The following is a 55,701-nucleotide window of genomic DNA, read 5'->3' on the forward strand; positions in this document are numbered from 1 at the left end:
CTGGAAGCGGCGCGCACCATGGAGGAAGGCGTCGTCGTCGACCCGCGCGAGGCCGATGTCGGCTCGATCCTCGGCTTCGGCTACGCGCCCTATACCGGCGGCACGATCAGCTACATCGACGGCATGGGCACCAAGGCCTTCGTCGCGCTCTGCGAGAAACTGGCCGCCAAGCATGGCGAGCGCTTCGAGCCGACGCCGCTGCTGCGCGAGATGGCCAAGACCGGCGAAACCTTCTACGGGCGCTTCCCGCCGGAAGGTTCGAAGGCCGAAGCCGCTTGATCCGGCTTCCTGCAAGGCCAGCCAGACATGGGGGAGGACCGGAACCGGTTCTCCCCCTTTTTCTTGCCCGCAAACGGCGAATGCTTTTCATTCAGTGACGAAACGGTTTGCAACGCCGAACGGCCATAATTTAAAGCTTTAAGACAAGACGAGGGACGTTCGCACCGACGCGCCAGCCATGGCGCGCGGAAATTTGCGGCAGGCGCGCCCCGGAGCTGCCATCGGCGCCCGGCGCGGCACGCGGCCGACGAGGAGAAGCAGGATGACGAGGGGGCCGCGCAATCGACATCGGCCGAGCGAGGAGGCGATCCGCAGACGCCTCGTCGAGCGTCGTTCGGATTACGATCGCCGGCAGGCCGATACCGGCTGGGTCGACCGTCTGGTCCAGGGCAGGCAGCCGAGCGGACGGCTGCCGAACCGCGGCCGCCCGCCCGGTTTCTTCACCCGCCTGCGGCGGCGGCCCATCACCGCCTATATCCTGGCGACGATCGCCTCGGTGGCCATCGTCGCCGCGCTGACGCCGACGCTCCTGCGCACGAGCACTCCGGCTGGCAACGCCCCGCAGGTCGCACAGTCGACGCCCGCGGCATCCGACGACGCGGCCATCGCCCGGCGCATGGCCGATGCCATGGCGCCGGTGGCCGAACGGGTCGCCTCGGCAGAGACCGGCAGTCGCCTGCGCCCCGCCATCGCCGCGATGCCCGAAACCGTCGCCCGCCCCCCGGCCATGAGCGAGGCGGCCGTGGCCGCGGCACTCAATCTGCGCCTGCCGCCGGATGCGGCCCAACTTATCGCAGCCGTCGAGAATCCCGATTATCTGAGCACGACCGGCAGCGTCGGCCCGATCATTGCCGACGCCGACAGCATCGAGCCGCCACGCCCCGGCGCGATCGATCTGGACACCGTCGCGCCGCTCGGGCCGATCGTGCCGCAGGTCCCGACCGCGCAGACGCCGCCGTCGACCGATTCCGCCCCCCTCACCGTCGAGGAAGCCCTGCGCGGCACCGCCCCCGCGGTCCCTGTCGACAGCGCCCCCGCGCAGGAAGAGCTCGCGGCCGCACAGCCTGAGGACGGCCCGGGCGGCATCGTCACGGCCAGCGTCAACATGCGGGCCAAGCCCGAGAACAACGCGACTATCGTCGCCGTCCTGGAAAAGGGCATGGCGGTCACCGTCATCGCCTGCACCTCCTGGTGCGAGGTCTCGGCGAATGGCCAGCGCGGCTTCGTCTTCCGCGATTTCGTCGACCAGCGCGGCTGATAGGCCAGCCCATGCCCGGTCACGGGCATGGCGACCGCCCGCGATGCTGTCCCGGCCTCAGCAGATGGTGACGTTGACGGCGAGCCCGCCCATTGCGGTTTCCTTGTACTTCTCGCTCATGTCGTTACCGGTCTGGCGCATCGTCTCGATAACATTGTCCAGCGAGACGAAATGCGTGCCGTCGCCCTTCAGGGCGAGGCGCGCAGCGTTGATCGCCTTCACCGCCCCCATCGTGTTGCGCTCGATGCAGGGGATCTGCACGAGCCCGCCGATCGGGTCGCAGGTCAGGCCGAGATTGTGCTCCATGGCGATCTCGGCGGCGTTCTCCACCTGCCGCGGCGTCCCGCCCAGGACCGCGCAAAGACCGGCCGCCGCCATCGAGCAGGCAACGCCCACCTCGCCCTGGCAGCCCATCTCGGCCGCCGAGATCGAGGCGTTCTGCTTGTAGAGCGCGCCGATCGCGGCGGATGTCGCCATGAAGGTGACGACGCCGTCGTCCGTCGCGCCGTGCACGAAGCGCTCGTAATAGGCCAGCACCGCCGGGATGACGCCGGCTGCCCCGTTGGTCGGCGCGGTGACGACCCGGCCGCCGGCGGCGTTCTCCTCGTTCACGGCCAGCGCGTAGAGATTGACCCAGTCGAGCGTCGTCAGCGGATCGCGCAGTGCCTTTTCCGGCTTCCGCAGAAGCTCGTTGTGAAGCTGCTTGGCCCGCCGCCGCACCTTCAGCCCGCCCGGCAGGATGCCGTCCATCCGGCAGCCGCGCTCGATGGAATCGAGCATGGCATCGCGAATGCCCAGAATGCCGTCGCGGATCTCGGCCCGCGAGCGCCAGGTCTCCTCGTTGGCGAGCACCGCCTCGCCGATCGACAGGCCATGCGCCTCGCACAGCGCCAGAAGCTCGTCGCCGGAGCTGAATTCATAGGGCGCGCGGGCATTGGTCAGCACCGGCGTCTCCCCGGCAGCGTCTTCCGCCGACATCACGAAGCCGCCGCCGATGGAGTAATAGTCCGCCCGGTCGATCTCCCGGTCCGCCGCGTCGAAGGCGGTGAAGCGTATGCCGTTGGAATGGTGCGGCAGCCGCTCGCGCTTCAGGAAGATCAGTTCCTCGCCGTCGCGAAACGGCACGCGCTGGCCGCGGTCGAGCTGCAACTCGCCCTTGTCGCGGATATAGGCGAACAGGTCCTCGGCATCGTCGGGATCGAGCGTGTCGGGCTGCAGGCCGGCCAGGCCGAGCATCACCGCCTTGTCGGTGCCGTGGCCGGTGCCGGTGAGCGCCAGCGAACCATAGAGATGCACGACGACCCGCGCCGTCTCGCCCTTCAGGCCGCGATCGTCGAGCCGGTCGAGAAAGCGGCGCGCTGCCCACATCGGCCCCACCGTGTGGGACGACGACGGCCCGATCCCGATCTTGAACAGCTCGAACAGGCTGATGGACATGCGGCCTCCCCCTCAACCTCGCAAAAAGAGACTGCTTTGGCCGGCCATGCAAGCCGTCAGGCGGGATGCTTGTGCTTGCGCCGGAACAGGCCGCGCTTCTCCGCCGTGGGGGCGGGATCGCGCCGCGAACTCTTGCCCAGCGTGTCGGCAACCCGGGCGCCGCGTTCGCCGATCGGCCTGGGCGGGTCGTTCACCGTGTCGTGCGCCGTCTGGTGCTCCATCTCGGCGTTGATCTCGGCGCCGATGATGAAGATCAGCGAGGAAATCCACACCCACATCATGAAGCCGATGACGGCGCCGAGCGAGCCGTACATGGCGTTGTAATTGGCGAAGTTCTGCAGGTACCAGGAGAAGCCGAGCGAGGCGAGCAGCCAGACGACGGCGGCCAGGAGCGCGCCGGAGACCACCCATTTCCAGCGGGCCCGCCGGCGGCTGGGGCCATACCGATAGATCATCGCGATGGCGACGACGATCAGCCCGAAGACCACCGGCCAGCGCATCGCCGCGATCATGATTTCCGAAAAGCTCTGCAGGCCGAAGACCGCCATGACCACCGGAACGACGCCGACGGTGACGATCAGCACGATGCCGATGAAGATGGCGCCGAGGGTGAAGCAGAAGGCGACGAGGTTCAGCTTGAAGAAGCTGCGCTGCTCGCGCTCGCCATAGGCGACGTTCATCGCCTCGAACAGGGTCTTGATGCCGTTATTGGCGCTCCACAGCGCAAACAGCAGGCCGCTGACGAAGCCCAGCGACAGCGACGAGGAATCCTGGGTCACCAGCCGCGCCAGCTGCGATTCCAGGAGCTCGGTGCCGGCCGTCGGCAGGAACTGGCCGATGAAGGCGATATGCTCGCCGATCGAGACCGGGTCGGCGACGAAGCCATAAAGCGAGACGAAGACGGCGAAGGCCGGAAACAGCGCCAGCAGCAGGTAGAAGGTCGCGCCGGCGGCGATCAGCATGACGCGATCGTCGAAGAACGAGGCGTAGATGCGCAGGCAGATGTCCTTCCACCCCTTCCACGGGATCGACATCGGTCCGCCGGCGCTGCGGCCGCGCCCCGGCTCGCTGGCCCGGCGCCGGGTTTCCTCGCTGGTATGCGCCGCGAACTTCAGATCCATGCCGTCATTCCGTTCCTGCCATCGCATGCCGCCGCAATACGCCGCGCGTCGGCAGCCCCGTCCATAAGGCTGGAAGAGCATATGGCACCAACCATGGCCGCTGCCCAGCGGCGCACTACTGCGCAAAGGCAGGCCTGGCCGCCACCGAAGAATTTGACGCTACGATATGGACAGCGGCACGATGGCGCTTTAAGACCGGTCAGAGGTATTTATTCCTCTGACGCAGACCGGGCTTCGCACACGATGTTTTCCCATGACCGGATATGGCTGGCGATCGACGCCCTGGCGACCCGTCACCGGATGTCGCCCTCCGGCCTTGCCCGGCGCGCCGGTCTCGATCCGACGACCTTCAACAAGTCCAAGCGCAATGCCAGCGATGGGCGCCCGCGCTGGCCCTCGACCGAATCCATCGCCAAGGTCATCGCCGCGACCGACACCAGCATCGAGGAATTCGCGGCGCTGATGCGCGGCGAAACGCCGGGCGGTCCCCGCTCGCCCAGCCCCGCCATGAGCGTGCCGTTGCTCGGCTTTGCCGAGGCCGGCGGTGGCGGCTTCTTCGACGATTCCGGATTTCCGGCTGGCCAGGGCTGGGACGAGATCGCCCTGCCCTCGACCGGCGACGAGACGGTCTATGCCCTCGAGGTATCGGGCCAGTCGATGATGCCGCTCTACCGCGATGGCGACATTCTCATCGTCTCGCCGGCTGCCGCCGTCCGGCGCGGCGACCGGGTCGTGGTGCGCACCCGCGAAGGCGAGGTGATGGCCAAGATCCTGCAGCGTCAGACCAGCCGCACCATCGAGCTGGCCTCCACCAATCCGGATTTCCCCGACCGCCAGTTCCAGATGGACGAGGTGGAATGGATGGCGCGCATCCTGTGGGCCAGCCAGTGATCCTGCGGCGGCGTCCCGGCGGCGGGACGAGCCGGCCCTGCGCGGTATCGGCGGCCGTCGGCGCGTGATCCGCACGCTGCTCGTCGCCCTCGGCCTTGCGGCGCTGGCCGCTCTCCTCTTCTCGCTGTTGCCGTCCCCCGACGAACTGGAGGAGCCGGCCCGTATTGTCCGGCCGGTGGGGGAGCAATCGGCCGAGCCGGCAGCGCCCTCCGCCCCCGGAGCGCCCGAGCCGGCACGCACCCCGAGCGACGACGGCCTTGCGCCCCGCCTCGGCCGGAACGTCACGCCCGACGGCATCACCAGCGGGCCGGCGACGGACGGCCCGCTCCGCCGCCTGCCGCCGCGCGCGCCCGACCCGTCGCCGCAGCAGGCTGCCGAGCCCGAAAACGCCGAAACCCGGCAGATCCTGTTGCCCCGCCCGATCGCGCGCGACACCGCCCACCTGACGATCGGTCGTGGCACGATCGCCCTGCCCGGCATGGCGTCGCTCCCGTTGGAACGCAGTTGCGGTGAGGGCGCGAATGCCTGGCCCTGCGGCATGCGGGCGCGCACCGAGCTGCGCAATTACCTGCGCTCGCGCTCGATCCGCTGCGAGGTCCCGGAGGATTTCGGCGACCGCGACGAGACGGTCACCAGCGCCTGCACGCTGCGCGGCGACGATGTCGGGGCATGGATCGTGCGCAATGGCTGGGCCGAGGCGGCGCCCGACGGCCCCTATCAGGACGCCGAGGCCGAAGCCCGGCGCGAGAAGCGCGGCATCTGGCGATAGACGGCGGCGAACACCCGCCACCGGTCTGTTCGCGTGGGGACGGGGCCGGGCGTCAGGCGCCCGAAGCCAGCCGGCCTTCCAGTGCGTCGCGGATCAGGACGCGGGTTTCGGAAAGACCGTAAAGCGCGGCGAAGGAGCCGAAACGCGGACCTTTTTCCTGTCCGATCAGGATCTGGTAGAGCGCCTGGAACCACTCGCCGGAGACGCCCGGCCCGCCCTGCGGCCCCGACTTCTTGTGGTCCTGATACCGCTCGATCGGCCGGGCGACGTCCAGAAGCGCGTTCTGGATCGCCTCGCCATCTGCATCGGCCGGCAGCGCCGCAAATGCGGCATCGAGCGATACCAGCGCCTCGCGCTCGACCGCGTCCGGGGCCCGGAACGTCTTCGCCGGCCTCACGAAATCCTCGTAATAGCGCAGCGCATAGCCGACGAGCTGGTCGAGTTCGGGATCGGTCTCGGCGGTCACCCCCGGCGCGTAGCGGGTGATGAAGCCCCACAGGGTCGACGCATTCGACGCGTTGGAGGCCGAGACGAGATTGATCAGCATGGCGAAGGGCACCGGCACGCCCTTGGCCGGCGGCGTTCCGTTGTGGATGTGCCAGACCGGGTTCTGCAACTGCTGGCGCAGTTCCTGGCGCTGATAGGCGGAGACGAACTGGTAGTAGTCGTCCACCGCCTTCGGGATGACGTCGAAGAACAGCCGCTTGGCGGCGCGCGGCTTGCCGAACATGTAGAAGGCCAGGCTCTGCGGCGAGGCATAGGACAGCCATTCGTCGATGGTCAGTCCGTTGCCCTTCGACTTCGAAATCTTCTGCCCGCTCTGGTCGAGGAAGAGTTCGTAATTGAACCCCTCCGGCGGGGCCGAGCCCAGCGCCCGGCAGATCTTCGACGACAGGGTGACGGAATCGATCAGGTCCTTGCCGGCCATCTCGTAGTCGACGCCCAGCGCCGCCCAGCGCATGGCCCAGTCGGCCTTCCACTGGCACTTCACCGCGCCGCCGGTCACCGTGGTCTCGATCCGCTCGCCGGTCTCCGGATCGAGATAGGCGATCATGCCGCGCTCGACGTCGCGTTCGACCGTCGGCACCTGCAGAACGATGCCGGTGCGCGGATGGATCGGCAGGAAGGGCGAATAGGTCGCCTGCCGCTCCGCGCCGAGCGTCGGCAGGATGATCGCCCGCACCTCGTCATAGGCGGCGAGCATCTTCAGGAGCGTCGCGTCGAAGCGGCCGGAGGCGTAGTAATCGGTTGCCGAGGCGAATTCGTAGTCGAAGCCGAACCGGTCGAGGAAGGCGCGCAGCCGCGCATTGTTGTGGGCGGCAAAGCTCGGATAATCGTCTGAGAACGGGTCGGGCACCCGCGACAGCGGCTTGCCGATATGGGTCGCCAGCATCTCGCGGTTCGGAACGTTGTCCGGCACCTTGCGCAGGCCGTCCATGTCGTCGGAGAAGCACAGGAGCCGCGTCGGCACGGCGCCGTCGGTCAAGACCGTGAAGGCGTGGCGGACCATCGAGGTCCGCGCGACCTCGCCGAAGGTGCCGATATGCGGCAGCCCCGACGGGCCGTAGCCGGTCTGGAACAGGACTTCCGCAGGCATGCCGCTCTTCTCGAAGCGCTTCAGGAGCTTGCGCGCTTCCTCGAAGGGCCAGGCATTCGACGCCATGGCTTCGGTCCGCAAGAGATCGACGTCGACGGTGTCCGGCTGCGGGCTCGGCATGAAGGCATTCCTCGAAAATCCGGGTCCCGGGCGTCCGCGCGCACTGCGAAGGGGACGCGCAGATTGCCGGGGGACCATCAGGTGCCGCCCGGTCTAGAAAGAAGCCGGCGGCGCGTCAACAAAAGCCGCCCGCGCCGAATGACGGCTTGTTGCAGCCGCCCCGGGTGCATAGCTTGCCGAGGGTAACCCTGAAGCAAGGAAGGCAGACAATGTCGGATCTCGGACCGCGCGAAGCCCTGGTTCATCTCATGGTGTCGATGGCAGCGGCGGATGGCGCGATCAGCGACCACGAGCTGAGGGAACTGCAGGCCATCCTCGACACGCTGCCGGTCTTCGAAGGTTTCGATCGGGGCCGGCTCAACGGCATTTCCGAGCGCTGCAGCCATATTCTCGAACAGGAAGACGGGCTGCAGACGATCATCGACAACCTGATGTCGGCGCTGCCGCAAAAGCTGTACGAAACGGCCTATGCGCTGGCGATCGAGGTTGCCGCCTCCGACGTCCACGCCAGCCAGCCGGAACTGCGCTTCCTGGAAATGCTGCGCGACGCCTTCGAGCTCGACCGGCTGACCGCGGGCGCGATCGAGCATTCCGCCCGGGTGCGCTACCGGCGCCTCTAGCGCCGCGCCGTCAGAAGGCGCTGACCGGGAAGTAGCGCAGCAGCAATTCGGAAAACCGCTTGCTCTCGACAAGCTGGCCGATCGCATAGTCGAAGGCCCGGGCGAGTTCCTCGTCCTTCGGCGCCACGGCGATCGACAGTCCTTCGCCGAGGAACCGGTCCGACAGGAACGGCCCGCCGGAGAACCCGCAGCAATCCTCGGCGGCGTTGCTCTCCAGCCAGAAGGACAGGCCGACGCCGTCGCCGAAATAGGCGGCGACCTCGCCCTTGCGCAAAGCGGCCAGTCCGTCGTCGCGGGTCGGATACAGTCGTCGGTCGATCTGCGGAAAGAAGCTGCGCAGCATGGCCGCATGGGCACTGCCCTCGGCAACTCCCACCGGCTTGCCGGCCAGCGTGTCGGCGACCGGCTCCTTCACCGGCGCCTCCTTGGTGGTCACGAAGCGTGCCGGATACCGGAAATAGGGTTCGGTGAAGGCGAGGTCGCGCCGGGTGTCAGGGGTCATCGACAGGCCGGCTACGATCGCCTCGCCGTCGCCGCGCTGCAGTGCCGGCACCAGGTCGCGAAACGCCATCGCCTCGATCTGGCAGCGCGGCAGGATATCCAGCTCCTCGCATATCGCCCGGACGAGATCGACATTGAACCCCGCCAGCCGGCCCCGCCGGTCGAGGAAGTTGAACGGCGGGTAGTTGGTCGTCGTCAGGAAGCGGATGCGCGTGCGCGCGCCGAGATCGGGCTTGGTCATGCGCTGGCGCTGATCGAAGAAATTCGGCGTCGCCACCTGGGCCTTCACGGTTGCAGCGCCGGTCACCGCATCCCCGAGGAATCCAGCGGCAGACACGAGTATTCCAACCAGCAACAACCCTGACGCGAAACATACCCGCATAGATTTCTTTCCCTTGCGTCATCACTCGCGCACGATGCAACCGGGTGCCGGCCGGCGCCCCGGCACTTCATCCTGGAGCGGGTCGTTTGCGTGCGTGACGATCAGACCGATCCTCGAACGGCTTATGCGGCGGGACCTTATGGCCCGCAACCGGCCATACGCAAGAATGCCCGCTTCACGCGTCCGAAACCGCACGATGCTCCGTCGCAACCGCCGGGCGGGTCCCGCTTCGCCGGTGGCGTCACCGACCGCGTGGTCGCCCGGCTGGGCCTGACCGCGGAAGCCCTCGGACGCGCCCGCCGCACGGCAGCCGACAACCAGACCGACCTCGCCGCCGAACTGATTGCCGGCCGGCACGTGACCGCCGATCGCCTGACACGCCTGATGGCGGAGGCGCTGGATCTGCCCCACGAGCCCATCGGCCCGGACGAACGGATCATCGGCCTTCGCGATCTCCAGCCTGCCGGGTCTCCGCGCCTTCTGAAGACTTGCGGCGCGGATCTGGAAACCAAGCTGTTCCTGCGCCCGCGCCTCGAAGATCTCGACCGGGTCGCCGCGCTGCTCGCCCTGCAGCCGGACGTCCGGCGCAAGGCGCGCTTGACCACCGAAGCCGACATCGGCGCGGCCCTGGCGTCCCGCAGCGCCGCGCGACGCATCGAGGATGCCACGCTCAGCCTCGCCCGGAGCGCGCCGCGCCACTCGGCCCGGACCGTCGTCGAGGCCGGCCAGGCGGCATTGCTGGCCTTCGCCGCCTGCGCCGTTCTCGCCGCCTTCGCCATGGCCCCGTCCGCAACGGCCGCGGTCCTGCACCCGCTGTTCGGCATCGCCTTTGCCGCCTGTCTCGCCATCCGCATCGTCGCGGCGCTGCCGGCCCCTCCCGCGCCCGAGCCGGGCGAAGATGTCGAAATGGGCCCCCTGCCCGTCTATTCGGTCCTCGTCGCGCTGTATCAGGAGACGGGGGTGATCGAGCGCCTCGTCGCGTCCCTGTCGCGCCTCGACTGGCCGACCAGCCGCATCGAGATCAAGCTGGTCTGCGAGGCCGACGATCCGGCGACCATCGCCGAGGCGCGCCGCGCCACCGCCGGACTGCCGCAGTTCGAGATCGTCGCCGTGCCGCCCGGCGAGCCGCGCACCAAGCCGAAGGCGCTGAACTTCGTCCTGCCGCTCTGCCGGGGCGAATTCGTCGCGCTCTACGACGCCGAGGACGAGCCGGACCCCGGCCAGTTGCGCGAGGCGTTCCACCGATTCCGCAGCGGCCCCGGTGACCTTGCCTGCCTGCAGGCGCCGCTCGTCGTGCGCAACGGCCAGCAGAACTGGCTGGCCGGCCTCTTCGCGCTGGAATATGCGGCGCTGTTCCGGCGGCTGCTGCCGTGGCTTGCGCGCCATCGCCTGCCGATGCCGCTGGGCGGCACCTCGAACCATTTCCGCCGCCATTGCCTGACCGCGGTGGGCGGCTGGGATTCCCACAATGTCACCGAGGACGCCGATCTCGGCATGCGGCTGTATCGCGAAGGCTGGACGATCGGCACGCTGACACGGCCGACGCTGGAGGATGCCCCCGAACGCTGGCCGGTCTGGTATCGCCAGCGCACACGCTGGACGAAGGGCTGGCTGCAGACCTGGCTGGTCCACATGCGCCAGCCGCGCAGGCTGTGGCGCGAACTCGGCCCGGTCAGCTTCGCGGTGTTCCAGATGCTGTTCGTCGGCATGCTGGCCTCGGCGCTGATCCAGCCGGTGTTTCTCGTGCTGGTGCTGTCGACGCTGGTGTCGGCGCTGAACCACGGCCTGCCCGGCGGCATCGCCGGCCTGATCTTCGCGCTCGACCTGTTCAACGCGACCGGCGGCTTCATCGCCTTCGTCGCGCTGTCACTCCCAGCGCTGCAGCCGGAGGAGCGCGCTACCCTGCCGAAATATTACGCCCTCGTTCATCTCTACTGGCTGCTGATCGCGCTCGCGTCGCTGCGCGCGGTGGTCCAGCTCGCGCGCGATCCCCACCGCTGGGAGAAGACCCATCACGATATCCGCGCCCGGGCGGACCTGTACGACCAACGCTACCGCACCGAACCGCATTTCAGCGCCAGCTAGGCATCTCTGTCCCGGAGTGTGAAAGGCCCCGTGGCGGGCCCCTCCCAACGCAAGACGGGCGGCCATGCCGACCGCCCGTCATTTGAAAGTCGCCTGCGCCGACCCGGCGGTCGCACCGCCGGATGGCGTCAGTGCCCCTTGAGGCCATCCCGCAGGCGCTGGGCCTGGATGGCCGCGCGAGCATACTGCTCCCAGGCGGAGCGGACAGCCATCAGATTGACGTTCATTGCCTCGGCAAGGCTTTCGAGTTCATCGAGCTTGGCCGCGCTCTTGGTGAACTTTCCGGCCAAATCGCCGCTCACGTCGCCCTTGCGCGCGCTTTCGATCATCCCGGCGAGACTGCGGCCGTGTTCCTCGATCTCCGGCAGGATCCGCGTCAGCGCCTGGTTCAGGCGGAGCCGTTCGGCTTCCGCCGTCTCGAGCTGGGGGCGCAGCTGCTCCATCAGCCGCGCCGCGTTGCGGCATTCGCGGCCGTGGCGATCGAGATCATGGCCGAGCCCGGTGAAACCACCCTCGATGCGGCGCGGCAACCGCGGCACCGGTTCGTCCATGATCAGCGGCGGTCCCGACAGCACATTCGACGCCGCACTCGGCTTGTCGCTGCGATCGGCAAAGTCTCTCGACAGTTCCTCGGTGAGAAAGTCGCTCATATCTGGGGTGGTATCCTTGGCTGCCGTCATCGTGGACATGCTATTCTCCCGCAATGCCGCTGAATTGCTTGTTGATGATTAAATATGCACGGCTGCGAGTGGTCGGCCACCATTTTGTTAACGGATGGTTAAGACTTGCAGGCGCTTAGCCCTCGAAGATGACGCAACGACCTCTCGGGGACGCCCTGCGACATTCCCCGTTATCCCCACTTGTCCACCGGAAACTGCAGGCCGCCCCGCAGTCATCCGGCGATTCCCCATGCTAGGCTCGCGCCATGAAGGACAGACGCGATTCCCGTTCCGTGCCGGTCACGGCAGCGCCGCTGACAGCGGCGACGATCGACCACCTCGAAGCCTGCGCGAGCGGGCTTTGGGAGCATGCGCGGGATTTCGACCGCTGGGGCCTGGCGCTCGACGCCGAGGCGACCCGCAGCCAGGCGATCGCCTGCCGCGTCGAGGCGATCATCGCCCGCGCCACGGCCGGAGCGACGGATCATCTGCAGGCGTCCTAACCCGGCTGGCCGAGGCCGCGATCGTCTCGCCTGAGACTGTTTACGACGAATCCAGTTTATCCGGTCTTCGCCGCGCAATGCGCAGCGGAGCGAGGGGCGCAGGCGAGTCGCGTCCGTGTCACCGTGTTTCCCGCACCCGCGCCCGTACCCACGATCGGCACCGCACCAACACCGCGCGGCTCCGCGGCTTATAGCCTGCTCTACCCCACGTTGCTCTTCAGCACCTTCCCGCGGCCCCAACCAAGCGTACCAACGACCCGGCATGGTCGGGCCGTCTGAACGTCACTGGCGGAACATAGGCAGTGCCAGGCCCCGGTCAGACGCACAGTGTCGCGCGCACCGGTCAGCCCTCTCCATCTCCCGCTGCGCACTGCCGCCGAGACGCTCAGCGGACCAGGCTCGAACCCCTCGCGTGACAGCCTCCCGCGCCGAGCGATAGCCGGCAATGCATTCCGCGAACACCACTCCTGATGGCGATAAGGCTCTGTTAAGCAACCAGAACCTATATCGTTAAACATAACTAAGCCCGCCTTACGAGGCCCTCCACATGATCAGTATACGGACCAACGGCGCCGCGATGACGGCGCTTGCCAACCTGCGTTCGCTGCAATCTGCATCGGACGCGAATCAGACCGCGATGGCCACGGGCTACCGGGTCGGCTCGGCCGCCGACAACGCGTCCTACTGGTCGATCGCGACCGGCATGCGCTCCGACGTCAAGGCGCTCGGTGCCGTCGCCGACGCGCTGGGCCTCGGCTCGGCCACGACCGACGTCGCCTACACGTCAATGGTGCAGGTCGGCGGCATGCTGGCCGACATCAAGGAGCGGCTGGTGGTCGCCATGGAGCCCGGCGTCGACCGCCAGAAGGTGCAGGCGGAGATCAGCCAGCTTCAGGCCGCGATCGTCGCTACCTCCCAGGCCGCCAGCTTCTCGGGCCAGAACTGGCTCCAGACCAACGTGCCCGACATCTACGAGACGCCCGTGGACCGCCGCTCGACCATGCTGGTCGCCTCGCTGTCGCGATCCAGCACCTCGGGACTGTCGGTCGGCACGATCGGCGTCGATCTGCAGAAGACGTCCCTCTTCAACGTCGATGGCGGCGGCATGCTGCAACCCGATCCCCGCAGCCCCAGGAATATTGGTGGCTTGCGCTCGATCGCCGCCGTCTATCCGCCGTCCTATACCCCATCCAACACCGCCAGCTCGGTCGACCGCACCTTCACATTCAGCGGTCCGGTGACCTTCGGCCTCAGCGACACGATGACCTTCACCATGACGGTCGATGCCGACAACCCCGGCACCCCGGGCCTGCCCGGCCCCTACGATCCCGGCCAGGACATCCCCGTCGTCATCGACCGGGCCCTCGTCGACGCCACGACCGGACGGACGGATGGCGTGGTCGCGGACTACCACGAGATGATCCAGGTCCTCGACGCGGCGATCACGGGCAATGAAGTCTCGGTTGGCCATGTCACCGTCTGGAATTACACGACGCAGACATACGATCTCGTCCCGAACGCCATCAACTTCCGTGACCGCGAGACCAGCGGAAAGCCGGGCGCCTCCTTCGCCATCAAGGATTTCGCCACCACGGCCTCCGGCACAGGCGGCCTCGGAAACGTCGCGACGATCTATGGCGAACGCGCCTCGACCGTCACAATGGATTTCCAACCCTTCCGCATCTACCGGGACGTCGAGGTCTCGTACTCGCTGACCGCCAACAGCGTTTCGCGCTCCTATCTGATCGACCGCGATCTCGTGGACCGTGTGCTGGGCACCGACGACGGCTGGGTGAACACGGCCGCGGACATGCACGCCATCCTGACGGATCTGAACGACATTCCGGACCTGCTGATCGAGGAGACAGCCGGCGACATCGTCCTGCGCCTTGATCCGGCGGTGAACCGCGAAGCCGGCACCAAGTCGCGCATGGTTGTCAGCGGGCTGCAGGTGAACATCGAGCCCCTCACCGCGATCGGCATTCTCGACGTGGACGTCGCCGCCAACCCGAACGCGATCAAGGACTATCTGCAGCAGGTCGACACCATGCAGCAGCGCGTCGTGTCCGGGGCCGCCGTCCTCGGCGCCATCAGCAAGCGGCTGGAGATGCAGACGGAGTTCACCCGGACCGTCACCCAGACGCTGGAACAGGGCATCTCGCGGCTGGTCGACGCGGACATGGAAGAGACCTCGACCCGCTACCGCGCCCTCGAGGCCCAGCGCCAGCTTGCCGTGCAGAGCCTGTCGCTGGCCAATTCGACCCCGGACATCTCGCTCAGCCTGTTCAGATAACCGACGACGCCGGCACCCGACGTCTCAAGACGCCAGCCTTCGCGGCTGGCGTTTTGCGTCGCGCGACCAGCTGCATCCGTCTGCGGCCGAAACGACTGCGAAAAAGCAGCCGGCAAGGCCGGAACGATACCGGGACAGGCGCTGATGGGGCTGGAGCGGGCGATGGGGGTCGAACCCACGACATCAAGCTTGGGAAGCTTGCGTTCTACCACTGAACTACGCCCGCGCTCGCGGGACAATGCTCGCCGGACGTGGCCGCGTCAAGATGGTTTGCCGCGGTCCCGTGCGATCATCGACGCGGAGCCTCCGGCCCGATGGGCCGGCACCGTGCCTCGCCTTGCAGAGGCTGCCTCGCGCGGCAACGGCGCAAGCGCTAGCTGCGCAGCGCGACGGCCTCGCGAGCGAGTGCGGTGATCGCGTCCCAGTCGCCCGCCTCGACCGCCGCCTTGGGCGCGACCCAGGAGCCGCCGACACAGATGACGTTCGGCAGGGCCAGATAGTCGCGGACATTCTTCATCGAGATGCCGCCGGTCGGGCAGAAGCGCAGGCTCGGGAACACCGGCGAAATCGACTTGAGGAACGCCGCCCCGCCGATCTGTTCTGCCGGGAAGAACTTCAGCACCTCGTAGCCCTCCTCCAGCATCGCCATCAACTCGCTCGGCGTCGCCGATCCCGGCAGCATCGGCGCTTCGGACGAGCGCGCGGCATCGAGCAGTTCCATCGTCGCACCCGGCGACACGATGAACTGCGCACCGGCCTTGGTGGCGCGGTCGAACTGGCGGGGGGTGAGAACGGTGCCGGCGCCGCACAGCGTCTCCGGGACCTCGCTGGCGATCGCCATGATCGCTTCCAGCGCGGCCGGGGTGCGCAGGGTCACCTCGATCGCCTTCAGGCCGCCGGCGGCCAGCGCACGGGCCAGCGCGACGCCCTCGGCGGCGGATTCCACGGCGACCACCGGAACCACCGGCTGCGCGCTCAGCATTTCCAGAAGTCGCTTGCTGTTCTGAGCCATGATGTCTTCCCCGAACCGTACCGCTGTCTTAACGGCGCTCTACAGCATCGCTTCGCCAAGGGGAATGGTTCGGGTCGAAAACCTCGCCGCGGAAGCGATCCGCAGGCGCAGGATCGCGCTCATGAGCGGCGCGGCAAGCAGGCCTTCGCGAAGGCCCTGTCGCTTACCAGCCGCCGTTGAAGGTGCGGTAGAAGATGTGCTTGCCGATCTTGTCGACCCGCTCCATCGCGCCGGCCCAGCGCGGGCGGACGTAATTGGCGTGGTAATGGGTCGCGGAACCGACCTCGTTGATCCAGATCTCGCCGCGGGTCACCTGTTCGGCAATGCGCTTGGCCTTGGCCCAGGAGCCGCTGTCGGACACGCGGTCGCGCGCGCCGTCGCAGGCAAAGGAGAACTGGCAGCGATTGCGCCAGTTCTTGTTCTGGTAGACCACGCCGCAGATCGTGTTCGGGAAGGCCGGGTTGCGGACGCGGTTGAGGATGACCTGCGCCACGGCGGCCTGCCCCATGGTGCTCTCGCCGCGCGCCTCGAAATAGAGACCGTTGGCAAGGCAGCTCTGCTCCTTCTTCGACATGGTCTCAGCCGGCAGCGGCGTCGCCGCCCAGGCATGGTCCTTGTCGCCGATCGGCGGGATGAAGGCTTCCGGCGTATCCTTGAGGATCGTCTCGAACAGCGAGGAGGTCCGTGCGCTGCCCGTCGACGGCGCGTAGCCGAGGGCATTGGTGTCGCCGGCCGAAGGCTTCAGCGAGGCCAGCATGATCTTGTCGTTCGGCGTCAGCGTCTTGGCGCCCGGAATCTTCGGCGGACCCTGAAGCTGGAAGTTCATGGCGACGGTGATCGCCTCCTTGGTCGTCTGGGTGACCTTGGAGAAGGCGGTGCGGATACGCTCCTGGCCACCGACGACGCGCGATCCGAGCAGCGACTGGCGCTCGAGGATCGAACCGGCGGAGAAGCCGCGCGGCGGCAGGTTGCTGGCGGGAACGAGGGACAGGACGCGGGCGCCCTTGTCCTCGCGCATGATCCGGGTTTCCTCGGGCTTGACGATGGCCGCCTCGACCTGCGGCGCGGCGACGGCTTCCATGCCCTCGGGCAGCTTCAGGCCGGCGGGGATCGGCTCGCGCAGATCGGATCCGGCGAACGCGATGGCCGCCGTTTCCGTGGTGCCGATTTTCGATGGAACGAAATAGGCCCGCCACTGGTTTGCATGACCGGAACCGCCGAGAAGGCTGGTCATGTCCTGACGGGCGACCGGGCTGGTCACCATCGCGAGGGAAGCGAAACAGCCAGTGGCCAGAACCACGGCCTTGGCCGCCCGAGCCTTCGACAGTTTCTGCAGGCGTGTCCCCGCGTGCTGTTCAACAGCCGTCATCATTCCCCCATCAAGCCTGCGTCATATAACGGGCGTCACCCAACGTCCCCCATTAACCTTGTTTCTTGGTTAACAGACGATGGCGATTTCAAGACGGACGCTTGCGTTTTCCGGCGTAGGGATTGTCCGGCTTGCGCAGACCGAGGCGGATCGGCACGGCGAAAAGCCCGAAGCTCTCGCGTAACCCATTGATAAGATAGCGCGTATACGACGCGTTCAGCGCATCCGGGCGGCTCGTGGAGATCATGAACGTCGGCGGACGCGATTTGACCTGCGTCATGTATTTTATGTTGATCCGGCGTCCCGCGACGGCCGGCGGAGAATGTCTGGTAACCATACGGTCGAGCCACTGATTCAGCTTGGCCGTCGAGATCCGCTTGTTCCAGACCTCGTGGGTATCGACGATGGCCTTCATCAGCCGCTCGACGCCCTCGCCGGTTTCACCCGACACGGTGATGGCCCGGATGCCCCGCGCCTGCGGCAGCAGGCGGTCGGTCTTCTCGCGCAGGTCGGCGAGCACCTCCTGGCGGTCCTCGATCAGATCCCACTTGTTGAAGGCGATGACCGGCGCCCGGCCTTCGCGCATGACCAGGTCGACGATCGACATGTCCTGGCGCTCGAACGGGATCGTCGCGTCGAAGACGACCACCACGACCTCGGCGAACTTGATCGCGCGCAGGCCGTCGGCCACCGACAGCTTCTCCAGCTTCTCCTGCACCTTCGCTTTGCGGCGCATGCCGGCCGTGTCGAAGACCTTGATCGTGCGGCCGCGCCATTCCCATTCGCTGGCGATGGAGTCGCGGGTGATGCCGGCCTCGGGGCCGGTCAGCATCCGGTCCTCGCCGAGGAACCGGTTAATCAGCGTCGACTTGCCGGCATTCGGGCGGCCGACGATGGCGATCCGCAGCGGCTTGGTGGCGTCGTAGACGGGCTCGACCTCGTCGTCCTCCACCGGCACGTCCACCAGCGCTTCCTCGGGCTCCGGCGTGTCGTCGGCGAAGGTCTCCTCGCCCAGCGCCTCGAGGATGGCGTCGCGCAATTCGCCCATGCCGACGCCATGCTCGGCGGAAATGCCGATCGGCTCGCCCAGCCCCAGCTCGAAGGCGTCGAGCATGCCGGCTTCCGCTCCGCGGGCCTCCGACTTGTTGGCGACGAGGATCACCTTGCCGGCGGTGCGGCGCATGATCTCGACGAAGGCCCTGTCCTGGGGCATCACGCCGGCCTTCACGTCGATCATGAACAGGCACAGATCGGCCGAGGCGATCGCCGTCTCGGTCTGGGTGCGCATCCGGCCTTCCAGCGTGTCGGCGCCGGCTTCTTCCAGGCCGGCCGTATCGACCACCTCGAAGTCGAGGTCGAGCAGCGTCGCGTCGCCGGTGCGTCGGTCGCGGGTCACGCCGGGCCGGTCGTCGACCAGCGCCAGACGCTTGCCGACGAGGCGGTTGAACAGGGTGGACTTGCCGACATTGGGTCGGCCGATAATGGCGATGGTGACCATGACGGTCTCCGCGCTCCTCCGGAGCGATGGGGCACACCGGTACGAAGCCGGGGCCGGTTGCGATCGGGGCGCCGGCCGTGTGTCACGTGCGAGCTCTGCCCCGATCCGATCGGTTTGCGGCGACGTCCGGACCGGGTGAACCCGGCCGCAGGCGACGGCGCCGCAGCGGTTCAGTCGGCGCCGGCGGGCGCCGGAGCGGCCGGCGCGCTCTGCGGCGCGTCAGTCGTGGTCGGCTCGGCCTGCTCCGGCGCGGCAGCCTCGGGGGCGGCCGCGGGATCGGTGATGCCGAGCCCGGTCGTGGGAACGGCGACGCTTGGCGCGGCAGCACCCTCGGGCAGCGCCGCATCGGCGGCGGGCGCAGCCGGCGCTTCGCCAGTAGCCGCATCCGGGCTCGCCGGAGCCTCGGGCGCTGCACCCTCGGTGGCTGTTCCATCGGGATCTGCTTCGTCGCTGGCAGCGGCCGGCGCCTCGGTCGCCGGCGCCGCAGGCGTGGCCTCCGGGGTGGTCGTCTCAGCGCCCGCGACGGGCGCGACCGCGTCCGCCGGAGCGGCGGTTGCAGGCGCCGTCGTCGCACCGATCTCCTCCGGCATCACGGTGCCCTCGGGCATCGGCTTGCCGGCGGCGATCAGGTCGAGCATCAGCCGTGCCCGGCTGATGATGCCGTTCGGCGCGCCGGGATCGTCGACCAGCTGCTGGAACAGCGTCGTCGCGGTTTCCGTGTCCTCGGCCTTCCAGGCGGCCAGCGCCACGGCTTCGCGAGCCGGGAAGCGCAACGCCTCGCTATCGCCGGTCAGCCGTTCGACACGGCTGCGGACATCGCTGAGCGCGCCATGGTCGACCAGCACATAGGCGGCACGCACGGCGGCCATGTCGCGCAGCGCATCGGGTGCGCCGGCATCCGCCGCCACCTTGTCGAAGGCGGCGACCGCCTCGTCGAACTTGCCCTGCGCCTGATAGACCCCGCCGATGCTCATGCGGGCAAGGTCCGGATAGGCGCCGTAGCTGTCGGTCGCCAGGGCTTCGAGCGCGGTGATGGCCTCGTCGGGCTTGCCGTCACGCGCCAACTGCAGCGCGGCGAGATAGGCATCGCCCGAGGCGTTGGCCTGGGCGGTCTGGTACCGGTCCCAGCCGACGACGGCCGCGGTGATGACGACCACCAGAATGACCGCGGCCAGGATATAGGTCCCGAACCGCGTCCAGATGGCTTTCACCCTGTCCTGGCGAAGCTCTTCGCTGACTTCGCGAAAGAAACTGTCGTCGCTCATCCATCCACTCTTCGAAAACCGGCCGTGGCCGGGACCATCGGCCCGGCACGCAAGAACACTTGGGGTCTTCTAACGATTTTTGCCGCAGGTGAAAGGGCGTGCGCGCCTTGATGAACCGCTAAGCGATCGGCGCGACGCCGAAGAACCAGCGATGCAGCCACAGGATGAACGCCGCAGCCAAGCCGAGACCGACGACGACCGCCAGGAGATCGGCGCGCAGGCCGGGCGCCCTCCCCGCCGATGCCGGGACCGGACGGCGGATTGCGCTGGCATAGTCGAGGACCGCCCAGACCAGGAAACTGCCCAAAAGCACCGTGTCGGCAACCGTGCCGTTGGCCAGAAGATGCCCCAGCGCCCACAGGCCGACGCCCAGCACCATCGGGTGCCGGACCGCCGTCTTGATCCGTCCGGTCGGCAGATAGGCGCTGGCGACGAGGACGAAGGCCACCGGCACCAGGAGCAGCGCGAGATGGCCGAGGCCCGGCGGCGGCGTGTAGAGCGGCACGGTCGTCATGCGCGCGGCGCCATAGCCGTAGATGATCAGCATCAGCCCGACGAGCGACAGCACCGAGTAGATGCCCTTGAACCGGTTCTCGCCAAACCGCGCCAGCAGCCGGTCGCGCGTCGGCTCCGCAATGATCCGCAGGGAATGCACGCCGAGGAAGATGACCAGACCGAGGATGAGAATGGCCATGTGAATTTCCCCTCTGGCGGACCGGCGGGCACGGCGTGCGCGCAGGTCGAAGACTAGCAGAAATGTCCCGATCTGACGCGATCCTGGCGACGACTTCGCGGTTTTCGCCGCCTTGCCGCTTCCTTCCCTGCCGGTGCCTGCCCTAGGGTTGCGGCGAATCGACCAGAATCGGGCCGGTCTTCACGCCGCCCGAGCAAGACCATGATGAAGGATGTTTCGATGATGCGCCCCATGTCCCTCGCCCTTTTGACGAGCGCCGCGCTGTTGGTGGCCGGCTGCGCCACCGAGCGCCCCGATCCGGCGGGCCTGAGGGCGCAGTCGGATGGCCGCATGGGCGGCGGGACTGCATTGCCGCCGATGCCGGGCGGCGGTACCGCCGGCACCAACGGCCGGCTGGCGCCGGGCGGCCCGGCCATCGGCAGCTGTAATCCGGAAGCGGCCCGGTATCTCATCGGCGAGATCGCCAATGTCGAGACGGTGGAAGCGGCAAAGGCGGCCACCGGCGCCGAGACCGTGCGGGTTCTGTATCCGAACCAGCCCGTCACCCAGGAGTTCGTCTCCGGCCGCCTGAACATGGAAACCGACAACGCCAACCGCGTCACGCAGGTCCGCTGCGGCTGATCGGCCTGCGGGCCTGACCGGCCCGCCTCGTCTCGTCAAACGCCGGGCGATCAGCCCGGCGTCAGCGGCTGGGCCGAGCTTACCCTTCGAGCGAGCTGGCGCTCGCGGAAGAAAATGAACAGCCCCGCCCCCATGATGATCGCCGCGCCGAACAGCATGGTCAGGCGCGGCACGTCGCCGAACACCAGATAGCCGAACAGGATCGCCCAGACGAGCATGGTGTATTGCAGCGGCGCGATGTCGGCGGCATCGCCGAGCTTGAACGCCCGCGTCACGCACATATGCGCCGCCATTGCCACGACGCCGAGGATCGCCAGCAGCCCCAGGTCCACTGGGTCCGGCGTCACCCAGCCGAAGGGCGCCAGGATCGCCCCGCCGACGAGCGCGCCGACCGTCTGCCAGAAGACCAGCGCCTTGTCGGAGGTGCCGCGCAGGCTGCGCGCGGTGATCATCATCAGCGCGAAGGTCAGGCTGCCGCCGATGGCGATGAAGGCCGGCGCGGTCAGGCTCGCCTGCGACGGCTGCAGCACCACCAGCACGCCGATGAAGCCGATGATGATCGCCGTCCAGCGCCTTATGCCGACGCGCTCCTTCAGGAAGATCGGCGAGAGCGCCGCCACATAGATCGGCGCGGCCAGCCAGTAGGCCATGGTGTCGGCGAGCGGCAGATAGGCGACGGCGCCGTAGAAGGCGAGCACCTCGACGGTGGCAAAGACCACCCGCAGCACCTGCATGCCGGGACGTTCGAGGCTCACGAGGGGTTTCAGTCCCGTTCGCGCGAGGAACGGCGCCAGGATGACCAGCGCCGCCGCCGAGCGGATCAGCAGCACCTGGCCGACCGAATAGGTCGAGACCAGCCATTTGCCGAGCGTGTCGTTGACCATGAACAGGAAGATGCCGAACAGCATGATCCCCATGCCGAGCATGTTGGTGCTCGGCCGGCCTGTCGCGGCGGCGCTGGCTCCGGTCATCTCTCGTCCATCTGTCGGCTGGTCTCCGCCCGACCCGGGCGATCGCGGCCCGGTCAGGCGCGCGGCATCATTCCCACTCGATCGTGCCCGGCGGCTTCGAGGTCACGTCGTAGACCACCCGGTTGATGCCGCGCACCTCGTTGATGATGCGGGTCGCGGTGTTGCCGAGGAAGTCCATGTCGTAATGGTAGAAATCCGCGGTCATGCCGTCGACCGAGGTGACGGCCCGCAGCGCGCAGACGAATTCGTAGGTCCGCCCGTCGCCCATCACGCCGACGGTCTGCACCGGCAAAAGCACGGCGAAGGCCTGCCAGATGGCGTCGTAGAGACCGGCCTTGCGGATCTCGTCGAGATAGATCGCATCGGCCTGGCGCAGGATGTCGAGCTTCTCGCGGGTCACGCCGCCCGGGCAGCGGATGGCGAGGCCCGGTCCCGGAAAGGGCTGCCGGCCGACGAAATGCGCCGGCAGGCCGAGTTCCTGACCGAGCAGGCGCACCTCGTCCTTGAACAATTCGCGCAGCGGCTCGACGAGCTGCATGTTCATGCGCTCCGGCAGGCCGCCGACATTGTGGTGCGACTTGATGGTCACCGACGGACCGCCGGTGAAGGAGACGCTCTCGATCACGTCGGGATAGAGGGTCCCCTGCGCCAGGAAATCGGCGCCGCCGATCTTCTTGGCCTCCGCCTCGAAGGTCTCGATGAACAGCCGGCCGATGGTCTTGCGCTTGACCTCCGGGTCCATCTCGCCTTCCAGCGCGTCGATGAAAAGGTCCTGCGCCTGCACGTGGACGAGCGGGATGTTGTAGTGGTCGCGGAACATCGCGACGACCTCGTCGGCCTCGTTCATCCGCAAGAGGCCGTGGTCGACGAAGATGCAGGTCAGCTGGTCGCCGATCGCCTCGTGGATCAGCACGGCCGCGACGGAGGAATCGACACCGCCGGACAGGCCGCAGATCACCTTGCCGTCGCCGACCTTGGCGCGGATCTCCTCGACAGCCTGCTCGCGGAACGCCGCCATGGTCCAGTCGCCGGACAGCCCGGCGATGCGGTGGACGAAGTTCGACAGAAGCCGGGCGCCGTCGGGGGTGTGAACCACCTCGGGGTGGAACTGCACGCCGTAGAAGCGGCGCGCCTCGTCGGCGATCGCCGCGAAGGGGGCGCCGGACGACTGGCCGATGATCTCGAAGCCCTCGGGCAGCGCCGTGACGCGGTCGCCGTGGCTCATCCACACCTGATGGCGGGTGCCTTCGGCCCAGATGCCCTCGAACAGCGGCGAGGCCTTCTTGACCTCCATGAAGGAGCGGCCGAACTCGCGATGCAGACCGCCTTCGATATTGCCGCCGAGCTGGGCGCACATGGTCTGCTGGCCGTAGCAGATGCCGAGCACCGGTACGCCCGCCTCGAGGATTTCCGTCGGCGCCGTCGGGGCATCGGCGTCCGTCACCGAGGCCGGCGATCCCGACAGGATCACGGCCTTGGGCGACAGGCGGCGAAAGCCTTCGGCAGCCGACTGGAACGGCACGATTTCGGAATAGACGCCGGCTTCGCGGATGCGCCGCGCGATCAGCTGGGTGACCTGGGAGCCGAAGTCGACGATGAGGACGGTGTCGGGGTGCGCTGTCATGGCGAGGCTTTAGAAAAGCACGGGCGCAATGTCCAGCACCTCGCGCGGCATTGCCCGTATGCGGCTGACGCATCGGTAGCCACCTGTGCATTACCGCTCCCGGCAAGCGGAACGCCGGTCGTGCAGGGCCGTTCTGGCGCCGCGGTACTGATGCCGCGATCCGGAGCAACTGACATGAGCGTCAAATCGCTGGACGACCTCTTCCTGCACACGCTGCAGGACATCTACTATGCCGAGAAACAGATCGCCAAGGTTCTCCCCAAGATGGCGAAGAAGGCGGCGAGCGAGGATCTGAAGGCCGCGTTCGAGACCCATCTCGAAGAGACCAAGGAGCAGGTGACGCGGCTCGAGGAAGTGTTCGAGAGCCTCGACAAGAAGCCCCGCGCCGTGAAGTGCGACGCGATCATCGGCATCATCGACGAGGCGACCGAGCTGATGGACGAGGTCGAGGATCCCGAAACCCTCGACGCCGCGATGGTCGCCGCTGCCCAGGCCGTCGAGCATTACGAGATCGCCCGCTACGGCACGCTGATCACCTGGGCCGGGACCCTCGGCCACAAGGACGCCGTCGCAAAGCTGCAGGAAACCCTGAAGCAGGAAAAGGCGACCGACGAGAAGCTGTCGAAGCTCGCCGAGGTCAAGGTCAACAAGAAGGCCGCCTGATCCGGTCGATCGCCGCCCGGCTTCGGGGAAGCCGATCCCCGGGCCGGGCGGCGATCAGGGCGAACCGACGTCCAGCAGTCCCGAATCGAGCGCGATCTCCAGCCGGTCGACGGCATCGGCGAGCTTCTCGTCGATGACATGAAGCAGCGTCGTCCAGTCGTCGTAGTGATGCAGGTCCCCCGCCCCGTCGGAGATGCCGCGCAGGCCCACCAGCTTGACGTCGAAGCGCTGGCAGGCGCGCAGGACCGCGAAGGTCTCCATGTCCACCATGTCGGCGTCGATCGCGTCGTAGCGCGCACCGGAGACGATGTCGGACCCCGTCGACAGCCGCGCCGTCGGCAGGCTCGGCACCGGTGTCGGCAAGGCCGTGTGGACGGGATGGTCGAGAAACGGCGTCACGCCCTTGGCAAATCCCAGCGGCGAGGCGTCGATGTCGCGCCAGGCGACCGACGACACCTGATAGATCTCGCCCTGTTCGAGCGTGCGCGAGCCCGCCGAGCCGAGCGAGACCACGAGGTCCGGGCGATGGCCCGCCAGTGTCAGCGCATGCAGGGCGATGCCGGTGCCGAGTGCCGCCTCGATCGGCCCGACCCCGGTCATCAGGGGCGCGATGCGGCGGCGCAGCGCCGGGCCGTATTCGGCCGGGGCCGCCATGACGAACAGCACCCGGGCGCCGCCCAGCTCTTCCGTCGCGGCGTCGATCTTCGTCGGGTCGTAGTCGCTCATGCTGCCGTCCGTCCGGTGCTCCGAGCGTGGGCGCCCGGCGATGGTCTTCTCAGTTCAACCACCAGATGGCGGCGTTGAGAAGCGTCGCATAGGCGACCCAGGCGCCATAGGGCAGGAACAGCAGCGCCGAGACGCGATCCTCGCGCCAGGTATAGGCGACGAAGCCGCAGATCGCTGCGAACAGCGCGACGATCTCGACCAGCGCAAGGCCGGGCATCTGCGCGGCGAAGAACAGGAACGGCCAGATGAAGTTGAGGCCGAGCTGCACCCACCAGACCCGCGCGGCCTGCAGCTCGCCCCGATGCCAGACGCGCCAGCCGGCGATGCCGATCAGAACGTAGAGCATGCCCCAGGTCGGTCCGAAGACCCAGCCCGGCGGATTGAACCAGGGCTTCTGCAATGCCTGATACCATTCGCCGGGCGCCGTCGCCGCACCTACCAGCGCGCCGCCGCCCACGGTCAAAGCGAGGAACAGCGGCAGAGCCACATAGGCCCGCATCAGCGACGCTCCAGGACCGCGAAGAAGAAGCCGTCGGTGCCGGTGGTGCGCGGCGTCAGCGTCAGCGTCGTGCCGTCGCCGAGCGGGCTGGCATGGTAGGCCTTCGGCGCCTCCGGCAGGGCCTCGGCCCAGCGTCCCGTGGCATCGGCGACCTTGAACTGAGCACCCGCATCACGTTCCAAGAAGGCCGCGACGCGGGCACCGTTCTCCTCGGGCAGCAGCGAACAGGTAATGTAGACCAGCCGGCCGCCGGGCTTGACGAAGCGCGCCGCCGCGTCGAGCACCGCGTCCTGCTCTTCCAGCCGCTTGTCGAGCTGGCGCTCGGCCAGCCGCCACTTGGCGTCCGGGCGGCGACGCCATGTGCCGGTGCCGGTGCAGGGCGCATCGACCAGCACCAGGTCCATCCGGCCCTCCAGCTCGCCGATATCGTCGCGCGGCGCATGGACCTGGACGTTGCGGACCTCGGCCCGCTTCAGCCGGTCGTGGATCGGCGCCAGCCGCTGGCGATCGCTGTCATAGGCGTGGATCTGGCCGGTATTCTCCATGGACGCGGCCAGTGCCAGCGTCTTGCCGCCGGCGCCGGCGCAGAAATCCAGCACCTGCATGCCGGGGGCTGCCCCCGCCAGAAGCGCGACGATCTGCGAGCCCTCGTCCTGGATCTCGAACCAGCCCTTCTGGAAGCCGGCCTCCACCTGCACATTGGGATGGCGACCGTCGCCGGCGATCGGCGGGACGCGCAGGCCCTGCGGCGCCAGCGCCGTGGCGGTCGCGGCAAAGGGCGTCAGCGCCTTGGCGACCTTGTCGCGATCGGCGCGCAGCGTGTTGACGCGCATGTCCAGCGGCGGACGGTCGGACAGGGCCGCCGCCTCCGCGATCCAATCCTCGCCGAAGGCGGCTTCCAGCCGGGTCGCCAGCCAGTCCGGCACGTCAGCCTGCACGGCGCCGGGCGCCGCGCTCAGCTCGCGGGTGCGGAAGGCGGCGAAATCGTCGGTCGACGGCATCTGGGGCGCGAAGCGGTCGCCATCCAGCGCGATGGCCAGATCCTTGACGCCCATGCCCTTGCTGTCGAGGATCGCGGCAAAGACCATGGCCGTCGGCGTCTCGTCTTCCATGCGCCAGGCCAGCGAGCGCCGCCGCCGCAGCACGTCATAGACGATGTTGCCGATGGCGGCCCGATCGCCCGAGCCGGCGAAGCGATGGGAAAGCCCCCAGTCCTTCAGGGCATCGGCCACCGGCCGGCGCCGTGCCTCGATATCGGCCAGAATCTCGATGGCCGCTGCCATCCTGCCGCCCAGGCGCATGATCGTATCCTTGCTGTGTCTTGCCGGACGATGCCGGGCGTTCCGTGCGCAGGCCGAATAGCCGACCGGTGGCCCGTCGGTTCGACAGGTCGTCTTCGGTCGCATGCCTCGCGGATTGAGCGCAGTCCTGCACCACGCGACGGCACCCCCGCAAGCAAAAAGGGCCGGGATCGCTCCCGGCCCTCTCCGTCCGGCGCATATAGCGCCGACGTTTCATGTCACGGACAATGGCGTCCGGTTACTCCGCAGCGGCGCTGTGGCTGGTGCTGAGGCTCGCCTCGGCATCGTCGCGCGTCTGCGCTTCGATCGCCTTGCGGACGCCCGCGCCGTACTCGGCATGCACCTTGTCGAAATGCGCCAGCTGGCGATCGACGATGAACTGCGGCACGCCCTGCATCGCACCGGCGATGTTGGCGCACAGCCGCTCACGCTGGCCGGCGTCGAACATCTCGAACAGCGCCCGCGGCTGGCTGTAATGGTCGGCCTCGCCACGGAAGTCGTAGCGACCCACCTGACCGCTGTAGCGATGCGGCGGCTCCTCGACGCTCGGATCCTCGACCGGACCGCCGAAGCTGTTCGGCTCGTAATAGGCGTCCGGGTTGGTGCGCAGGCCGAACGGCATCTCGCCGTCGCGGTGATAGTGATGCACCGGGCTCTTCGGCTTGTTCACCGGCAGCGCGTCGTAATGCGTGCCGATCCGGTAGCGATGCGCGTCCGGATAGGAGAACAGGCGACCCTGCAGCATCTTGTCCGGCGAGAAGCCGATGCCCGGAACGACGTTGGACGGGTTGAAGGCCGACTGCTCGATATCGGAGAAATAGTTCTCCGGATTGCGGTTCAGCTCCATCTCGCCGACCTTGATCAGCGGGTACATGCCATGCGGCCAGACCTTGGTCAGGTCGAAGGCGCTCCAGCCGGTCTTCTCCTCGAACTGGACCTCTTCACCCTCGGGCATGACCTGGATGTACATGGTCCACTTCGGGAAGCGGCCGTCCTCGATCATGCCGTAGAGGGCTTCCTGGTAGCTCTCGCGCGACTTGGCGATGACCTTCTCGGCCTCTTCGTTGACGAAGTGCTCATGGCCCTGCTGGGTCTTGAAGTGGAACTTCACCCAGAAGCGCTCGCCCTGGTCGTTCCACAGCGAGAAGGTGTGGCTGCCGTAGCCGTTCATGCGGCTCGGGTCGGTCGGGATGCCGCGGTCGGACATCAGGATCGTCACCTGGTGCAGCGATTCCGGGCAGAGCGACCAGAAGTCCCACATGGCGGTCGCCGAACGCAGATTGGTGCGCGGATGGCGCTTCTGCGTATGGATGAAGTCCGGGAACTTGTACGGGTCGGCGACGAAGAACACCGGGGTGTTGTTGCCGACGAGGTCCCAGTTGCCTTCCTCGGTGTAGAACTTCAGCGCGAAGCCGCGCACGTCGCGCTCGGCATCGGCCGCGCCCTGCTCGCCGGCAACGGTCGAGAAGCGGGCCAGCATGTCGGTCTTGGAGCCCGGACGGAACACCTTGGCGCGGCTGTATTTGGTGATGTCCTCAGTCACCGTCAGCGAACCGAAGGCGCCCCAGCCCTTGGCGTGGACCACGCGCTCGGGAACGCGCTCGCGGTTCTGATGCGCCAGCTTCTCGATCAGCTGGAAGTCCTCGAGCAGCACCGGACCGCGCGGTCCGACCGTCTTGGAGTTCTGGTTGCTGGACACCGGCGCGCCAGCCGTTGTCGTCAGTCTCTCGCGATCAGCCATGTGTGGCCTCCCTTCGCCGTGTTTGGAATTCTTCCAGACCGATAATAGGGATGCGCCCCATAATCTCCAATCGTATTTCCATGCGGCGCCAATCAGTTTATCCTATCGCGCATGCTCACCATCCGACAGATCCGCTATTTCAGCACGCTCAGCGAAACCCTGCATTTCGGGCAAGCCGCCAAGCGCCTCAACATCAGCCAACCGGCCCTCTCGGCGCAGATCGCCCAGATGGAGGAATTCTTCGGCGGACCGCTGTTCCAGCGCGCATCCTCCGGCGTGACCCTGACCAGCGACGGCGCCCTCATCGGCGCCCGCGTGCGCCGCATCCTCGCCGAGATGCAGGAGCTGGAAAGCCTTGCGACCAGCGGCGAGACGCTGCTGTCGCGGCGGCTGCGCCTCGGCATGATCGCCTCGGTCGCCCCTTACGTGCTGCCGACCTTCCTGCAGGCGCTGGCGAGCGAATATCCGAGCCTCGTATGCGAGATTCGCGAGAGCGTCACCGACCGGCTGGTCGCGGATCTGGCGGTCGGCGAGATCGACTGCGCCGTCGTCGCGCTGCCGCTGGACGACCCGCTGCTCGAATCGATCGCGCTGTTCGAGGATCGCTTCTACCTGGCGCTGCCGGCCGCCGAGGCCTCGCGCCTGCCGCAGCCCGTGCCCCTGTCGGCCCTGCGCAACGAGCGACTGATTCTCCTCGAGGAAGGCCACTGCCTGCGGGCGCAGGCGCTGGACATCTGCCGCATCGCCGATGCCGGCGAGATGGCCGGGCTCGGCGCCACCAGCCTGACGACGATCCTGCGCATGGTGTCGGGCGGGCTCGGAGCGACGCTGATTCCCGAGATGGCCATTCCCGACGAGACCCGCAGCGGCGGCATCGCCATCCTGCCCTTCGAGGCGCCGACGCCCTACCGCACCATCGCCCTCGCCTTCCGCCCATCGACCGCCCGCCGCCGCGACTTCGAGGCGCTGGCCGACCTTCTGCGCCGTTCGCAGCCGCCGGCCGGCGCCGCCTGACACAAGCGCAGACGCAGGCAGGCGGCCCCGTACCGATCGGATGCGGGGCCGACCGTCGTGACGTGCGAGGGCGTGCCCTCAGAGGCTCGCCTGCAATTCGTCGAGGCTGCGGGCGGTGGTCTCGACGATCGTGTCGATATGCTGCTTCTCGACGATCAGTGGCGGGCAGAAGGCCAGCGCGTCGCCCATGGCGCGGGAAATGACGCCGTTCTTCTGCATGATGGCGAAGCCGCGCGCGGCAAGGTCTCCCGGCGGCTGGGCGGAGAGCTTGGCGGCCTTGTCGGTGACGAGTTCGATCGCGGCGATCAGCCCGACGCCGCGCACTTCGCCGACCAGCGGATGATCGGCGAGCGTGCGCAAACCGGCCTGCATGACCTCGCCCATCTCGCGCGCATTGGCGACGAGATCGCGCTCCTCGATGATCTTCAGGTTTTCCAGCGCGACGGCCGCCGCCACCGGATGCCCGGACGCCGTATAGCCATGGCCGAAGGTGCCGATCTCGGACGACTGGTCGGCCACCGGCGCATAGACCCGCTCGTTGATCAGCAGCGCCGAGATCGGCAGATAGGACGACGACAGCGCCTTGGAGAGCGTCATGATGTCGGGCTCGATGCCGTAGGTCTGGCTGCCGAACATCTGGCCGGTGCGCCCGAAGCCGCAGATCACCTCGTCGGCGACGAGCAGAATGTCGTAGCGCTTCAGCACCGCCTGGATCTTTTCCCAGTAGGTCGCCGGCGGCACCACGACGCCGCCTGCGCCCATCACCGGCTCGGCGATGAAGGCGGCGACCGTGTCCGGCCCCTCGGCCTGGATCATCGCGTCCAGATCCTCGGCGCAGCGCGTCGCGAAGGCCTCCTCGCTCTCGCCGTCGCGGCCCTCGCGCCAGTAATGCGGGCAGGTCGTGTGCAGGACGCCCGGCATCGGCAGGTCGAAGGCGCGATGATTGTTCGGCAGGCCGGTCAGGCTCGCCGAGGCCAGCGTCACGCCGTGATAGCCGCGGGTCCGGCTGATGATCTTCTTCTTCTGCGGCTGGCCGAGCGCGTTGGAGCGGTAGCGCACCAGCTTCATCATCGTGTCGTTGGCTTCGGAGCCGGAATTGGTGAAATACGCCTTCGACATCGGCACCGGCGCCATGCCCACCAGCTTCTCGGCCAGTTCGATGGCCGGGCCGTGCGATTTGTGGGTGAAGGTGTGGTAGTAGTTCAGCTTCTGCATCTGCCGCGCGGCGGCATCCACCAGCCGCTGTTCACCGAAGCCGACGGCCACCGACCAGAGCCCCGACATCGCCTCGATATAGCGATTGCCGTCGGTGTCGGTGACATGCACCCCCTCGCCTGATTCCATGACGATCGGACCGTTGGCCTCGTGCTTGCGGGCATTGGTGTAGCTGTGGAGATGGAACGCGATATCGCGTCCCTCGATCGAATTCGGCTGGACGGTCATGGCTGCAGAACTCCGGGTATCGGGCTTGAGCGGCGGGCCGTGCCTGCGCCGCCACGTCGCTCCATCGGCCTGTGGTGCGCCTCAACACCCGTCCGGGTCAACGGGGGAATGCGAGCCGCCCTCCGCTATGCGCTGCACGCTTCCGCACGGGTCCCGGAACGGGTGGTAATTCCCCCTGCCGGGCTTATCATCGCAGCAGGGCGCGCGGACGCCGGCGCAAGGCCGCGACACCGGTCGATGCACGGCGAGGCCCGCGAAGACAGATCCGGGAGGAACCATGACGGGATCGCACGGCAGGGACGGTGATCATCACGCCCACGGCCATCACCACGATCATGATCACGACAACCATCTCGACCCGATGACCGCCCGGGTCATGGCGCTGGAGACGATCCTGACCGAGAAGGGCATGGTCGACCCGGACGCCCTCGACGCCATCATCGACACCTACGAGACCAAGGTCGGGCCGCGCAACGGCGCCAGCGTCGTCGCCAAGGCCTGGAGCGACCCGGCCTACGCCGACTGGCTGGCGCGCGACGCCACCGCCGCCATCGCCTCGCTCGGCTTCACCGGCCGCCAGGGCGAGCACATGCAGGCGGTGTTCAACACGCCCGAGCGCCACAACCTCGTCGTCTGCACCCTGTGCTCCTGCTATCCCTGGTCCGTGCTCGGCCTGCCGCCGGTCTGGTACAAGTCGCCGCCCTATCGCTCGCGCGCCGTCTCCGATCCGCGCGGCGTCCTGCGCGAATTCGGCGTCGCGCTGCCGGACGACGTTTCGGTGCGGGTCTGGGACTCGACCGCCGAGTTGCGCTACCTCGTCGTGCCCGAGCGCCCGGCCGGCACCGACGGCCTGTCGGACGCGGCGCTCGCCGCCCTCGTCACCCGCAATTCCATGATCGGCACCGAGCGTGACCTCGGCCCGCATGCCGCGCCGGAGACGCCGGCATGAACGGCCCCCACGATCTCGGCGGTCGGCACGGCTTCGGGCCCATCGCGCCGGAGGCGGACGAGCCGCTGTTCCATGCGCCCTGGGAGCGCCGTGCCCTCGCCCTGACGCTCGCCGCCGGCGCGATGGGCCATTGGTCGATCGACGAAAGCCGCGCCGCCCGGGAGGATCGCCACCCGGCCGACTATTACGGTTCGTCCTATTACGAGATCTGGACCAAGGGCCTCGAGACGCTGCTCCTGCGCCACGGTCTCATCAGCTATCGCGAATTGCGCGCCGGCCGGCCCCTTGATCTGACCGTGCCGCCGAACCGCGTCCTGAAGGCCGACGCCGTTGCGCCGGCTCTCGCCAAGGGCAGTCCGGCCAACCGCGACCCCGAGGGCAGCGCCCCCGACTTCGCGCCGGGCGACAGGGTCCGCACGCTGAACCTGCAGCCGCGCCATCACATCCGCCTGCCCGCCTATGCCCGCGAAAAGACCGGCACCATCGAGCGCGTGCAGGGCTTCCATGTCTTCGCCGATGCCAGCGCCAAGGGCGACGACCATGTCGCGCACTGGCTCTACACCGTGGTCTTCGACGCATTTACGCTGTGGGGCGGCGACGCCTCGCCCGACGACACCGTCTCCATCGATGCCTGGGAGCCCTATCTTGAGCACGCCTGAGACCGGCATTGCCGCGGCCTCGCCGGGCCTGCCGCGCGACGCGGCGGGTGAGCCCGTCTTCTTCGCGCCCTGGCAGGCCAAGGCCTTCGCCATGACCGTCGCGCTGAACGAGCGCGGCATCCTCGCCTGGACCGACTGGGCCGCCGCGCTCGGCCGCGCCTGCGCCAGACTGCCCGCCGGCGGCCCCTCACCCGAAGCCACAGCCGACGCCTATTTCACCGCCTGGCTCGCGGCGCTCGAAGAGATCCTCACGGCGCGGGCGCTGGTGAGCGCCGATGCCGTCGATGCGGCGCAGGCCGTCTGGCACCGCGCCGCCGAGGCCACCCCCCACGGCACGCCGATCCGCTACGAGGCCGGCCTGCCGACCCCAGGCGACTGACCGCCCGACGCAGAACGGCCCCGCGATCGCGGAGCCGCCCGGCAGGTCTGAACCGATCGCGACCTGAAGACGCGCTAGATCAGCGCCTTCAGCATCGTCTTCTCCTCGGCCGTCAGATCGGTGAGCGGCGGCCGGACCGGGCCGGAGCCACGGCCGATCAGTTCGACACCCGCCTTGATGATCGACACCGGATAGCCGACCTCGCGGTCGCGGATCTTGGCGAAGGGGAAGAAGAACTCGTCGAGGATCGTTGCCATGGTCGCCGTGTCGTCGGCCCGCATCGCGCGGTAGAAGCGCTGCGCCAGCTCCGGCACGAAATTGAACACCGCCGAGGAATAGGTGGTGACGCCGATGGCGTTGTAGGCCTCGGCGAACAATTCGTGGGTCGGCATGCCGCCGATATAGCAGAAGCGGTCGCCGAGCTTGGCGGTGATCTGCCGCACGACGCCGATCTGGCCGGTGCCGTCCTTGAAGCCGACGAGGTTCGGGCAGGCATCGGCCAGCCGCGCTAGCGTGTCGGCGGTGACGATGGAATTGGCGCGGTTGTAGACGATGACACCGAGCCCGGTCGCGTCGCAGACCGACTTGATGTGCCGGAAAAGGCCTTCCTGGGGCGCACCGATCAGGTAATGCGGCAGCAGCAGCAGGCCGTCGGCCCCGGCGGCTTCGGCGCGCCGCGCGATGTCGCGGGCCAGTTCGCCGCCATAGCCGCAGCCGGCGATGATCGGCACGTCGCCGGCGACGTCCTTGGCCGCCGCCGTCACCGTGCCGACCTCTTCCGGCGACAGCGAGAAGAACTCGCCGGTGCCGCCGGCCGCGAACAGCGCCGCGGCATCGAAGCCGGCCAGCCATTCGACGTGACTGCGGTAGCTGTCCAGGTCGAGCGACAGGTCCTCGTGGAAATGCGTGACCGGGAAGGACAGCAGGCCGGAAGCCAGCCGGCGCTTGAGTTCACTGGGCGACATGGGCTCTCCAATCATACGACGTCTCGCAGATGACGTATGATGACTTGAGCCCTGCTGTCAATCGCTGGCGGGCGCCGGCCGGGTCGCGCGGGTGATGGCGCGGTAGCGCTTGATGCCGCCCTGCAGATGGCGCCGCATGGCGTCGCGGGCGGCCTCGGGATCGCGCGCCCAGATCGCCTCGGCCACCTGCGTGTGCTCGGCTAGGAGCTGTTCGTCCCGGTTCGGCAGCGGATCTATGCCGCCCATCGCCTTACGAAACTTGACCCGCGGGATGATCCGCCGGCCGACATGCTCCAGAAACGCCTTGAAGCGTTGGTTATTGGTCGCCGTGGCGATGGTCATGTGGAAGGCGAAATCGGCGTTGTCGGTCGGGCGCCCCTCCGCCACCAACCGCTCGAAGCTTTCGAGCTGTGCCTGGATCTCCGCCTCCTGGGCCGGCGAACTGCGCAGCGCCGCAAGCCCCGCGGCCTCGACCTCGATGCCCAGCCGCAGCTCCAGCTCCTCGATGATGTCGGAAATCTTGTCGGTCGCATCGGCAAACAGCGTCGGCAACTGCTCGCGCTGGCGCGGACCCAGCACGAAGACACCGACGCCCTGCCGCGATTCCACCAGGCCGTCGGCGCGCAGCGCCGCGATCGCCTCGCGGATCACCGTCCGGCTGTAGCCGAAACGCTCGACCAGCACCGGCTCGGTCGGCAGCTTGTCGCCCGGGGCGTAGTCGCCGGCTTCGATCCGCTCGCGCAATTCCTCCGTGACGCGCACCGTCAGCGGCCGGCTGTCCTTGGCTTGTCCTGTCACCACCCTGCCTGCTTCCTCCCTGCGATCCGCCTTGGGGTCGCCATCTGCGGCTCTGCATCGTGCCATGCAGTTCGCGCGCGTCGCCACCTCAACATATGATGACATACCGCGTCGATGACCACGATCACGGCTTTCGTCGCACGCCCGCCGTTCCGGTGAATTGTGCGAGAGCTCAGCCGGCAGGACGCACGACGTTGCTGCATGCCCGGCCGGTGAAATGGCGGTTGATGTTGTCCGCCATGGTCGCCTGGCGCCGTCTTATGGTGCCGTCCGTCCAGGCCGACATGTGCGGGGTCATCACCACATTCTCGAGTGCCGCGAAATCGAAGCGGGACGGCGCCGTCACATCGCCTTCGGCCCCCGGATAGCGGTACCAGGTGTCGATGACGGCCCCGCCGATGCGGCGATGGGACAGGGCCTCGTACAACGCCGCCTCGTCCACCACCGGGCCGCGCCCGACATTCACCAGCACCGCATCGGGTCGCATCTGGTCGAAGGCGGCCGCATCGACGAGCCCGCGCGTCTCAAGCAGCAGTGGCAGCGACACAACGACGAAGTCCGCCGCGGCGTAGAACGCCGACAGATCGTCGAGGCCGTGGCTGGCGTCCACGTCGCCGGCCACCGGCACCCGGCTGCGATTGGCGACGTGGACGGCCATGCCGAATGCCTTGGCACGGGCTACGACCGCCCGGCCGATATGGCCGAAGCCGAGCAGCCCCAGCGTCCTGCCGCCGATCTCGCCATGAATGTTGGCCGCCGCACCGGCGCGGTAGGGCCACTCGCCCTTGCGCAGGCGCCGGTCGGCATCGAACAGCTTCACCTGATGGGACAGGAGCGCCGCCATCACATATTCGGCCATGGCGGGCTCGTGCCCATAGCAATTGCAGACGGTCGCGCCAGACGGCAGCGCGTCGAGGGCGATGCCGTCGGTTCCCGTGGCCGAGACGTGATAGAGCCGCAGCCGCTCCGGCCTTGGCTGCAAAGCCTGGAAGCGATTGCCGATGATCACGTCGGCCCGGCGCAGCGCCTCCGCATCGGCCTCAGTCGCCGGCTCGTCCGGCACAAGGCGAATCCTCGCCTCAACCTCGAGCAGGGCGTCGAAGCCTTCGACGAAGGAGGCGGCATTGCGCCCGTGAAAGACGATTTCGATCGCGTCTGCCATGCGTCCCCGCTGTGCTGCACCGGCGGCGGCGCGCGAGCGTCGTCCGCCAGTGACCGTCCCGGCCGATTGACAGGCCGAACCATCAGTGTCTTTATGCAGTGATCATATGGCATCGGCAAGAGATCATATGATGAGCGGCAGGGAGACGGGCCGCCGCATCTGCCATGCGAATTCAAGGCACGCCGGGAGGCACAATGCTCGCAGCCATGAAGGGCGTCTACATCGTCGCCCAGACGCCGTTCGACGCGGACGCCGGGGTCGACCTTGCGAGCGTCGACACGCTGGTCGACTTCTACTGCCGCCATGGCGCGGATGGCTTCACCGTGCTGGGCGTCAGCGGCGAGGCCGGCAAGCTGACGGAGACGGAGTCGCTGGCCGTCGCCAAGCGCTACATCGCCCGCGCCGGCGGCCGGCCGGTCATCGTCGGGGTGAGCAGCCCCAACCTCGCCCAGCTTTCCCAGCTCACCGCGAAGGTGATGGACGCGGGCGCCGCGGGCGTGATGATCGCGCCAGCCAGCGGCATCCGCACCGACGACGAGCTCGCCCGCTATTTCGATCACGTCTTCACCGCCATCGGCGACGTGCCGGTGGTGCTACAGGATTTCCCCGGCGCGACCAATGTCGGCATGTCGGTGCCGGCGATCCTGTCGCTGGTCGAGCGTCATCCGCAGATCCAGGCGATCAAGCAGGAAGACCTGCCGAGCCTCAACAAGATCACCCGACTGCGCCAGGGCGGCGGCCGCCGCGTCGCCATCCTGACCGGCAACAACGCCATGTATCTGCCGCTCGAACTGGCGCGCGGCGTCGACGGGCCGATGGCCGGCTTTTCCTATCCGGAGATGCTGTCGGGCGTGTACCGCCTGCACATACAGGGCGACACGGACGCGGCGAACGATCTCTTCGAACGCTACCTGCCGCTGCTGCGCTACGAGGCGATGGGCTTCTGGGGCGTGGCGGCCCGCAAGGAGGTCATGCGGCGGCGCGGCGCCATCCGTCACGCCACCATGCGCCAGCCCGGACCGGCTCTGACCGCCGAGGACCATCGCGAGATCGACGCGCTGGTGGCAAGGGTCGAGGCGCGGCTGGCCGAGGCCGCCTGACGGCCGGGCGCCGCCCCGCGGGGACGGTCGCAGGAATCGGGGAAGACGGTCCGGCGGCACGCGGCGCCGGATCGAGGCAACGGGGGCGACCCCTTCAGTTTCAACATGGGAGGACAGACGCATGCATCATCTCAGGACCCTTGCCGCCACGGCGGCGACCGCAGCCATCGTGGCCATCGCCGCGCCGACCGCGGCTCAGGACTACCCCACCAAGGACATCCGCCTCGTCGTGCCCTGGGGCGCCGGCGGCGGCACCGACGGCATCTCGCGCAAGGTCAGCGCGATCGCCGAGAAGGAGCTCGGCCAGACCATCTATGTGGAGAATGTCGAGGGCGGCATGAGCGCCAACGGCATCATGAACGTCATGTCGGCACGCCCGGACGGCTACACGATCGGCGTCCTGACCTATGACAGCGTCATCACCGTGCCCTACCAGCAGCTGCTGCCGGGCTACGAGCTCGACAAGCTGCAGATGATCGGCCGCCTGACCAACGAGTCGGACGCCATCATCGTCGCAGACGATGCGCCCTACCAGACCATCGACGACCTGATCGCCGCCGCCAAGGACGCGCCGGGCGACGTCAAGGTGGCGATCCAGAACACCGGCTCGCGCACCCATCTGGCGATGCTCGAACTGGAGAAGCTCGCCGGCATCGATCTCGACCTCATCCCCTATCCGGGCGGTGCCGGTCCCCAGAAGGAGGCCATGCTGTCGGGCGAGGTCGTGATCGCCGTCACCAGCCTCGGCGATTTCGCCAACCTCCTCGACGAGGGCGACGCACGCGGGCTGGTCGAGTTCTCCGACGCGCCGAACCCGACCTACAGCGACGTTCCCGACGCCAAGTCCGCCGGTCTCGACCTGCGGTCCGGCAGCTTCATCATCGTCGCCGCGCCGGCCAAGACCCCGGATGACGTCGTCGCCAGGCTGGCCGAGGCCTACCAGCAGGCGCTGGAAGGCGAGGAGTTCCAGGAATGGGTCTCCAAGGTCGGCGTGACGCCCGGCTGGCTCGGCCCCCAGGAGGTCACCGACTGGGTCGCAGAGCAGCAGGAAGCCGTCTTCGCCCAGTTCGACAAGCTGAAGGCTGACGGCGTCATCGCCCAGTAATCCCCGTGCGGCGGCGAAGCCTCGGCCTCGCCGCCGCACTGCCCTGTCGCATGGACATCCGATGCTGCAAAAGCCCACCGTCATCCGCCAGCTGATCCTGCCGGCCGTGCTCTTCGTCGTCACGACGATCTATCTCGTCGCGGCGCTGGGCATCCGGCCGCAATATGACGAGGGCCTCGTCGGCCCGTCCTTCCTGCCGATCGTCATCAGCGTCGTCATGTATCTCGGCCTCGCCGCCGTCGCGCTGAACATCGTTCGCGCTGCGCCTACCGCCGACGAAGCGCCGCGCGAGCCGCTGAACCTGCGGCCGGCCATTCTGGTGGTCGCGGCGACGGCGATCTACATCGCGGTCTTCGAGCCGCTCGGCTACGCGCTCTCGACGCTGCTCTACGTGTTCGCGCTGCTGCACGTCTTCCGCATGGACGCCAACGTCCTCTGGCGGCTGGTCTACGCGGTCGTCATCACCGCCGTCTTCTACCTGCTGTTCCAGGTCTTCTTCCACGTCCGGCTGCCGACCCTGACGGAGTGGCTGTAATGGAATTCGCGCTTCACATTCTCGGCGGCTTCGCCGCGCTGACCGACCCGACCGTCCTGTTCTACATGATCGTCGGCTTCCTGATCGGCACCTTCTTCGGCGCCGTTCCCGGGCTCACCGCCGTCCTGGCGATCGCCCTCCTCCTGCCGATCACCTACAGCCTCGACGTGACCGCGGCGCTGGTCATGTGCGCCAGCATCTTCATGTCGGGCATGTATGCCGGCAGCATCACTGCCACGACCATCAACATCCCCGGCGCGCCCTCCTCCATGATGACCGGCGTCGAAGGCTATCCGCTGATGCAGCAGGGGCACGGCGCCAATGCGCTCGGCCACGCCGCCCTCGGCTCGATGATCGGCGGCACCATCGGCGCGATCTTCCTGATCCTGTTCACGCCGATCGCCGCGAGCCTCGCCCTCCTCATCCAGACGCCCGGCAAGTTCTCGCTGATCCTCTTCGCGCTGGTCGTCATCGGCATCTCCCAGCGCGGTGCCATCGCCAAGAGCGTCGTCACCACCGCCCTCGGCGTGATGATCGCCACCATCGGCATCGATGTCATGCAGCCGGTGGCACGCTTCACCTTCGGCACCTCGACGCTGGTCGAGGGCATCGGACTGATGTCCGTCGTCATCGGCACCTTTGCCATCAGCGAGCTGCTGATCCAGGCACGCGACGTCATGCATGCCCGCACCGTGGACAAGGATCATGTCGCCAGGCTCGCCATCAAGCGCCGCGACTTCGTGCCCTTCCTCGCCGAGATCCGCGAGATCGGCGTCTGGACCTATCTGAAGAGCGCCATCATCGGCTTCTTCATCGGCGTCCTGCCCGGCGCCGGCGGCTCGATGGCGTCCTTCGTCTCTTATGCCGACGCCATGCGCCGCTCCAAGCGGCCCGAGCTCTACGGCAAGGGCAGCCGCGAGGGCATCGCCGCGGCCGAGACCGCCAACAATTCCATGTGCGGCGGCGCCTTTGTGCCGATGCTGATGTTCGGCATTCCCGGCGACCCGACCACCGCCATCGTTCTCGGCGTCCTGATCATCAACGGGCTGCAGCCCGGCCCGCGCCTGCTCGAGAACCAGATCGACATGATCGCGCCGATGTTCGCCTCGCTCCTGGTCAGCGCGCTGATCCTGATCCCGGTGACGCTCTATCTGCTCGGGCCGTATTTCGTCCGCATCGTCTCCATTCGGAAGGCGCTGCTCTATTCCTCGATCGCCGTCGTCGCGCTGGTCGGCAGCTATGTCGCCACCTTCTCCAGCTTCCAGATGCTGCTGGCGCTGGTCTTCGGCATCATCGCCTTCTTCCTGCGCACGGCCGGCTATCCGACCGTCACCCTGCTGCTCGGCTTCATCCTGGGACCGGATCTCGAGCAATATCTCCGCCGCTCGCTGCAACTGGCCAAGGGCGATCCGACGACCTTCCTCACCAGTCCGGACAGCCTGTTCTTTCTGGTGCTGACGGCGCTGTTCTTCTATTTCATGGTGATCAAGCCACCCCGAACGCCGGCAACGGCTTCCTGACCCACCTCGCCATTTTGCTCATCGCAACCACCAACGCCGCGGACCACGGGTCTGCGGCGTCGGTCGTTCGCCCCGCGGTCCGGATACCCGGCCAGACACGGTGACCCGATGCTCCTGTCGCTCGTCGACCGGCTCGCCCCGATCTTCCTTCTGATTGCCGTCGGCTACCTGCTGGTGCGCCGGGGCATCCTGACGCCGGGCGGCCTTGACGGGCTGACCAAGCTCGCATTCTGGGTGCTGATCCCGGGAACGATGTTCCTGACGGTGTCCTCCATCCATGTCGGCGAGGTGCTCAACCTGGAAGTCTGGGGCGTCTATTTCGGCAGCATCGCCGTCACCGCCCTGGTCATCTACGCGGCGCTGATGCTGCGGCCCGAAACCGGGCGCGCCGAACGCATCGTCCTGGCCTTCGGGGCGGTCTATTCGAACCTGGCGATCGTCGGCATTCCGGTGATCGGCATCCTGTTCGGCGACCGCGGGCTGGTCGTCCTGACCGCCCTGATCACCATCCATGCGGCTGCCCTGATCACCCCGACGGTGATGCTGATGGAGGGGACGAAGCGCGCCGATGGACCGCGGCGCTCGCTTCTCGGCGCCCTTGGCAACCAGCTTGCCAACCCGATCCTCCTGTCGATCGTCGTCGGTCTCGTGGTCAGCGGCACAGGCCTGCCGGTTCCCGGCTGGCTGCAGGCCTTCACGGGAATGCTCAAGGCGGCGATGCCAGCGATTGCGCTGATCATCATCGGCGCCGGTCTCCACGGTCAGGAGATCCGCGGTAATGTCGCAACGAGCGCCGTCGGCGTGGCGGGCAAGATGGTGCTCCTGCCGCTGGTCGTCTTCGGCGTCGGCTCGGCCCTCGGCATGACGCGGGAGGTGCTGGCGCCGCTGGTCGTCGCCGCCGGTCTGCCGCCGGGCATCAACGCGGTGATTATGGCTGCCGCCTACCGGACCGCGATCGACCGGACCTCGACCATGATGCTGGCCTCGACCATCCTGTCGCTCGTGACGATCCCGCTGCTGGCCCTCTTCGTCACGGCGTGAGGGCCAGCAACGGGACAGGTTCAGCGCTTGGCGGGCGCGAAGGCCACCGGCGTCATCAGCTTGTTCTCCTGGCTGACCAGATAGCCGGCCTCGGCGCTCTTGCCGAGATAGGACTGCCAGTCCGGATCGGCCTGCAGCGCGGCGCGCCGGGCCTCGCGGTCGGCCGCGTCGTCGTAGCACCAGATATGGGTGTAGGAATTCACCGGTCCGGTCTCGGTGACCATGTAGGCCAGCGGCTCGCCCAGATGCCGGCTCTGCGGCCCGTAGCCATGCGCCTCGTAGAGCGCCAGATGCTTCTTGATGGTGCCCGGCCGGCAGCTATAGGTGCGAACGTCGTAGAGCATTGCGGCTCCTCCCTCTTGCGATAATTCCGGACGCGGGATCCGTTCGGTTCCCGTCCCCCGCCCGGCTTCCTTCTGACCGGTTGGCAGCCCCATGCCAAGCATCGACCGCGCGGCCGCGCCCCGCAACATCGCCGCCCCGTGTGCCTCGCCAGCATGGGAAAAGCCGTGCCGGACCGGCAACCGCCGCTTTCAGCCTTACGAAGGACGTTTTTTGGCCGAAAAGGGGCCGGATCACACTTCCCGCCGCGAGAGCTGCACTATAGGGAAGCCGATCTGCTCCGATCCGGGTCTCGCCTCTTGCGCAAGCATCTCGTTCCGGCGGCCATTCTGGTCGTCTCCTGCGCTTTCGCGCTCGCGCTTGCGGCCCTCGTCTGGCGGTCAAGCACGGAGAGCGACCGGCTGCGCTTCGAGAGCTTCGCCGACGATGCGGTCGGCCGCATCGAGAGCCGCCTCGACCTGCATGTCTCGCTGCTGGAATCCACCCGCGCCTATATGGGCGTCGCCAATGCCGGGCGGGACCGCGACAGCTTCGCCGCCTTCGTCGGAGAGCTCGATCTCGACGGCCGCTACGACGGCATCCAGGGCATCGGCTTTGCCGACGCCATTGCGGTCGCCCAGACCGGCGAGACCGCCAGCACCATTGCGGCGAGCTATGGCCTCGACCGCGGCGTCTGGCCGGTGGAGACCGACCAGACGGTCCGCACGCCCATCCTGCTGCTGGAGCCGCAGGACCACCGCAACTTCGCGGCGATCGGCTTCGACATGTTCTCCGACGCAACGCGGCGGGACGCCATGCGCCGCGCCGCCCGCACCTCCCGGCCGTCCGCCACCGCGCCGGTGCAGCTGGTCCAGGAGATCGACGAGAACCGGCAGACGGGCTTCCTCGTCTACCTGCCGCTGCGCGAGGCTGAGGACGGCACCGACGAGGGCGACGCCATCCGCCGCACCGGCGGCTTCGTCTATGCGCCGTTCCGGGCGGGCGATCTGGTCTCGGCCGCTCTGGCCGCTGGCCGGGACCTGCCGGTCCATGCCAAGGTTTACGACACCGAGGTCGCGCCGGATCGCCTGCTCGTCGCCTATGGCCAGGCGCGCAGCTCGACCCTCGCGACCGATTTCGCCACGGTCCGCGAGGTCGATTTCGCCGGCCGCCGCTGGGTCATCGAACTTGCGCCCGGCACGGCGTTTCCCCGCACCGCCTCGGACCTGCCGGCCCTGCTGCTGGCGCTTGTCGGTGTGGCGCTGTCGGTGCTGATGGCACTGCTCGTCCTGTCGCAGACGCGGCGCGCCGAAGCCGTCGCCGCGCTGGCGGATTCCAACGCCCGCAGCCTCGACCAGAAGGATCTGCTGCTGCGCGAGATGAACCACCGCATCAAGAACTCGATCACGCGGATTCTGGCCATCGCCCGCCAGACCGCGCGCTACTCGGCCGATCTCGACGCGTTCATGGCCTCGTTCAGTGCCCGGCTCGCGGCGATGACGACCTCCCAGGAACTCCTCACCGAATCCGATCGGAAGCTCGCCCGGATCGGCGATCTCCTGGCGGCCGAACTCGGCCAGGTCTTCGGCGAGGACATGCGCAACTGCACCCTTGCCGGCCCGACCATCGAGATCGATGCGACGGCGGCCCAGTCGCTGGGCCTGACCTTCCACGAACTGGCGACCAATGCCCTGAAATACGGCTCGGTCGCCGATGGCGACGGCGCGCTGCGGGTCGAATGGTGGCGCGAGGGCGACGAGGTCGCGATCGACTGGATCGAGCAGGGCAAGAAGGATTTCACCGCCTTCGAACCGGCCCGCAAGGGCTTCGGCACCCGCCTGATCAACATGAATATCGAGCGCGAGCTCGGCGGCCGGATCGGTCGCGAGTTCGGCGCGCGCGGCCTCACCGTCCGGCTGCGCTTTCCGGCGATGCGGATCCACGGCTGACACGGGCCGCCGGGCCTGTCTGTCCCCTCGTCCGCTCCTGCCGCCGCGCCGGCCCCGTCCGCCACAACATAAATCACGCCATGCGTGCACTGCCGCAAGTGCGTCGCAGCAGAAACTGGCCCCTCTTCGGTCAGGAGAATACCACTCCTTGCGAACGCAAATTCGCAACGCAGCAAGTGCGGTGCAATGCGGATTTATGCCTGACGGTTACTTGACCGACCTGTGGCAAAGACGGATTGTCCGACAAACAAGACGGATGAGGAAACCGTCGCCGGGCTAAAATGCCCACAGGGAGGAAGACTGGATTGACGACGCCCGCGTCGCATCGATCCGTCGCAGCCGGACCGTCGGGCCTGGGAGAGCCGGACGGATCGCAGCAGACGGACACCCGGTTCTCGGCCGTCGAGAGCACGCCGACCTATCGGCTGGTCTTCGAGAGCATCGAGCGGGCCATTCTGGAAGGCCGCCTGCGGCTCGGCGACCGCCTGCCGACCGAGAGCGAATTGTCCGCCCAGTTCGGCGTGCACCGCTCGACAACGCGGGAAGGCCTGCGGCTCCTAGAGCAGAGCGGCCTGGCCGAACGCGGTGACGGGCGCCGGCTCTATGCCGCCGCACCGCGGGCCGGTGACCTGAGCACCCGTGCCAGCCGCGCGCTTCTTCTGCAGCGGGTCACATTCGACGAATTGTGGGCGCTGCTGCATGCCATCGAGCCGGCCGCCGCGGGAGAAGCGGCCCGGGCGATCGGTCCCGATCAGATCGCCGCGCTGGAAGCCAATGTGCAGGCGACCCGGGCGGCGGTCGAGGCGGGCGAGATCCTCACCGCCTGGGACATCGAGTTCCATGCTCTCGTTGCCGAGGCAACCGGCAACATCGCCTGGCAGCTCGCCCGCGAGCCGGCCGCGATGCTGCTGTTCCCCGCCAATGAGCGGATGCTGCCGAAGCTGCCCGGTGCCGGTCACCGACTGGTCACCGCCCATGCGGCGATCCTCGAGGCCCTGAAGGCCGGCAGCGTCGCCGACGCCGTCCTGTGGATGCGCCGGCATATCGAGGACTTCCGTCGCGGATGGCTGGTGGCCGGGCTCGATCCCGGCGCAACGGTCGGTGAGGAGAGCGCGGCGGACGGCACACAGGGACGATAGGCCGGACCGTTGCGGTCCGGCCTAGAGCACAAGCAAGCAACAAAGGGAGGAAAGTGTTCATGTCGAAGACCCCGAAATCCAGGACGGCCCGGCTTCTCGCCGGGGTCATGTCCGCCGCCATCGTCGTCGGATGGGCGGCACCGTCCACGGCGCAGGAGGAGACGTTCAAGATCGGCGTCGTGACCTTCCTGTCCGGCCAGGCTGCGCAGAGCTTCGGCGTGCCCGCCTGGAACGGCGGCCAGGTGCTGATCGAGAAGCTGAATGCCGGCGAGGCCCCGGCGCCCTACGCCACCAAGGGTTTTGGCGGCATGACCATCGAGGCCGTGGTGCTCGACGAGGCCGGCGGCGCCACCACCCAGGTCCAGGAGTACCGCAATCTCGTCCAGCGCGAGAAGGTCGACGCCGTGGTCGGCTATGTCGGTTCGGGCGACTGCCTCGCCATCGCGCCGGTCGCCGACGAGCTCAAGCAGTTCACCATCCTCTACGATTGCGGCACACCCCGCATCTTCGAGGAGAACGACTACAATTACGTCTTCCGCACCGCCGCCAACGCGACGATGGATAATGTCGGCCTCGCCCTCTACCTGAAGGCGCTCGGCGAAGAGGTCTCGACCTATTCCGGCATCAACCAGGACTATGCCTTCGGACAGGACAGCTGGGCCGACTTCAAGGCGGCGATGAGCCAGGTCTATCCGGACGCGACCGTCACGGCCGAGCTGTTCCCGGCCTTCGGCGCCGGCCAGTACGGCACCGAGATTTCCGCCCTCATGCAGAAGCGCGCCGACGTGGTGCACTCCTCGCTGTGGGGCGGCGACCTCCAGGCGCTGATCCTGCAGGCGCTGCCGCGCGGCCTGTTCCAGCGCAGCCAGGCCGTGCTGTCGGCCTCCGACCACGTGCTACCGCCGCTCGGCAACACCATGCCCGAGGGCGTCATCATCGGCGCCCGCGGCGCCTATGGCTACATGGCCCCCGAGAGCGAGCTCGATACGTGGTGGAAGGACATCTACGAGACCAAATACGATGTCTTCCCGGTCCAGGCGCCCTACCGCATGGCGCAGGCGATCCTGGGCCTGAAGGCCGCCGTCGAAAAGGCGATGGCCGAGAATGGCGGCAAGAAGCCGAACAGCGACGAGTTGGCCGCCGCCATGAAGGGCCTGAGCTGGGAAAGCCCCGGCGGCCTGATCGAGATGACCAACGGCAACGGCCATCAGGCGATCCAGCAGATCGGTTTCGGCCGCACCGTCAAGAACGACGCGGGTGACATCATCCTCGGCGACGTCATCCGCTTTCCCGCCCGCTGCGTGAACGCACCGGAAGACGTCAAGGGTCTCGACTGGATCAATGGCGGCTTCGAGGGAGCCCAGTGCGACTGATCCTCGCGCCCATCATCGCCGGACCGGGGCCACGCGCCCCGGTCCGCATACCAGCGTCGTAAAGCAGCGGGTACATCCGGATGGACATCGTCCTCACCATCATTCTCGACGGGCTGATCTATGCCTCGTGGCTGTTCATCGTCGCGCTCGGCCTGACTTTGGTCTTCGGCGTCCTGCGCATCCTGAACTTCGCCCATGGCGGGCTCTACGCGCTCGGCGCCTACAGCGCTGCCGTCGCGGTGCCCTTCTTCGCCAGCTGGGGCCTGCCGCCCGCCTTCAGCCTGATCGCCATGTTCATCGCCGCCCTGGCGGTCGCCATCGTCATCGCGCCGCTGATCGAGCGCGGCCTGCTGCGGCTGTTCTACGGCCGCGACGAAGTCCTGATCCTGCTCGTCACCTACGCCGTCTTCCTGATCCTCGAGGACGCCACCAAGATGGTCTTCGGCGTCGACCCCTATTACGTCTTCGAGCCGCGCAACCTCCTCGGCAATGTCGAGGTCGGCAGCCTCTTCTATGTCGGCTACGACCTCGCCCTGATCGGTCTGGCCATCGTCTGCGGTCTCGGCGTCTGGCTCGGCCTGCACCGCACCCGCATCGGCAAGGTCACCGTCGCGGTGATCAACGAGCCCGAGGTCAGCGCCGCGATGGGGGTGAACATCGCCCGCATCTACCTTCTGGCCTTCGGCCTCGGCGTGTTCCTGGCGGCCCTCGGCGGCGCCTTCACCAGCCCGCTCATTTCGGTCCAGCCGGGCATCAGCGTCAGCGTCATCGTCGTCAGCTTCGCCGTCGTCATCATCGGCGGCCTCGGCTCCATCCCCGGCGCCGCGATCGGCGCCCTGATCGTCGGGCTGGCCCGATCCTTCGCCGTCTACGAGGCGCCGGAAGCGGAGATCTTCATCATCTATCTGGTGATGGTCATCGTCCTGATCTTCCGGCCCGAGGGCCTCTTCACTCCGGTTCAGGCACGCAAGATATGACCACCACGACCCGTATCCTGGCCGTCGCGTTCGTGGCCGCAATCGCCCTCATCGCGCTGGGCGCCGTCCTGCCGCTCTGGCTCCTCTTCACCCTCACCAAAGTCGCGGCCTTCGGGCTGGTGGCGCTGGGCATCGTCACGCTGATGCGCGGCGGGCTCGTCTCCTTCGGCCAGGGCATGTTCTACTGCGTCGGCGCCTATGTCGCCGGTCTCGTCGCCCTGCATGTCGGGATCGAGGACGTCTTCGTGCTTCTCGCCGTCGGCGGGCTGGCGGGTGGCCTCGTCGCGGCAATCATCTCGCCGCTCGTGGCACGCTATCGCGGCATCTTCTTCGCCATGCTGACCATGGCCCTGTCGATGGTGCTCTACGGTGTCCTCGCCAAGTCCACCGCCATCGGCGGTTCCGACGGCTTCAACGTGCCCGAGCCGACCTTCCTCGGCTTCGCCCCGGCGCAGGCGGCGTCCGACTTCGCCCTCTACGGCGTCGCCGTCGGCGTGGCGGCGCTGGCCGCCGCGCTCTGCCGGATGTATTTCGACAGCGGCCCCGGCCTCGTCGCGCTGGCCGCCCGCGAGAACGAATTGCGAGTCGAATATCTCGGCGCCTCGGTGTTCTCGGTCACCCAGCGCAACTTCATCATCGCCGGCACGCTGGCCGGCCTCGGCGGCACGCTGAACGGCCTGGCGCTCGGCCATATCGACCCGTTCTTCAGCTACTGGACGACGTCCGGAGAGGTCGTCTTCATCGCCATTCTCGGCGGCTACATGAGCGTCATCGCCGTCTTCGGCGCAGCGCTCCTGACCGAACTCGTGCGCTCCTTCGCCAACCAGTATTTCCCCGACAGCTGGCAGATGGCGCTGGGCATCTTCCTGCTGCTGGTGATCCTGTTCCTGCCGAAGGGGTTCGGCTCGCTCTGGGCCCGCCCGGTCAAGCGCGCCGAGACGCAGACCCCCGGCAACGCAAAGCCCGTATCGTCCCTGGAAGGCGAGGCAGCCCGATGAGCGAAGAGATCGTCCTCCACGTGAAGGGGCTGAAAAAGGCCTTCGGCGCCGTCATCGCCGCCGACGACCTCGACGTGCAGGTTCCTGCCGCCGCCCGCCTGTCGCTGATCGGCTCCAACGGCGCCGGCAAGACCACCTTCGTCAACATGGTCACCGGCTACATGAAGCCGGATTCCGGCGAGATCCTGCTTTACGGCGACAATGTCGTCGGCTTCTCGCCGCGGCGCATCAGCCGGATGGGCGTCTGCCGCTCCTTCCAGATCCCGCAATTGTGCGAATCCATGACCGCGGTCGACAATCTGATCGTCGCCGGCACCATCGCGTCCAAACAGAAGGCGTCCTTCTTCCGCCCGGTCCATGACCGGCAGAACGTCGATCGCGCCCTGGAGATGCTCGCCCGCTTCGGCCTCACCGACTATGCCGACCAGCCGGTCGAGCAACTGCCCGGCGGCGTGCGCAAGCTGATCGACATCGCCATGGCGCTGGTCAGCCAGCCGCGGGTGCTGCTTCTCGACGAGCCGACCTCGGGCGTCTCCTCGGAGGAAAAGTTCCCGCTGATGGACCGGGTGATGGCGGCGCTCGCCGGCGAGAAGGCGGCGGTGATCTTCGTCGAACACGACATGGAGGTGGTCACCCGCTACGCCGACCGGGTGCTCGCCTTCTATTCCGGCGACATCATCGCCGACGACACGCCCGAACGCGTTCTTGCCGACCCGAAGGTCCAGGAATTCGTCACCGGAACGGCGAGGTAGACCATGCTGACCTTAGAGAACATCCAGGTGAAGATCGGCCCGGTCGAGGCCGTGCGCGGCTTTTCGATGAGTGTCGAGCCGGGCGCCATGGTCGGGCTGGCCGGCCGCAACGGCGCCGGCAAGACCACCGTCATGCGCGCCATCATGGGCATCGCCGCCGTCTCCAGGGGCCGCATCCGCTTCAACGGGCAGGACATGGCCAAGCAGCCGGTCCACGCCCGCGCCGCCGAGGGCATCGGCTACATGCCGGAGACCCGCGGCCTGATCCCCGAACTGTCGGTGGAAGAGAACATGCTGCTGCCGAGCTGGGTCATTTCCGGCCTCGACGGCAAGGCGCGGCTCGACTTCGTCTACGAGGTGATGCCCGAGCTGAAGGGCATGGCCAAACGCAAGGCGCTGCAGCTCTCGGGCGGCCAGCAGAAGATGGTGGCGCTCGGCCGGGCATTGACCGCCGGCCACCGCCTGCTGCTGCTCGACGAGCCCTTCGAGGGTGTCGCGCCAGCGCTGGCCCAGCGCCTGTCCGACGTGATCTCCGCGCTGAAGAGCGAGAAGCTCTCCATCGTCATGAGCATGTCGGAAATGACCCATTCGCACACCGTGCTCGACCATGTCTTCGGGATCGAGCGGGGTGCCAACGCCATGGACGCGGCCGCGTGAGCCGGGACGATTTCTTCTGGCCCGAAGCCCCGGCCCTGCGGCAGGAGCCGCATTTCGGCGACCGCACCCTCAGCGCCTTCGCCGACCGTCCCGGCGACCTCGATGCGATGCTGGCCGCGGCCGCCGCCGCCAATCCGGACGGCGACGCCGTCATCTGCGGCAGCGTCCGCATCTCCCATGCGCGGCTGCGCGTCATCGCCGATCAGGTCGCGGCACTCCTGGCGGCCGAGGGCATGTCGCGCGGTGATCGGGTCGGGCTTCTGGTCGGCAATCGCTGGGAGTTCGTCGCCGCGCTCGTCGGCGCGGTGCGGGCCGGGATCGTCATCGTGCCTCTGAGCACCCGCGCAAGCCCGCCGGAGCTTGCCTATATCCTCGACGATTGCGGCGCAGCGCTGACCATCTGCGAGGCCGAACTCGCCGACCGCCTGCCGGAGGGCGCGCGCCGTCTGGCCATCGGCGCCGGACCGGACGCCACCGCCAATGCCCGCGACCCCTTCGCCGAGATCCTCGCCACGGCCCCGCAGACGTTCGCGGCCGAGGCGCCGTCGGTGCCGCCCGCCGAGGAGGATCTTGCCGTCATCCTCTACACCTCCGGCACCACCGGAAACCCCAAGGGGGCGATGCTCACGCACCTGAATATCGTCCATTCCTGCCTGGTCTATCGCCACTGCATGCGACTGACCGCGGCCGACCGCACCATCGTCGCCGTGCCGGCCAGCCACGTCACCGGGCTGATCGCCAACGTCTTCGCCCTGCTCGGCGTCGGCGGGGCCGTGGTCATGATGACCCGGTTCGAGGCCGATGCCTTCCTGGCTTTGGCGACCGCCGAGCGCATGACCTTCACCATGATGGTGCCGGCCATGTACAATCTCTGCCTGCTGCGCGCCGACTTCACCCGTCACGACCTGAGCCACTGGCGGGTCGGCTCCTTCGGCGGCGCGCCCATGCCGGTCGCGACCATCGAGCGGGTGGCGCAGCTTCTGCCCAATCTCGACCTCGTCCAGGCCTATGGCGCCACCGAGACCACCTCGCCCGCGACGATCATGCCGGCCGGCGGCCAGATTGCCCGCCCGGCCAGCGTCGGCGCGCCCGTTCCCGGCGCCGACATCCGCATCATGGACAGCGAGGGACACGAGGTCCCGCGCGGGCAATCCGGCGAGGTTTGGATCGGCGGGCCGATGGTCGTGCCGGGCTACTGGAACCTGCCGGAGAAGACGGCCGAATCCTTTATCGACGGTGCCTGGCGCTCCGGCGATGTCGGTCGGCTCGACGATGCCGGCTATCTGTTCATCCACGACCGCCTGAAGGACATGATCAACCGCGGCGGCTACAAGGTGTTCAGCGCCGAGGTCGAGAACGTCCTCGCCTTCCATCCGGGCGTCGCCGAAGTCGCCGTCGTGCCCTACCCCGACCCCGTCCTCGGCGAGAAGGTCCAGGCCTTCGTCCACCGCCGCGACGCCGACATCGACGAAACCGTTCTCGCCGCCTTCTGCCGCGAGCGCCTCGCCGACTACAAGATCCCCGACCGCTTCGTCTTCACCACCGATCCCCTGCCCCGCAACGCCAATGGCAAGCTGATGAAAGCCCCCTTGCGCGAACAGGCCAGAACCGACGCCGCCCGGGACATCTGAGGCTGCGTCGAGACGTCCGGCGGGTGCAAGGGCTAGCCCCAACAGGCAACGGGCGCCCGCGATCCATCGCAGGCGCCCGTTCGGATTCTCAGGCCAGTGGGCCGCACAGGAGGGCCCGAGCGGCCCTCCTGTGCGGCGTTACTTCTGGATGCAGGTGTCGACGGTGTCCTTGGTGCATTCGTCGAGGCCGGTGAAGACCGGGTCATCGACATCCTCGCCCTCGATCAGGTCGATCATCACCGAGGGCGCCAGATAGCCCATCTCGAAGGGCCGCTGGCCGACAAGTGCGGTCACGAGGCCTTCGCCGGCGATCGCCACCTCTTCGCCGATCGTGTCGGCAGCGCCGACGACGAAGTCGTTGCTGGCGATCCGCTCTGCATAGGGACCGATGAGATCGCGATAGGGCTGCGGGGCGCCGAAGAGCGGCCAGCCGCCCATGATGCCGAAGGCGTCGAGGTCCGGATTGGCGGCGAGGATGTCGGTCATCGCCTGGACACCCTTGGCGCCGTCGTCATTGGTGAAGACGGGACAGCCGGCCACTTCGGTCCAGCCGCCCTCGCCGGCCAGCGCCGGCAGGCCTTCCTCGCCCGACAGCGCGTCGCGCATGCCCTGGGCGCGGCGCAGGATGTTGTCGGCGCCCGGATTGCCCTGGATGGAGCAGATCGTGCCGCCGTCGGGCTTGGCCTCGGCGATGTATTCGCCGATCCGCTTGCCCATCAGGTAATTGTCCGTGCCCAGATAGGTCATGCGCAGGCCCGCATCCTCCTCCGCCAGATCCGCGTCGATGGTCATGATCGGCACGGTCGGGTTGGAGATCTTGATGGTCTGGGCGATCAGCTTGGCGTTGGACGGCGAGATCGCCATGGCGGCCGTGTCGGCCTTGCCCAGCATGTCCTGCACGATCTGCGCCTCGCCGGCCTCGTCCGACGTCGAGGCGGGGCCGGTGTAGAAGCACTCATATTCGGAATCGGGGTTCTCGCCGTTCCACTTCTGACAGCCCTGGTTGATCGCCTCGAAGAACGGATTGTCGAGGCCCTTCACCACGATGACCAGCTGCTTCTTGGCCAGCGCCGGCGCCGCGCCGACAGCCAGCGCCGTCACCGCTGCCGCGGCCAGTAACGTCAGTTTCCTCATGTCGTCCTCCCCAGTGATGGACCGCGCCTCTCGCAAGAAGGACGACGGCTCCCTTTCGGCTGCGGCGCTGCGTCCGCAATCCGGTACCTGCTGTGTGATGAAAGCCCCGGGACGAAGGCGGACCGAACGGACGGCCCCTGCAGTCGGCCCCTGGCCGCCGATCCGGCGCGCGCCTCCCGCGTGCGCCCTTGAAGATGTCCGCGCCGCCCATCCGGACAGCGAAGGTCACGTCGCAAACGAATTCGCCACGGCCTGCACCGCCTCAAAGCAAGCCTGCCTGTCCACGAGATCAGGCTCCCATCCCGTCACACGGACCATGGCAGATCGCGTCGCCGACCCGACGCGACGGTCGAGCAGCAGCAGAACAAACAACTGCACCGCACCATAAAAGTTATTGCGCCGCACTTGCTTGCAGCGGATGAACGTCATCTAAGCGCGCGGCGCAAAACCGGTCAACCGCATTTTTCCTGACGAAGTAAAAACTGGGACTCCGCCCAAAATTGCTACGGCGCGTCGTTGACGGAGGGGCCCCAAGCGTGCCTTATCGCCCTCGAAACGCGGCACCGATGCGCCGTATGCGCCCACATTCCCTAGCGGAATATGGCTGTCGCAGCCGGTGCATCGCCGTGCCGTCGCGCGGCGACCGGACGGGGACGGCGGCCGGAACGGGGGGAATGATCTGACGTGTCGGTTCTCGAACTCAGCAACATATCGAAGCATTTCGGCGCCATCCACGCCGTCAACGACGTGTCCTTTTCCCTGATGCCGGGCGAGGTCGTCGGGCTGATGGGCGACAACGGCGCCGGCAAGTCGACGCTGGTCAAGATGATCGCCGGCAATTTCCGCCCCACCCACGGCAGCCTACGCATGAACGACAAGCCGCTGGTCATGCATCGGCCGGTCGAGGCCCGCGAACACGGCATCGAGATCGTCCATCAGGATCTCGCCCTCTGCGACAATCTCACGGCCGCCGCCAATGTCTATCTCGGCCGGGAATTGCGGCGCGGCGTCTGGCCGTTCACCATTCTCGACTATACCGGCATGTACCGGCGCGCTGCCGAGATCTTCGCCGAGCTGAAATCCGAAACGCGACCGCGCGACCTGGTGCGGAAGATGTCCGGTGGCCAGCGCCAGGCCGTCGCCATCGCCCGCACGCGGCTGTCCGATGCCAAGATCGTCCTGATGGACGAACCCACCGCCGCGATCTCCGTGCGCCAGGTTGCCGAGGTGCTCAGCCTCATCCGCCGGCTGCGCGACCAGGGCATCACCGTCGTCCTGATCAGCCACCGCATGCCTGATGTCTTCACCGTCGCCGACCGGGTCATCGTCATGCGCCGCGGCCGCAAGGTCGCCGACAAGCCAGTCGCCGACAGCTCCCCGGAGGAAGTGACCGGGCTCATCACCGGCGCCATCGAACATGCCTGAGGCGGGCTGACACGCCCCACCGACCGCCCGCTCGCCCCATCCAACGCCGACCTGCAGGACACCGCCCCATGGCTTTCACGCTGGAACAGCCCGTCGAACACAAGCAGCCGAGCTGGCTGAGTTCGATGGTTGCGAGCCAGACCTTCTGGGTCGTCGTCGCGCTCCTGGCCGCCTGCCTCTATCTGTCCCTTGCAACGGATTCCTTCGCCACCAGCAGGAACCTCTACAATATCAGCCGGAACGTCACCTTCACCGCCATCATCGCGCTGGGCATGACGCTGGTCATCATCAGCGGCGGCATCGACCTTTCGGTGGGCTCGGTCCTCTGCCTGTGTTCGATGGTGCTCGCCGTGGTCATGCATGCGGGCTATTCCATCGAGATCGGCATCGCCGCGGCCATCGGCACGGCGCTTCTCGTCGGCGCCTTCAACGGCGTCCTGATTGCCTATCTCGATTTTCCACCCTTCGTGGTCACGCTCGGCATGCTGTCGCTGGCCCGCAGCCTCGCCATGGTCGTGTCGAACAACACGGTGGTCTTCGAGTTCGGCCCCGACCACGACCAGCTTCTGGCGCTGGGCGGCGGGGCCTTCTTCTTCGGCATCGCCAATCCGGTCATCTACATGGTCGTCCTGGCGCTGATCACCGGCTTCATCCTGCGCTGGACGCGGTTCGGCCGGCATGTCTTCGCGATCGGCGGCAACGAGCATGCCGCCACCCTCACCGGCGTCCCGGTGCGCCCGATCAAGGTCGCGGTCTACATGATCTCGGCGCTGACCGCGGGCATCGCCGGCATCATCCAGACCGGCTGGCTGGGCGCGGTGACGACGAATATCGGTGCCGGCATGGAGCTGCAGGTCATCGCCGCGGCGGTGATCGGCGGCGCCAACCTTGCCGGTGGCGTCGGCACGGCCTTTGGCGCCCTAGTCGGCGCAGCACTGATCGAGGTGATCCGCAACAGCCTCGGCCTTCTCGGCATCAATGCCTTCTGGCAGGGCGCCTTCATCGGCGGGGCGATCATCCTGGCGGTGCTGTTCGACCGCATCCGCAATCTGAGACTGCGGGAATAGTCAGCCGGGACCAGACTGCGCACTGGCCGCACGACCGATCCGCCCCAACTCGGCGGAAGGCGCGCCGGCGGCCTTGCGGATGCCATGGCCGCGGAGGCGGCCCTCCGTCCGGCGCCAAGAGATTTCGACAGGGAGTTCCAGAAATGAGCAAGCGCATCGTCTTCACCGGCGGCACCGGTAAGGCCGGCAGCCACGTCGTCCCCTATCTCGTCGACAAGGGTCACAAGGTGCTGAATGTCGATCTCGTGCCCTTCGAGCACGAGGGCGTCGAGAATCTGAATGCCGACATCACCGACAGCGGGCAGATGTACAACGCCCTTTCCAGCCATTTCGGGCTCGACGAGTTCGCCACCGGCACCGGGCCCGCGCCCATCGACGCCGTGGTGCATTTCGCGGCGATCCCGCGCGTGCTGATCCGGCCGGACAACGAGACCTTCCGCGTCAACACGATGGGCACCTACAACGTCATCGAGGCGGCGGTGAAGCTCGGCATCCGCAAGATCGTCATCGCTTCCAGCGAGACGACCTACGGCGTGTGCTTCGCCGAGGGCGACAAGGATTTCCACCACTTCCCGCTGGAAGAGGATTACGACATCGACCCGATGGACAGCTATGGCCTGTCCAAGGTGCTGAACGAGAAGACCGCCCGCGCCTTCGCCATGCGCTCGGGCGCCGACATCTATGCCCTGCGCATCGGCAACGTCATCGAGCCGCACGAATACGACATGTTCCCCGGCTTCCTCGCCGACCCGATGTCGCGCAAGCGCAATGCCTGGAGCTATATCGACGCCCGCGATCTCGGCCAGATGGTGGATCTGGCGATCGCCAAGGACGGGCTGGGTTTCCAGGCGTTCAACGCCACCAACGACACCATCACCGCCACCATGCCGACGGCCGAATTCCTGAAGACCTATTGCCCGCAGATCCCGATCACCCGGGAGCTCGGCGAATACGAGGCGCCGTTGTCCAACCGCAAGATCCGCGAGGTCCTCGGCTTCAGGGAGGAGCACGACTGGCGCAAATACGTCTCGGTCTGATCGCCGGACGCGACGGGACCCCTCGCCCCCATCCTGCAACGAAAAGGGGCGGCCCGCCGGGCCGCCCCTTTT

General features: G+C 67.7%; 53 protein-coding genes and 1 tRNA gene (1 of these 54 cut by a window edge). 30 read left to right on the forward strand and 24 right to left on the reverse strand.

All coding sequences use genetic code 11. The features are described 5' to 3' along the window. Both N7I30_RS05695 and N7I30_RS05700 read left to right on the forward strand, forming a co-directional pair. On the forward strand, positions 1 to 279 hold the final stretch of the coding sequence (locus N7I30_RS05695) for an FAD-dependent oxidoreductase (protein WP_498637345.1). The gene continues 1,929 nt to the left of window position 1, outside the view; the window shows 279 of its 2,208 coding nt (coding positions 1,930–2,208); the start codon falls outside the window, past its left edge; its stop codon occupies positions 277 to 279. Between the two features lie 262 nt (positions 280 to 541). Next, the gene (locus N7I30_RS05700) at positions 542 to 1,537 is read left to right on the forward strand and encodes an SH3 domain-containing protein (RefSeq protein WP_498637348.1); all 996 of its coding nucleotides are present in this window, start codon (positions 542 to 544) and stop codon (positions 1,535 to 1,537) included. Between the two features lie 57 nt (positions 1,538 to 1,594). On the opposite strand, the gene N7I30_RS05705 is transcribed toward N7I30_RS05700, so the two are convergent. Together N7I30_RS05705 and N7I30_RS05710 are read right to left on the reverse strand one after the other, a co-directional pair. After that, positions 1,595 to 2,974, reverse strand: coding sequence for an L-serine ammonia-lyase (locus N7I30_RS05705; protein ID WP_498637349.1), 1,380 nt, complete (start codon positions 2,972 to 2,974; stop codon positions 1,595 to 1,597). A 56-nt stretch (positions 2,975 to 3,030) separates the two neighbouring features. Next, the gene (locus N7I30_RS05710) at positions 3,031 to 4,095 is read right to left on the reverse strand and encodes a YihY/virulence factor BrkB family protein (protein WP_498637351.1); all 1,065 of its coding nucleotides are present in this window, start codon (positions 4,093 to 4,095) and stop codon (positions 3,031 to 3,033) included. A 243-nt stretch (positions 4,096 to 4,338) separates the two neighbouring features. Here N7I30_RS05710 and N7I30_RS05715 point away from each other — a divergent pair, with 243 nt between their 5' ends. Both N7I30_RS05715 and N7I30_RS05720 read left to right on the forward strand, forming a co-directional pair. Beyond that, positions 4,339 to 4,986 (forward strand): LexA family transcriptional regulator, encoded by a 648-nt coding sequence (locus tag N7I30_RS05715; RefSeq protein ID WP_024349106.1) that lies wholly within the window; start codon positions 4,339 to 4,341, stop codon positions 4,984 to 4,986. 64 nt (positions 4,987 to 5,050) lie between these two features. Continuing rightward, on the forward strand, positions 5,051 to 5,755 hold the full coding sequence (locus N7I30_RS05720; RefSeq protein ID WP_498637354.1) for a thermonuclease family protein: 705 nt from the start codon (positions 5,051 to 5,053) through the stop codon (positions 5,753 to 5,755). 52 nt (positions 5,756 to 5,807) lie between these two features. Here N7I30_RS05720 and N7I30_RS05725 read toward each other — a convergent pair whose 3' ends face one another. Continuing rightward, complete coding sequence (locus N7I30_RS05725) at positions 5,808 to 7,472, reverse strand: lysine--tRNA ligase (protein ID WP_498637356.1); 1,665 nt, start codon at positions 7,470 to 7,472, stop codon at positions 5,808 to 5,810. A gap of 209 nt (positions 7,473 to 7,681) precedes the next feature. Here N7I30_RS05725 and N7I30_RS05730 point away from each other — a divergent pair, with 209 nt between their 5' ends. Further along, positions 7,682 to 8,092, forward strand: coding sequence for a tellurite resistance TerB family protein (locus tag N7I30_RS05730; RefSeq protein ID WP_024349109.1), 411 nt, complete (start codon positions 7,682 to 7,684; stop codon positions 8,090 to 8,092). Positions 8,093 to 8,102: 10 nt separating this feature from the next. Here N7I30_RS05730 and N7I30_RS05735 read toward each other — a convergent pair whose 3' ends face one another. Then, positions 8,103 to 8,930, reverse strand: a complete 828-nt coding sequence (locus tag N7I30_RS05735; protein ID WP_498637358.1) for a transporter substrate-binding domain-containing protein — start codon at positions 8,928 to 8,930, stop codon at positions 8,103 to 8,105. A gap of 297 nt (positions 8,931 to 9,227) precedes the next feature. On the opposite strand from N7I30_RS05735, the gene N7I30_RS05740 reads away from it, so the two are divergent. Continuing rightward, positions 9,228 to 11,060: a glycosyltransferase family 2 protein gene (locus N7I30_RS05740; RefSeq protein ID WP_498637360.1), complete on the forward strand. Its 1,833-nt coding sequence runs from the start codon at positions 9,228 to 9,230 to the stop codon at positions 11,058 to 11,060. 128 nt (positions 11,061 to 11,188) lie between these two features. Here N7I30_RS05740 and N7I30_RS05745 read toward each other — a convergent pair whose 3' ends face one another. Then, positions 11,189 to 11,749: a hypothetical protein gene (locus N7I30_RS05745; RefSeq protein ID WP_228238186.1), complete on the reverse strand. Its 561-nt coding sequence runs from the start codon at positions 11,747 to 11,749 to the stop codon at positions 11,189 to 11,191. A 236-nt stretch (positions 11,750 to 11,985) separates the two neighbouring features. Here N7I30_RS05745 and N7I30_RS05750 point away from each other — a divergent pair, with 236 nt between their 5' ends. Next, positions 11,986 to 12,222, forward strand: coding sequence for a hypothetical protein (locus N7I30_RS05750; protein WP_024349113.1), 237 nt, complete (start codon positions 11,986 to 11,988; stop codon positions 12,220 to 12,222). 547 nt (positions 12,223 to 12,769) lie between these two features. Beyond that, positions 12,770 to 14,515 (forward strand): flagellin N-terminal helical domain-containing protein, encoded by a 1,746-nt coding sequence (locus N7I30_RS05755; RefSeq protein WP_498637363.1) that lies wholly within the window; start codon positions 12,770 to 12,772, stop codon positions 14,513 to 14,515. Positions 14,516 to 14,666: 151 nt separating this feature from the next. Here the strand turns inward: N7I30_RS05755 and N7I30_RS05760 are convergent. The 6 genes from N7I30_RS05760 to N7I30_RS05785 all read right to left on the reverse strand — a co-directional run bounded on the left by N7I30_RS05760 (position 14,667) and on the right by N7I30_RS05785 (position 20,353). Beyond that, positions 14,667 to 14,741: transfer RNA gene (locus tag N7I30_RS05760), tRNA-Gly, on the reverse strand. A gap of 147 nt (positions 14,742 to 14,888) precedes the next feature. Beyond that, positions 14,889 to 15,527 carry a 2-dehydro-3-deoxy-phosphogluconate aldolase gene (locus N7I30_RS05765; protein ID WP_009208474.1) on the reverse strand — a complete coding sequence of 213 codons (639 nt, stop codon included), beginning with the start codon at positions 15,525 to 15,527 and terminating at the stop codon, positions 14,889 to 14,891. Positions 15,528 to 15,690: 163 nt separating this feature from the next. Next, positions 15,691 to 16,899, reverse strand: a complete 1,209-nt coding sequence (locus N7I30_RS05770; protein ID WP_475362364.1) for a cell wall hydrolase — start codon at positions 16,897 to 16,899, stop codon at positions 15,691 to 15,693. An 85-nt stretch (positions 16,900 to 16,984) separates the two neighbouring features. Next, positions 16,985 to 18,394, reverse strand: a complete 1,410-nt coding sequence (gene der, locus N7I30_RS05775; RefSeq protein WP_009208472.1) for a ribosome biogenesis GTPase Der — start codon at positions 18,392 to 18,394, stop codon at positions 16,985 to 16,987. A 170-nt stretch (positions 18,395 to 18,564) separates the two neighbouring features. Then, positions 18,565 to 19,659 (reverse strand): tetratricopeptide repeat protein, encoded by a 1,095-nt coding sequence (locus tag N7I30_RS05780; protein ID WP_498637365.1) that lies wholly within the window; start codon positions 19,657 to 19,659, stop codon positions 18,565 to 18,567. Positions 19,660 to 19,777: 118 nt separating this feature from the next. After that, positions 19,778 to 20,353 carry an NnrU family protein gene (locus N7I30_RS05785; protein WP_498637366.1) on the reverse strand — a complete coding sequence of 192 codons (576 nt, stop codon included), beginning with the start codon at positions 20,351 to 20,353 and terminating at the stop codon, positions 19,778 to 19,780. 219 nt (positions 20,354 to 20,572) lie between these two features. On the opposite strand from N7I30_RS05785, the gene N7I30_RS05790 reads away from it, so the two are divergent. Next, positions 20,573 to 20,974, forward strand: a complete 402-nt coding sequence (locus tag N7I30_RS05790; protein WP_162142644.1) for an I78 family peptidase inhibitor — start codon at positions 20,573 to 20,575, stop codon at positions 20,972 to 20,974. Between the two features lie 50 nt (positions 20,975 to 21,024). Here the strand turns inward: N7I30_RS05790 and N7I30_RS05795 are convergent, their stop codons facing one another. Both N7I30_RS05795 and guaA read right to left on the reverse strand, forming a co-directional pair. Further along, entirely contained in the window at positions 21,025 to 21,945 is a 921-nt protein-coding gene (locus N7I30_RS05795) for a DMT family transporter (RefSeq protein WP_498637368.1), read from the reverse strand. A 67-nt stretch (positions 21,946 to 22,012) separates the two neighbouring features. Next, on the reverse strand, positions 22,013 to 23,569 hold the full coding sequence (guaA, locus tag N7I30_RS05800) for a glutamine-hydrolyzing GMP synthase (RefSeq protein ID WP_498637370.1): 1,557 nt from the start codon (positions 23,567 to 23,569) through the stop codon (positions 22,013 to 22,015). A 174-nt stretch (positions 23,570 to 23,743) separates the two neighbouring features. On the opposite strand from guaA, the gene N7I30_RS05805 reads away from it, so the two are divergent. Further along, a complete protein-coding gene (locus N7I30_RS05805) occupies positions 23,744 to 24,232 on the forward strand; it encodes a YciE/YciF ferroxidase family protein (protein ID WP_498637372.1) in 489 nt (162 codons plus the stop codon). Positions 24,233 to 24,286: 54 nt separating this feature from the next. Here the strand turns inward: N7I30_RS05805 and N7I30_RS05810 are convergent, their stop codons facing one another. The 4 genes from N7I30_RS05810 to N7I30_RS05825 form a co-directional block, all read right to left on the reverse strand. Then, positions 24,287 to 24,958, reverse strand: coding sequence for a 5'-methylthioadenosine/S-adenosylhomocysteine nucleosidase (locus N7I30_RS05810; protein WP_498637374.1), 672 nt, complete (start codon positions 24,956 to 24,958; stop codon positions 24,287 to 24,289). A gap of 49 nt (positions 24,959 to 25,007) precedes the next feature. Then, positions 25,008 to 25,457, reverse strand: coding sequence for a TspO/MBR family protein (locus N7I30_RS05815; protein WP_498637376.1), 450 nt, complete (start codon positions 25,455 to 25,457; stop codon positions 25,008 to 25,010). Beyond that, positions 25,457 to 26,758 (reverse strand): RsmB/NOP family class I SAM-dependent RNA methyltransferase, encoded by a 1,302-nt coding sequence (locus tag N7I30_RS05820; RefSeq protein WP_498637378.1) that lies wholly within the window; start codon positions 26,756 to 26,758, stop codon positions 25,457 to 25,459. Before N7I30_RS05820 ends, N7I30_RS05815 begins: the two co-directional genes overlap by 1 nt. 238 nt (positions 26,759 to 26,996) lie before the next feature. After that, complete coding sequence (locus tag N7I30_RS05825; RefSeq protein ID WP_498637380.1) at positions 26,997 to 28,499, reverse strand: catalase; 1,503 nt, start codon at positions 28,497 to 28,499, stop codon at positions 26,997 to 26,999. A gap of 111 nt (positions 28,500 to 28,610) precedes the next feature. Here N7I30_RS05825 and N7I30_RS05830 point away from each other — a divergent pair, with 111 nt between their 5' ends. Next, positions 28,611 to 29,513, forward strand: a complete 903-nt coding sequence (locus N7I30_RS05830) for a hydrogen peroxide-inducible genes activator (RefSeq protein ID WP_498637382.1) — start codon at positions 28,611 to 28,613, stop codon at positions 29,511 to 29,513. A gap of 78 nt (positions 29,514 to 29,591) precedes the next feature. Here the strand turns inward: N7I30_RS05830 and N7I30_RS05835 are convergent, their stop codons facing one another. Further along, positions 29,592 to 30,956, reverse strand: coding sequence for an aspartate aminotransferase family protein (locus tag N7I30_RS05835; protein ID WP_498637384.1), 1,365 nt, complete (start codon positions 30,954 to 30,956; stop codon positions 29,592 to 29,594). Between the two features lie 277 nt (positions 30,957 to 31,233). Here N7I30_RS05835 and nthA point away from each other — a divergent pair, with 277 nt between their 5' ends. Genes nthA through N7I30_RS05850 form a run of 3 tightly spaced genes read left to right on the forward strand, consistent with a single transcriptional unit; the run spans position 31,234 to position 32,943 of the window. Continuing rightward, positions 31,234 to 31,905, forward strand: coding sequence for a nitrile hydratase subunit alpha (nthA, locus tag N7I30_RS05840; protein WP_498637386.1), 672 nt, complete (start codon positions 31,234 to 31,236; stop codon positions 31,903 to 31,905). Then, positions 31,902 to 32,564, forward strand: coding sequence for a nitrile hydratase subunit beta (gene nthB, locus N7I30_RS05845; RefSeq protein WP_498637388.1), 663 nt, complete (start codon positions 31,902 to 31,904; stop codon positions 32,562 to 32,564). Before nthA ends, nthB begins: the two co-directional genes overlap by 4 nt. Continuing rightward, a complete protein-coding gene (locus tag N7I30_RS05850) occupies positions 32,551 to 32,943 on the forward strand; it encodes a nitrile hydratase accessory protein (RefSeq protein ID WP_498637389.1) in 393 nt (130 codons plus the stop codon). The genes nthB and N7I30_RS05850 overlap by 14 nt, the downstream gene beginning before the upstream one ends. A gap of 74 nt (positions 32,944 to 33,017) precedes the next feature. On the opposite strand, the gene kdgD is transcribed toward N7I30_RS05850, so the two are convergent. From kdgD to N7I30_RS05865, 3 genes are all read right to left on the reverse strand, one after another. Further along, positions 33,018 to 33,908, reverse strand: a complete 891-nt coding sequence (gene kdgD, locus N7I30_RS05855) for a 5-dehydro-4-deoxyglucarate dehydratase (protein WP_498637391.1) — start codon at positions 33,906 to 33,908, stop codon at positions 33,018 to 33,020. A gap of 57 nt (positions 33,909 to 33,965) precedes the next feature. After that, on the reverse strand, positions 33,966 to 34,709 hold the full coding sequence (locus N7I30_RS05860; RefSeq protein ID WP_188074936.1) for a FadR/GntR family transcriptional regulator: 744 nt from the start codon (positions 34,707 to 34,709) through the stop codon (positions 33,966 to 33,968). A gap of 169 nt (positions 34,710 to 34,878) precedes the next feature. After that, positions 34,879 to 35,868 (reverse strand): 2-hydroxyacid dehydrogenase, encoded by a 990-nt coding sequence (locus tag N7I30_RS05865; RefSeq protein WP_498637393.1) that lies wholly within the window; start codon positions 35,866 to 35,868, stop codon positions 34,879 to 34,881. Between the two features lie 194 nt (positions 35,869 to 36,062). Here N7I30_RS05865 and N7I30_RS05870 point away from each other — a divergent pair, with 194 nt between their 5' ends. The 5 genes from N7I30_RS05870 to N7I30_RS05890 all read left to right on the forward strand — a co-directional run bounded on the left by N7I30_RS05870 (position 36,063) and on the right by N7I30_RS05890 (position 41,169). Beyond that, entirely contained in the window at positions 36,063 to 36,968 is a 906-nt protein-coding gene (locus N7I30_RS05870; protein ID WP_498637395.1) for a dihydrodipicolinate synthase family protein, read from the forward strand. 121 nt (positions 36,969 to 37,089) lie between these two features. Next, positions 37,090 to 38,073, forward strand: coding sequence for a Bug family tripartite tricarboxylate transporter substrate binding protein (locus tag N7I30_RS05875; RefSeq protein ID WP_498637397.1), 984 nt, complete (start codon positions 37,090 to 37,092; stop codon positions 38,071 to 38,073). 61 nt (positions 38,074 to 38,134) lie between these two features. Then, a complete protein-coding gene (locus N7I30_RS05880; RefSeq protein ID WP_498637399.1) occupies positions 38,135 to 38,608 on the forward strand; it encodes a tripartite tricarboxylate transporter TctB family protein in 474 nt (157 codons plus the stop codon). Next, positions 38,608 to 40,128, forward strand: coding sequence for a tripartite tricarboxylate transporter permease (locus tag N7I30_RS05885; RefSeq protein WP_230785463.1), 1,521 nt, complete (start codon positions 38,608 to 38,610; stop codon positions 40,126 to 40,128). The genes N7I30_RS05880 and N7I30_RS05885 overlap by 1 nt, the downstream gene beginning before the upstream one ends. Before the next feature lie 108 nt (positions 40,129 to 40,236). Next, positions 40,237 to 41,169: an AEC family transporter gene (locus N7I30_RS05890; RefSeq protein ID WP_498637401.1), complete on the forward strand. Its 933-nt coding sequence runs from the start codon at positions 40,237 to 40,239 to the stop codon at positions 41,167 to 41,169. A 20-nt stretch (positions 41,170 to 41,189) separates the two neighbouring features. Here the strand turns inward: N7I30_RS05890 and N7I30_RS05895 are convergent, their stop codons facing one another. After that, a complete protein-coding gene (locus N7I30_RS05895; RefSeq protein WP_040325145.1) occupies positions 41,190 to 41,513 on the reverse strand; it encodes an NIPSNAP family protein in 324 nt (107 codons plus the stop codon). Positions 41,514 to 41,810: 297 nt separating this feature from the next. Here N7I30_RS05895 and N7I30_RS05900 point away from each other — a divergent pair, with 297 nt between their 5' ends. The 8 genes from N7I30_RS05900 to N7I30_RS05935 all read left to right on the forward strand — a co-directional run bounded on the left by N7I30_RS05900 (position 41,811) and on the right by N7I30_RS05935 (position 50,966). Beyond that, the gene (locus N7I30_RS05900; protein ID WP_498637404.1) at positions 41,811 to 43,439 is read left to right on the forward strand and encodes a CHASE domain-containing protein; all 1,629 of its coding nucleotides are present in this window, start codon (positions 41,811 to 41,813) and stop codon (positions 43,437 to 43,439) included. A gap of 305 nt (positions 43,440 to 43,744) precedes the next feature. Next, on the forward strand, positions 43,745 to 44,578 hold the full coding sequence (locus N7I30_RS05905; RefSeq protein ID WP_498637406.1) for a FadR/GntR family transcriptional regulator: 834 nt from the start codon (positions 43,745 to 43,747) through the stop codon (positions 44,576 to 44,578). A 59-nt stretch (positions 44,579 to 44,637) separates the two neighbouring features. After that, on the forward strand, positions 44,638 to 45,951 hold the full coding sequence (locus N7I30_RS05910; protein ID WP_498637408.1) for an ABC transporter substrate-binding protein: 1,314 nt from the start codon (positions 44,638 to 44,640) through the stop codon (positions 45,949 to 45,951). Positions 45,952 to 46,031: 80 nt separating this feature from the next. After that, on the forward strand, positions 46,032 to 46,928 hold the full coding sequence (locus tag N7I30_RS05915) for a branched-chain amino acid ABC transporter permease (protein ID WP_009208447.1): 897 nt from the start codon (positions 46,032 to 46,034) through the stop codon (positions 46,926 to 46,928). Then, positions 46,925 to 47,926 carry a branched-chain amino acid ABC transporter permease gene (locus tag N7I30_RS05920; RefSeq protein WP_187390436.1) on the forward strand — a complete coding sequence of 334 codons (1,002 nt, stop codon included), beginning with the start codon at positions 46,925 to 46,927 and terminating at the stop codon, positions 47,924 to 47,926. Before N7I30_RS05915 ends, N7I30_RS05920 begins: the two co-directional genes overlap by 4 nt. Beyond that, positions 47,923 to 48,678 (forward strand): ABC transporter ATP-binding protein, encoded by a 756-nt coding sequence (locus N7I30_RS05925; protein ID WP_024349143.1) that lies wholly within the window; start codon positions 47,923 to 47,925, stop codon positions 48,676 to 48,678. Before N7I30_RS05920 ends, N7I30_RS05925 begins: the two co-directional genes overlap by 4 nt. Before the next feature lie 3 nt (positions 48,679 to 48,681). Continuing rightward, positions 48,682 to 49,335 (forward strand): ABC transporter ATP-binding protein, encoded by a 654-nt coding sequence (locus tag N7I30_RS05930; RefSeq protein ID WP_228238243.1) that lies wholly within the window; start codon positions 48,682 to 48,684, stop codon positions 49,333 to 49,335. After that, positions 49,332 to 50,966: a class I adenylate-forming enzyme family protein gene (locus tag N7I30_RS05935; RefSeq protein ID WP_498637411.1), complete on the forward strand. Its 1,635-nt coding sequence runs from the start codon at positions 49,332 to 49,334 to the stop codon at positions 50,964 to 50,966. The genes N7I30_RS05930 and N7I30_RS05935 overlap by 4 nt, the downstream gene beginning before the upstream one ends. A 138-nt stretch (positions 50,967 to 51,104) precedes the next feature. Here N7I30_RS05935 and N7I30_RS05940 read toward each other — a convergent pair whose 3' ends face one another. Together N7I30_RS05940 and N7I30_RS05945 are read right to left on the reverse strand one after the other, a co-directional pair. After that, on the reverse strand, positions 51,105 to 52,100 hold the full coding sequence (locus N7I30_RS05940) for a substrate-binding domain-containing protein (RefSeq protein WP_498637413.1): 996 nt from the start codon (positions 52,098 to 52,100) through the stop codon (positions 51,105 to 51,107). A gap of 225 nt (positions 52,101 to 52,325) precedes the next feature. Further along, positions 52,326 to 52,529 (reverse strand): hypothetical protein, encoded by a 204-nt coding sequence (locus N7I30_RS05945; RefSeq protein ID WP_498637415.1) that lies wholly within the window; start codon positions 52,527 to 52,529, stop codon positions 52,326 to 52,328. Positions 52,530 to 52,784: 255 nt separating this feature from the next. On the opposite strand from N7I30_RS05945, the gene N7I30_RS05950 reads away from it, so the two are divergent. The 3 genes from N7I30_RS05950 to N7I30_RS05960 all read left to right on the forward strand — a co-directional run bounded on the left by N7I30_RS05950 (position 52,785) and on the right by N7I30_RS05960 (position 55,629). After that, entirely contained in the window at positions 52,785 to 53,525 is a 741-nt protein-coding gene (locus N7I30_RS05950; protein WP_498637417.1) for an ATP-binding cassette domain-containing protein, read from the forward strand. 68 nt (positions 53,526 to 53,593) lie between these two features. After that, on the forward strand, positions 53,594 to 54,592 hold the full coding sequence (locus tag N7I30_RS05955) for an ABC transporter permease (protein ID WP_187390439.1): 999 nt from the start codon (positions 53,594 to 53,596) through the stop codon (positions 54,590 to 54,592). A 143-nt stretch (positions 54,593 to 54,735) separates the two neighbouring features. Continuing rightward, positions 54,736 to 55,629, forward strand: coding sequence for an NAD-dependent epimerase/dehydratase family protein (locus N7I30_RS05960; RefSeq protein ID WP_187390440.1), 894 nt, complete (start codon positions 54,736 to 54,738; stop codon positions 55,627 to 55,629). Positions 55,630 to 55,701 lie beyond the last annotated feature (72 nt).

The sequence above is a fragment of the Aurantimonas litoralis genome, from assembly GCF_026153195.1.
In the GTDB taxonomy this organism is placed as follows: domain Bacteria; phylum Pseudomonadota; class Alphaproteobacteria; order Rhizobiales; family Rhizobiaceae; genus Aurantimonas; species Aurantimonas coralicida.

Coding starts and splice junctions, on each gene's coding strand:
- N7I30_RS05885 (WP_230785463.1), top strand. CDS start 38,608: ATGGAATTCGCGCTTCACATTCTCGGCGGCTTCGCCGCGCTGACCGAC.
- N7I30_RS05910 (WP_498637408.1), top strand. CDS start 44,638: ATGTCGAAGACCCCGAAATCCAGGACGGCCCGGCTTCTCGCCGGGGTC.
- N7I30_RS05825 (WP_498637380.1), bottom strand. CDS start 28,499: ATGGCTGATCGCGAGAGACTGACGACAACGGCTGGCGCGCCGGTGTCC.
- N7I30_RS05915 (WP_009208447.1), top strand. CDS start 46,032: ATGGACATCGTCCTCACCATCATTCTCGACGGGCTGATCTATGCCTCG.
- N7I30_RS05815 (WP_498637376.1), bottom strand. CDS start 25,457: ATGCGGGCCTATGTGGCTCTGCCGCTGTTCCTCGCTTTGACCGTGGGC.
- guaA (WP_498637370.1), bottom strand. CDS start 23,569: ATGACAGCGCACCCCGACACCGTCCTCATCGTCGACTTCGGCTCCCAG.
- N7I30_RS05785 (WP_498637366.1), bottom strand. CDS start 20,353: ATGGCCATTCTCATCCTCGGTCTGGTCATCTTCCTCGGCGTGCATTCC.
- N7I30_RS05870 (WP_498637395.1), top strand. CDS start 36,063: ATGCTCGCAGCCATGAAGGGCGTCTACATCGTCGCCCAGACGCCGTTC.
- N7I30_RS05715 (WP_024349106.1), top strand. CDS start 4,339: ATGTTTTCCCATGACCGGATATGGCTGGCGATCGACGCCCTGGCGACC.
- N7I30_RS05710 (WP_498637351.1), bottom strand. CDS start 4,095: ATGGATCTGAAGTTCGCGGCGCATACCAGCGAGGAAACCCGGCGCCGG.
- N7I30_RS05960 (WP_187390440.1), top strand. CDS start 54,736: ATGAGCAAGCGCATCGTCTTCACCGGCGGCACCGGTAAGGCCGGCAGC.
- N7I30_RS05940 (WP_498637413.1), bottom strand. CDS start 52,100: ATGAGGAAACTGACGTTACTGGCCGCGGCAGCGGTGACGGCGCTGGCT.
- N7I30_RS05705 (WP_498637349.1), bottom strand. CDS start 2,974: ATGTCCATCAGCCTGTTCGAGCTGTTCAAGATCGGGATCGGGCCGTCG.
- der (WP_009208472.1), bottom strand. CDS start 18,394: ATGGTCACCATCGCCATTATCGGCCGACCCAATGTCGGCAAGTCCACC.
- N7I30_RS05810 (WP_498637374.1), bottom strand. CDS start 24,958: ATGAGCGACTACGACCCGACGAAGATCGACGCCGCGACGGAAGAGCTG.
- N7I30_RS05820 (WP_498637378.1), bottom strand. CDS start 26,758: ATGCGCCTGGGCGGCAGGATGGCAGCGGCCATCGAGATTCTGGCCGAT.
- N7I30_RS05745 (WP_228238186.1), bottom strand. CDS start 11,749: ATGTCCACGATGACGGCAGCCAAGGATACCACCCCAGATATGAGCGAC.
- N7I30_RS05955 (WP_187390439.1), top strand. CDS start 53,594: ATGGCTTTCACGCTGGAACAGCCCGTCGAACACAAGCAGCCGAGCTGG.
- nthB (WP_498637388.1), top strand. CDS start 31,902: ATGAACGGCCCCCACGATCTCGGCGGTCGGCACGGCTTCGGGCCCATC.
- N7I30_RS05765 (WP_009208474.1), bottom strand. CDS start 15,527: ATGGCTCAGAACAGCAAGCGACTTCTGGAAATGCTGAGCGCGCAGCCG.
- N7I30_RS05780 (WP_498637365.1), bottom strand. CDS start 19,659: ATGAGCGACGACAGTTTCTTTCGCGAAGTCAGCGAAGAGCTTCGCCAG.
- N7I30_RS05920 (WP_187390436.1), top strand. CDS start 46,925: ATGACCACCACGACCCGTATCCTGGCCGTCGCGTTCGTGGCCGCAATC.
- N7I30_RS05750 (WP_024349113.1), top strand. CDS start 11,986: ATGAAGGACAGACGCGATTCCCGTTCCGTGCCGGTCACGGCAGCGCCG.
- kdgD (WP_498637391.1), bottom strand. CDS start 33,908: ATGTCGCCCAGTGAACTCAAGCGCCGGCTGGCTTCCGGCCTGCTGTCC.
- N7I30_RS05880 (WP_498637399.1), top strand. CDS start 38,135: ATGCTGCAAAAGCCCACCGTCATCCGCCAGCTGATCCTGCCGGCCGTG.
- N7I30_RS05725 (WP_498637356.1), bottom strand. CDS start 7,472: ATGCCGAGCCCGCAGCCGGACACCGTCGACGTCGATCTCTTGCGGACC.
- N7I30_RS05770 (WP_475362364.1), bottom strand. CDS start 16,899: ATGATGACGGCTGTTGAACAGCACGCGGGGACACGCCTGCAGAAACTG.
- N7I30_RS05875 (WP_498637397.1), top strand. CDS start 37,090: ATGCATCATCTCAGGACCCTTGCCGCCACGGCGGCGACCGCAGCCATC.
- N7I30_RS05925 (WP_024349143.1), top strand. CDS start 47,923: ATGAGCGAAGAGATCGTCCTCCACGTGAAGGGGCTGAAAAAGGCCTTC.
- N7I30_RS05890 (WP_498637401.1), top strand. CDS start 40,237: ATGCTCCTGTCGCTCGTCGACCGGCTCGCCCCGATCTTCCTTCTGATT.
- N7I30_RS05755 (WP_498637363.1), top strand. CDS start 12,770: ATGATCAGTATACGGACCAACGGCGCCGCGATGACGGCGCTTGCCAAC.
- N7I30_RS05930 (WP_228238243.1), top strand. CDS start 48,682: ATGCTGACCTTAGAGAACATCCAGGTGAAGATCGGCCCGGTCGAGGCC.
- N7I30_RS05865 (WP_498637393.1), bottom strand. CDS start 35,868: ATGGCAGACGCGATCGAAATCGTCTTTCACGGGCGCAATGCCGCCTCC.
- N7I30_RS05945 (WP_498637415.1), bottom strand. CDS start 52,529: ATGACGTTCATCCGCTGCAAGCAAGTGCGGCGCAATAACTTTTATGGT.
- N7I30_RS05730 (WP_024349109.1), top strand. CDS start 7,682: ATGTCGGATCTCGGACCGCGCGAAGCCCTGGTTCATCTCATGGTGTCG.
- N7I30_RS05835 (WP_498637384.1), bottom strand. CDS start 30,956: ATGACCGTCCAGCCGAATTCGATCGAGGGACGCGATATCGCGTTCCAT.
- N7I30_RS05790 (WP_162142644.1), top strand. CDS start 20,573: ATGATGCGCCCCATGTCCCTCGCCCTTTTGACGAGCGCCGCGCTGTTG.
- N7I30_RS05700 (WP_498637348.1), top strand. CDS start 542: ATGACGAGGGGGCCGCGCAATCGACATCGGCCGAGCGAGGAGGCGATC.
- N7I30_RS05895 (WP_040325145.1), bottom strand. CDS start 41,513: ATGCTCTACGACGTTCGCACCTATAGCTGCCGGCCGGGCACCATCAAG.
- nthA (WP_498637386.1), top strand. CDS start 31,234: ATGACGGGATCGCACGGCAGGGACGGTGATCATCACGCCCACGGCCAT.
- N7I30_RS05830 (WP_498637382.1), top strand. CDS start 28,611: ATGCTCACCATCCGACAGATCCGCTATTTCAGCACGCTCAGCGAAACC.
- N7I30_RS05805 (WP_498637372.1), top strand. CDS start 23,744: ATGAGCGTCAAATCGCTGGACGACCTCTTCCTGCACACGCTGCAGGAC.
- N7I30_RS05795 (WP_498637368.1), bottom strand. CDS start 21,945: ATGACCGGAGCCAGCGCCGCCGCGACAGGCCGGCCGAGCACCAACATG.